Source organism: Phycicoccus sp. Soil802, from assembly GCF_001429605.1.
Classification (GTDB): Bacteria; Actinomycetota; Actinomycetes; order Actinomycetales; family Dermatophilaceae; genus Pedococcus.
Genome location: NZ_LMSS01000005.1, coordinates 115,344 through 172,053, shown reverse-complemented (window position 1 = coordinate 172,053; position 56,710 = coordinate 115,344). Strand labels below are relative to the sequence as shown.

At 72.0% G+C, this 56,710-nt stretch carries 55 protein-coding genes (2 of these 55 only partly in view); 30 read left to right on the top strand and 25 right to left on the bottom strand.

Annotated features, from left to right (window positions below):
- Positions 1–828, top strand: the end of a protein-coding gene (locus ASG91_RS11945) for an FG-GAP-like repeat-containing protein (RefSeq protein ID WP_157606324.1). The gene continues 1,899 nt to the left of window position 1, outside the view; the window shows 828 of its 2,727 coding nt (coding positions 1,900–2,727); its start codon lies beyond the left edge, outside the window; its stop codon occupies positions 826–828.
- Positions 815–2,860, top strand: a complete 2,046-nt coding sequence (locus ASG91_RS11940; RefSeq protein ID WP_056922871.1) for an FG-GAP-like repeat-containing protein — start codon at positions 815–817, stop codon at positions 2,858–2,860. Before ASG91_RS11945 ends, ASG91_RS11940 begins: the two co-directional genes overlap by 14 nt.
- A gap of 9 nt (positions 2,861–2,869) precedes the next feature.
- Here the strand turns inward: ASG91_RS11940 and ASG91_RS11935 are convergent, their stop codons facing one another.
- Positions 2,870–3,511, bottom strand: a complete 642-nt coding sequence (locus tag ASG91_RS11935) for a CoA transferase subunit B (RefSeq protein WP_056922870.1) — start codon at positions 3,509–3,511, stop codon at positions 2,870–2,872.
- A 1-nt stretch (position 3,512) separates the two neighbouring features.
- Entirely contained in the window at positions 3,513–4,313 is an 801-nt protein-coding gene (locus ASG91_RS11930) for a CoA transferase subunit A (protein WP_056922869.1), read from the bottom strand.
- A 442-nt stretch (positions 4,314–4,755) separates the two neighbouring features.
- Here ASG91_RS11930 and ASG91_RS11925 point away from each other — a divergent pair, with 442 nt between their 5' ends.
- A complete protein-coding gene (locus tag ASG91_RS11925) occupies positions 4,756–6,390 on the top strand; it encodes a peptidoglycan-binding protein (protein WP_056922868.1) in 1,635 nt (544 codons plus the stop codon).
- Positions 6,391–6,405: 15 nt separating this feature from the next.
- Here the strand turns inward: ASG91_RS11925 and ASG91_RS11920 are convergent, their stop codons facing one another.
- Positions 6,406–7,116: a TIGR03089 family protein gene (locus ASG91_RS11920; RefSeq protein WP_056922867.1), complete on the bottom strand. Its 711-nt coding sequence runs from the start codon at positions 7,114–7,116 to the stop codon at positions 6,406–6,408.
- Entirely contained in the window at positions 7,116–7,550 is a 435-nt protein-coding gene (locus tag ASG91_RS11915; protein ID WP_056922866.1) for an adenylyltransferase/cytidyltransferase family protein, read from the bottom strand. The genes ASG91_RS11920 and ASG91_RS11915 overlap by 1 nt, the downstream gene beginning before the upstream one ends.
- Before the next feature lie 72 nt (positions 7,551–7,622).
- Between ASG91_RS11915 and ASG91_RS11910 the strand changes: the two genes are divergently transcribed.
- A complete protein-coding gene (locus tag ASG91_RS11910) occupies positions 7,623–9,737 on the top strand; it encodes a hypothetical protein (RefSeq protein WP_056922865.1) in 2,115 nt (704 codons plus the stop codon).
- 15 nt (positions 9,738–9,752) lie between these two features.
- Here the strand turns inward: ASG91_RS11910 and ASG91_RS11905 are convergent, their stop codons facing one another.
- Both ASG91_RS11905 and ASG91_RS11900 read right to left on the bottom strand, forming a co-directional pair.
- Entirely contained in the window at positions 9,753–10,055 is a 303-nt protein-coding gene (locus tag ASG91_RS11905) for a hypothetical protein (protein WP_056922864.1), read from the bottom strand.
- 25 nt (positions 10,056–10,080) lie between these two features.
- The gene (locus tag ASG91_RS11900; RefSeq protein ID WP_056923217.1) at positions 10,081–10,872 is read right to left on the bottom strand and encodes an inositol monophosphatase; all 792 of its coding nucleotides are present in this window, start codon (positions 10,870–10,872) and stop codon (positions 10,081–10,083) included.
- Between the two features lie 164 nt (positions 10,873–11,036).
- Here ASG91_RS11900 and ASG91_RS11895 point away from each other — a divergent pair, with 164 nt between their 5' ends.
- The 5 genes from ASG91_RS11895 to ASG91_RS11875 all read left to right on the top strand — a co-directional run bounded on the left by ASG91_RS11895 (position 11,037) and on the right by ASG91_RS11875 (position 17,070).
- A complete protein-coding gene (locus ASG91_RS11895) occupies positions 11,037–12,008 on the top strand; it encodes a hypothetical protein (RefSeq protein WP_056922863.1) in 972 nt (323 codons plus the stop codon).
- 111 nt (positions 12,009–12,119) lie between these two features.
- The gene (locus ASG91_RS11890; RefSeq protein ID WP_235545583.1) at positions 12,120–13,253 is read left to right on the top strand and encodes a glycosyltransferase family 2 protein; all 1,134 of its coding nucleotides are present in this window, start codon (positions 12,120–12,122) and stop codon (positions 13,251–13,253) included.
- Between the two features lie 67 nt (positions 13,254–13,320).
- On the top strand, positions 13,321–15,237 hold the full coding sequence (locus ASG91_RS11885; protein ID WP_056922862.1) for a glycosyltransferase family 4 protein: 1,917 nt from the start codon (positions 13,321–13,323) through the stop codon (positions 15,235–15,237).
- 1 nt (position 15,238) lies between these two features.
- Positions 15,239–16,270 (top strand): lysylphosphatidylglycerol synthase domain-containing protein, encoded by a 1,032-nt coding sequence (locus ASG91_RS11880; protein ID WP_082594118.1) that lies wholly within the window; start codon positions 15,239–15,241, stop codon positions 16,268–16,270.
- The gene (locus tag ASG91_RS11875; protein ID WP_235545581.1) at positions 16,267–17,070 is read left to right on the top strand and encodes a class I SAM-dependent methyltransferase; all 804 of its coding nucleotides are present in this window, start codon (positions 16,267–16,269) and stop codon (positions 17,068–17,070) included. Before ASG91_RS11880 ends, ASG91_RS11875 begins: the two co-directional genes overlap by 4 nt.
- 117 nt (positions 17,071–17,187) lie before the next feature.
- Here ASG91_RS11875 and ASG91_RS11870 read toward each other — a convergent pair whose 3' ends face one another.
- Positions 17,188–17,889 carry a DUF3105 domain-containing protein gene (locus ASG91_RS11870; protein WP_056922861.1) on the bottom strand — a complete coding sequence of 234 codons (702 nt, stop codon included), beginning with the start codon at positions 17,887–17,889 and terminating at the stop codon, positions 17,188–17,190.
- Positions 17,890–17,979: 90 nt separating this feature from the next.
- Between ASG91_RS11870 and ASG91_RS11865 the strand changes: the two genes are divergently transcribed.
- The gene (locus ASG91_RS11865; RefSeq protein WP_056922860.1) at positions 17,980–18,912 is read left to right on the top strand and encodes a DNA-3-methyladenine glycosylase; all 933 of its coding nucleotides are present in this window, start codon (positions 17,980–17,982) and stop codon (positions 18,910–18,912) included.
- 6 nt (positions 18,913–18,918) lie between these two features.
- On the opposite strand, the gene cofE is transcribed toward ASG91_RS11865, so the two are convergent.
- Together cofE and cofD are read right to left on the bottom strand one after the other, a co-directional pair.
- Entirely contained in the window at positions 18,919–19,953 is a 1,035-nt protein-coding gene (cofE, locus tag ASG91_RS11860) for a coenzyme F420-0:L-glutamate ligase (protein WP_235545579.1), read from the bottom strand.
- A 2-nt stretch (positions 19,954–19,955) separates the two neighbouring features.
- Entirely contained in the window at positions 19,956–20,942 is a 987-nt protein-coding gene (gene cofD / locus ASG91_RS11855; RefSeq protein WP_056922859.1) for a 2-phospho-L-lactate transferase, read from the bottom strand.
- Between the two features lie 311 nt (positions 20,943–21,253).
- Between cofD and ASG91_RS11850 the strand changes: the two genes are divergently transcribed.
- From ASG91_RS11850 to ASG91_RS11840, 3 genes are all read left to right on the top strand, one after another.
- Positions 21,254–21,469: a WhiB family transcriptional regulator gene (locus ASG91_RS11850; RefSeq protein ID WP_153269213.1), complete on the top strand. Its 216-nt coding sequence runs from the start codon at positions 21,254–21,256 to the stop codon at positions 21,467–21,469.
- A 96-nt stretch (positions 21,470–21,565) separates the two neighbouring features.
- Entirely contained in the window at positions 21,566–24,688 is a 3,123-nt protein-coding gene (locus ASG91_RS11845) for a glycosyltransferase (protein WP_056922857.1), read from the top strand.
- Complete coding sequence (locus ASG91_RS11840; protein ID WP_056922856.1) at positions 24,685–26,172, top strand: DUF5719 family protein; 1,488 nt, start codon at positions 24,685–24,687, stop codon at positions 26,170–26,172. Before ASG91_RS11845 ends, ASG91_RS11840 begins: the two co-directional genes overlap by 4 nt.
- A gap of 45 nt (positions 26,173–26,217) precedes the next feature.
- Here the strand turns inward: ASG91_RS11840 and ASG91_RS11835 are convergent, their stop codons facing one another.
- Positions 26,218–26,601 (bottom strand): metallopeptidase family protein, encoded by a 384-nt coding sequence (locus ASG91_RS11835; RefSeq protein ID WP_235545578.1) that lies wholly within the window; start codon positions 26,599–26,601, stop codon positions 26,218–26,220.
- Between the two features lie 126 nt (positions 26,602–26,727).
- Between ASG91_RS11835 and ASG91_RS11830 the strand changes: the two genes are divergently transcribed.
- From ASG91_RS11830 to ASG91_RS11805, 6 genes are all read left to right on the top strand, one after another.
- Positions 26,728–27,111 (top strand): DUF3499 domain-containing protein, encoded by a 384-nt coding sequence (locus ASG91_RS11830; RefSeq protein WP_056922854.1) that lies wholly within the window; start codon positions 26,728–26,730, stop codon positions 27,109–27,111.
- A 19-nt stretch (positions 27,112–27,130) separates the two neighbouring features.
- Positions 27,131–28,573, top strand: coding sequence for a phosphomannomutase/phosphoglucomutase (locus tag ASG91_RS11825; protein ID WP_056922853.1), 1,443 nt, complete (start codon positions 27,131–27,133; stop codon positions 28,571–28,573).
- Entirely contained in the window at positions 28,573–28,773 is a 201-nt protein-coding gene (locus tag ASG91_RS11820) for a Trm112 family protein (protein ID WP_056922852.1), read from the top strand. Before ASG91_RS11825 ends, ASG91_RS11820 begins: the two co-directional genes overlap by 1 nt.
- An 18-nt stretch (positions 28,774–28,791) precedes the next feature.
- Positions 28,792–29,988: an SIS domain-containing protein gene (locus ASG91_RS11815; protein WP_056922851.1), complete on the top strand. Its 1,197-nt coding sequence runs from the start codon at positions 28,792–28,794 to the stop codon at positions 29,986–29,988.
- 260 nt (positions 29,989–30,248) lie between these two features.
- A complete protein-coding gene (locus ASG91_RS11810; protein WP_056922850.1) occupies positions 30,249–30,494 on the top strand; it encodes a toxin HicA in 246 nt (81 codons plus the stop codon).
- Positions 30,494–30,847 (top strand): type II toxin-antitoxin system HicB family antitoxin, encoded by a 354-nt coding sequence (locus ASG91_RS11805; protein ID WP_235545577.1) that lies wholly within the window; start codon positions 30,494–30,496, stop codon positions 30,845–30,847. The genes ASG91_RS11810 and ASG91_RS11805 overlap by 1 nt, the downstream gene beginning before the upstream one ends.
- Positions 30,848–30,913: 66 nt before the next feature.
- Here ASG91_RS11805 and ASG91_RS11800 read toward each other — a convergent pair whose 3' ends face one another.
- From ASG91_RS11800 to ASG91_RS11785, 4 genes are read right to left on the bottom strand one after another with little or no spacing between them, the layout of a single operon-like run.
- The gene (locus tag ASG91_RS11800) at positions 30,914–31,606 is read right to left on the bottom strand and encodes a TetR family transcriptional regulator (RefSeq protein WP_056922849.1); all 693 of its coding nucleotides are present in this window, start codon (positions 31,604–31,606) and stop codon (positions 30,914–30,916) included.
- On the bottom strand, positions 31,581–32,087 hold the full coding sequence (locus ASG91_RS21225; protein ID WP_162257536.1) for a DCC1-like thiol-disulfide oxidoreductase family protein: 507 nt from the start codon (positions 32,085–32,087) through the stop codon (positions 31,581–31,583). Before ASG91_RS21225 ends, ASG91_RS11800 begins: the two co-directional genes overlap by 26 nt.
- Before the next feature lie 10 nt (positions 32,088–32,097).
- On the bottom strand, positions 32,098–32,508 hold the full coding sequence (locus tag ASG91_RS11790; protein ID WP_056922848.1) for a hypothetical protein: 411 nt from the start codon (positions 32,506–32,508) through the stop codon (positions 32,098–32,100).
- A 5-nt stretch (positions 32,509–32,513) separates the two neighbouring features.
- Positions 32,514–32,927, bottom strand: a complete 414-nt coding sequence (locus ASG91_RS11785) for a hypothetical protein (protein WP_056922847.1) — start codon at positions 32,925–32,927, stop codon at positions 32,514–32,516.
- A 155-nt stretch (positions 32,928–33,082) separates the two neighbouring features.
- On the opposite strand from ASG91_RS11785, the gene ASG91_RS11780 reads away from it, so the two are divergent.
- On the top strand, positions 33,083–34,273 hold the full coding sequence (locus ASG91_RS11780) for a glycosyltransferase 87 family protein (RefSeq protein ID WP_056922846.1): 1,191 nt from the start codon (positions 33,083–33,085) through the stop codon (positions 34,271–34,273).
- Here the strand turns inward: ASG91_RS11780 and ASG91_RS11775 are convergent.
- Positions 34,257–34,784 (bottom strand): YbaK/EbsC family protein, encoded by a 528-nt coding sequence (locus ASG91_RS11775; protein ID WP_056923213.1) that lies wholly within the window; start codon positions 34,782–34,784, stop codon positions 34,257–34,259. The two genes, ASG91_RS11780 and ASG91_RS11775, sit on opposite strands and share 17 nt — an antisense overlap.
- Before the next feature lie 105 nt (positions 34,785–34,889).
- Between ASG91_RS11775 and ASG91_RS11770 the strand changes: the two genes are divergently transcribed.
- Positions 34,890–35,771: a glycosyltransferase family 87 protein gene (locus ASG91_RS11770; protein ID WP_056922845.1), complete on the top strand. Its 882-nt coding sequence runs from the start codon at positions 34,890–34,892 to the stop codon at positions 35,769–35,771.
- Here ASG91_RS11770 and ASG91_RS11765 read toward each other — a convergent pair.
- From ASG91_RS11765 to ASG91_RS11750, 4 genes are all read right to left on the bottom strand, one after another.
- On the bottom strand, positions 35,706–37,145 hold the full coding sequence (locus ASG91_RS11765) for a hypothetical protein (RefSeq protein ID WP_056922844.1): 1,440 nt from the start codon (positions 37,143–37,145) through the stop codon (positions 35,706–35,708). The two genes, ASG91_RS11770 and ASG91_RS11765, sit on opposite strands and share 66 nt — an antisense overlap.
- Before the next feature lie 9 nt (positions 37,146–37,154).
- On the bottom strand, positions 37,155–39,431 hold the full coding sequence (locus ASG91_RS11760; protein WP_157606322.1) for a hypothetical protein: 2,277 nt from the start codon (positions 39,429–39,431) through the stop codon (positions 37,155–37,157).
- A 67-nt stretch (positions 39,432–39,498) separates the two neighbouring features.
- Positions 39,499–40,446, bottom strand: a complete 948-nt coding sequence (locus ASG91_RS11755; protein ID WP_056922842.1) for a DUF808 domain-containing protein — start codon at positions 40,444–40,446, stop codon at positions 39,499–39,501.
- A gap of 78 nt (positions 40,447–40,524) precedes the next feature.
- Entirely contained in the window at positions 40,525–40,815 is a 291-nt protein-coding gene (locus ASG91_RS11750; RefSeq protein ID WP_056922841.1) for a hypothetical protein, read from the bottom strand.
- 220 nt (positions 40,816–41,035) lie between these two features.
- On the opposite strand from ASG91_RS11750, the gene ahcY reads away from it, so the two are divergent.
- The gene (gene ahcY / locus ASG91_RS11745) at positions 41,036–42,466 is read left to right on the top strand and encodes an adenosylhomocysteinase (RefSeq protein ID WP_056922840.1); all 1,431 of its coding nucleotides are present in this window, start codon (positions 41,036–41,038) and stop codon (positions 42,464–42,466) included.
- Here ahcY and ASG91_RS11740 read toward each other — a convergent pair.
- From ASG91_RS11740 to ASG91_RS11725, 4 genes are read right to left on the bottom strand one after another with little or no spacing between them, the layout of a single operon-like run.
- The gene (locus ASG91_RS11740; RefSeq protein WP_057376901.1) at positions 42,460–43,854 is read right to left on the bottom strand and encodes a DUF2029 domain-containing protein; all 1,395 of its coding nucleotides are present in this window, start codon (positions 43,852–43,854) and stop codon (positions 42,460–42,462) included. The genes ahcY and ASG91_RS11740 overlap by 7 nt on opposite strands.
- Positions 43,847–45,337, bottom strand: coding sequence for a bifunctional glycosyltransferase/class I SAM-dependent methyltransferase (locus tag ASG91_RS20680; RefSeq protein ID WP_082592378.1), 1,491 nt, complete (start codon positions 45,335–45,337; stop codon positions 43,847–43,849). Before ASG91_RS20680 ends, ASG91_RS11740 begins: the two co-directional genes overlap by 8 nt.
- 5 nt (positions 45,338–45,342) lie before the next feature.
- Complete coding sequence (locus ASG91_RS11730) at positions 45,343–46,533, bottom strand: pilus assembly protein TadG-related protein (RefSeq protein ID WP_056922838.1); 1,191 nt, start codon at positions 46,531–46,533, stop codon at positions 45,343–45,345.
- Complete coding sequence (locus ASG91_RS11725; RefSeq protein ID WP_056922837.1) at positions 46,530–47,042, bottom strand: TadE/TadG family type IV pilus assembly protein; 513 nt, start codon at positions 47,040–47,042, stop codon at positions 46,530–46,532. The genes ASG91_RS11730 and ASG91_RS11725 overlap by 4 nt, the downstream gene beginning before the upstream one ends.
- 266 nt (positions 47,043–47,308) lie before the next feature.
- Between ASG91_RS11725 and mtrA the strand changes: the two genes are divergently transcribed.
- From mtrA to ASG91_RS11710, 3 genes are read left to right on the top strand one after another with little or no spacing between them, the layout of a single operon-like run.
- Entirely contained in the window at positions 47,309–47,986 is a 678-nt protein-coding gene (gene mtrA / locus ASG91_RS11720) for an MtrAB system response regulator MtrA (protein WP_056922836.1), read from the top strand.
- Positions 47,987–47,988: 2 nt separating this feature from the next.
- Entirely contained in the window at positions 47,989–49,776 is a 1,788-nt protein-coding gene (gene mtrB / locus ASG91_RS11715; RefSeq protein WP_235543449.1) for an MtrAB system histidine kinase MtrB, read from the top strand.
- Entirely contained in the window at positions 49,773–51,539 is a 1,767-nt protein-coding gene (locus ASG91_RS11710) for an LpqB family beta-propeller domain-containing protein (protein WP_082592380.1), read from the top strand. The genes mtrB and ASG91_RS11710 overlap by 4 nt, the downstream gene beginning before the upstream one ends.
- Before the next feature lie 16 nt (positions 51,540–51,555).
- Here ASG91_RS11710 and ASG91_RS11705 read toward each other — a convergent pair whose 3' ends face one another.
- Together ASG91_RS11705 and ASG91_RS11700 are read right to left on the bottom strand one after the other, a co-directional pair.
- Positions 51,556–52,974, bottom strand: a complete 1,419-nt coding sequence (locus ASG91_RS11705) for a hypothetical protein (RefSeq protein WP_056922834.1) — start codon at positions 52,972–52,974, stop codon at positions 51,556–51,558.
- A complete protein-coding gene (locus tag ASG91_RS11700; RefSeq protein ID WP_056922833.1) occupies positions 52,971–54,362 on the bottom strand; it encodes a hypothetical protein in 1,392 nt (463 codons plus the stop codon). The genes ASG91_RS11705 and ASG91_RS11700 overlap by 4 nt, the downstream gene beginning before the upstream one ends.
- 215 nt (positions 54,363–54,577) lie before the next feature.
- On the opposite strand from ASG91_RS11700, the gene ASG91_RS11695 reads away from it, so the two are divergent.
- From ASG91_RS11695 to ASG91_RS11675, 5 genes are all read left to right on the top strand, one after another.
- Positions 54,578–54,739 (top strand): Flp family type IVb pilin, encoded by a 162-nt coding sequence (locus tag ASG91_RS11695; RefSeq protein WP_235543459.1) that lies wholly within the window; start codon positions 54,578–54,580, stop codon positions 54,737–54,739.
- 295 nt (positions 54,740–55,034) lie between these two features.
- Positions 55,035–55,208, top strand: a complete 174-nt coding sequence (locus ASG91_RS11690; protein ID WP_056922831.1) for a Flp family type IVb pilin — start codon at positions 55,035–55,037, stop codon at positions 55,206–55,208.
- 57 nt (positions 55,209–55,265) lie between these two features.
- Positions 55,266–55,511 carry a Flp family type IVb pilin gene (locus ASG91_RS11685; RefSeq protein WP_056922830.1) on the top strand — a complete coding sequence of 82 codons (246 nt, stop codon included), beginning with the start codon at positions 55,266–55,268 and terminating at the stop codon, positions 55,509–55,511.
- A 56-nt stretch (positions 55,512–55,567) separates the two neighbouring features.
- Entirely contained in the window at positions 55,568–56,347 is a 780-nt protein-coding gene (locus ASG91_RS11680; protein WP_056922829.1) for an RcpC/CpaB family pilus assembly protein, read from the top strand.
- 9 nt (positions 56,348–56,356) lie between these two features.
- Positions 56,357–56,710 carry the start of an AAA family ATPase gene (locus ASG91_RS11675; protein ID WP_056922828.1) on the top strand. It continues 852 nt past the right edge of the window, so the window shows 354 of its 1,206 coding nt (coding positions 1–354); its start codon is at positions 56,357–56,359; its stop codon lies off the right edge, out of view.

The window sequence follows — 56,710 nt, the reverse complement described above, 5'->3', positions numbered from 1 at the left end:
AAGCTGACCCGCTACAACTTCTGGGGCAAGGGCTGGTCCTCGCTCGACCACGTCACGAGTGGGGCCGACTGGGACGGCGACGGCCACGCCGACGTGATCGCCCGCGTGCCGGGTGACTCGACGCTGCGCCTCTACCGCGGCACGGGTCAACGCGACTTCGGCTCCGCGCCGGTGCCCGCCGGGGTCCAGGTGAGCGGGATGGACCTGGTGCGCGTGGTCGGCGACCTCGACGGCGACGGTCGCACGGACGCCGTAGCCAGGGGTGCCGGCAACGGCAACCTCTACCTGCTGCGCGGTCAGAGCGCCGGTGGCTTCGCCGCCTCCAGCACCCCGATCGGCAAGGGCTGGCAGGTCTTCGACCTGATCGAAGCCGCGGGCGACCTGAGCAACGACGGGGTGCCGGACCTGATCGCCCGGACCACTGGTGGCGAGCTGCGGATGTACACGATGACGCGGAGCGGGACCTTCGCGTGGTGGATCCAGCTGGGGCTCGGCTGGCAGGTGATGAGCAGTGTCACCGCCGCCGGCGCGGTCAACGGCGACTTCAACGCAGACGTCGTGGGGCTGCGCAAGAGCGACGGGGCGGTCCTGCTCTACCGCGGCAGCGGGCCGGGCACGCTGAACGACTATGTGGTGGCCATTTCGGGGCAAACCGACCTGCGTCGGATCATGGGGGTGGGAGACTTGAACGGAGACCGCAAGAATGACCTACTGGCAGAGGACAACGGTGGAAAGCTCTGGCTCTACGCGGGCGACGGGACGAAGGGGTTCAGCTCCGTTCGGCAGCCCGTCACCGCTCCTGCAGGTGCGGCGAATGTCCTGGGCTAGGTCGGGCCGGCTGCGGTCACTGACCGCCGCCGGGGTCGCCGTGGCAGTCGGCCTCGTCGTGTCAGCCGGTCCGGCGGGCGCAGCCGAGGTCTACCCCCGTCCCGCGGACGGCACCCTCACCATCACCGGCCACGGCAACGGGCACGGCCACGGCATGTCGCAGTACGGCGCCCTCGGGGCGGCCGAGGCGGGCCTCACGTGGCAGCAGATCGTCGGCTTCTACTACCCCGGCACCACCCCTGGCTCGATGGGCAACCCCACGATCCGGGTGCGGGTGGCCGACCTCGGCAGCACCGTTCAGGCCGTGCCGGCCACCGGGCTGCGGGTCACCTGGAACCTCACCGACTCCTCGGTCCTGCCGACCGAGAAGGACGGCAAGGCCATCACCCGGTGGCGGCTCATCCCCGCGCCCAAGGTGTCGGGCACGCCCACGAAGTTCCGCCTCCAGTACCTCCCCGATGTCCCGTCCCCGACGTGGACGACCTACGCCACCGCCAGCGTGCCGTTGACCGGCGCCTTCCTCAACAGCACCTCCGGGATCGTCACGACCTACCGCGGGACCACCCAGGTGCAGTACCGCGGGCAGGTCCGCGGGATCCTCAGCGGCAGCCCCGGCGCCGAGTCCCTCGTGCCCGTCGTGGCGCTGCCGATGGACAGCTACCTGCGCACCGTGGTCCCGAGCGAGGTCTTCGCCTCCTGGCCGGCCGCCACCCTGCGCGCCCAGGCTGTGGCGGCCCGCTCGTTCGCCGAGTGGCACCGCACCAATGCGCCGGTCTCGACCTGGTACGACGTCTACGACGACACCCGCAGCCAGGTCTTCAAGCCGACCAAGACCGGCAGCACCTCGAACGAGTTCGCGTCGACCAACGACGCCATCAGCGTCACGGCGAAGATGGCCGTGCTCTACAGCGGCAAGGCCGCCTTCACCCAGTTCAGCGCGTCCGACGGGGGCTGGTCCTCCGACGGCGGCAAGCCCTACCTCGTGGCCAAGCGCGACGACTACGACGCCACGCCCTCGAACCCGTACCACACGTGGACGCACACGCTCTCGACCTCGACCATCGAGGCCAGCTACCCGAGCATCGGGTCGTTCAAGTCGCTGGCGATCACCCAGCGCAACGGGCTCGGCGACCAGGGTGGCCGGGTCCTCGCCGCCACCATCACCGGGTCCAAGGGATCGGTCAGCCCGAGCGTCTCGTCGCTGCGCAGCGTCTTCGGCAACACCTGGAGTGACTGGTTCGCCCCCCGGCTCGAGTCGGCCTCCTCCTTCCCGCGCGACGTCACGGGGGACGCGAAGATGGACGTCCTCGCGGTCGAGGCCGGTAGTGGCGCCCTGCGCGTCTACTCCGGCAACGGCAAGGGCGGGTGGAACCCGACCACGGTCGCCGAGCCCAGTGGCTGGAACTCATACGCCAAGGCGCTGACGGCCGGCACGTGGGACGCCGACACCATCAGCGACGTCATCGTGCAGGACACCGCTGGCAACCTGTTCCTGCGCAGCGGCACCGGCAACGGGACCTTCGCAGCCGCCAAGAAGATCGGCGCCGGCTGGACCATCCACAACCTGGTCCTGCCCGTCGGTGACTTCGACGGCGACGGCCTGACCGACCTGATCGCCCGTCGCGCGAGCGACGGCGCGCTCTGGCTCTACTCCGGCAACGGGACCGGCGGCTTCAAGGGCCACAGCACGATCGGTGGGGGCTGGAACATCTTCACCTCGATCCTCAGCCCCGGCGACTTCACCGGTGACGGCCACCCCGACGTGCTGGCCCGCACGGCCGACGGCACCTTCTACCTCTATGCCGGCGACGGCACGGGTGGCTGGAAGCCGAGGGTGAAGGTCGGCAGCGGCTGGGACACCTTCACCGCGCTCACCAGCGGCGGGGACTTCAACGGCGACGGCAAGTCCGACGTCCTCGCCCGCACGTCGTCGGGTCTGCTCTACCTCTACCCGGGCAACGGCACCGGTGGCTGGAAGCCCCGCGTGGTCGTGGGCAACGGCTGGCAGATCTTCTCGAACATCCTGCGCTGACGGACCGCCCTACCCGGCGAGGTCGACGGTGAAGGCCGGCTCGGTCTTCTCGCGGACCTCGTCCTCGGTCACGCCGTCGGCGAGCTCGCGCAGCACCAGGCCCGACTCGGTGACGTCGAAGACGCACAGGTCGGTGATGATCCGCTGCACGACCCCGCGGCCGGTATAGGGCAGCGAGCACTCGTCGACGATCTTGTAGGAGCCGTCCTTGGCGTTGTGCTCCATCAGGACGATGACCTTCTTGGCGCCGTGGACCAGGTCCATCGCCCCGCCCATGCCCTTGACCATCTTGCCGGGGATCATCCAGTTGGCGATGTCGCCCTGGGCCGAGACCTGCATCGCGCCGAGGATCGCGGCGTCGACCTTGCCGCCGCGGATCATCCCGAAGGACGTGGCCGAGTCGAAGAACGACGAGCCACGACGCAGCGTGACGGTCTCCTTGCCGGCGTTGATGAGGTCCGGGTCCTCTTCCCCGTCAACGGGATACGCACCGACGCCGAGGATGCCGTTCTCGGACTGGAGGACGATCTCGACGTGGTCCGGGACGTAGTTGGGCACTAGCGTCGGCAGCCCGATGCCGAGGTTGACGTACGAGCCGTCGGACAGCTCCGCGGCCGCGCGGGCGGCCATCTGCTCACGGGTCAGTGCCATCTCAGGCCTCCTGCGTCGTGCTGGTGGTGTCGGGGCGGGGGCGGACGGTGCGGCGCTCGATCCGCTTCTCCTTGGCCTGTTCGGCGGTCAGCGGCAGCACCCGGTGCACGTAGATCCCGGGCAGGTGCACCTGGTCGGGGTCGAGCTCGCCGGGCTCGACGAGCTGCTCGACCTCCGCGATCGTGGTGCGGCCGGCCATCGCGGCCAGCGGGTTGAAGTTCCGGGCGGACTGGTTGAAGACCAGGTTGCCGTGCCGGTCGCCCTTCCACGCGCGGACGAGCCCGAAGTCGGCGACGATCGCGCGCTCGAGGACGAACTCCTTGTCGTGCCCGTCGACCTGGAAGACCTTGACCTCCTTGGGAGGTGAGGCCTTCGCGACGGTGCCGTTCGCGGCATACAGCCAGGGCAGCCCGCCCTCGGCGACCTGGGTGCCGGCGCCGGTCACCGTGTAGAACGCGGGGATCCCGCTGCCGCCGGCGCGCAGCCGCTCGGCCAGCGTGCCCTGCGGCGTCAGCTCCACCTCGAGCTCGCCCGAAAGGTACTGCCGCTCGAACTCCTTGTTCTCCCCGACATAGGAGGAGACCATCCGGGCGATCCGCTTGTCCTTGAGCAGGATGCCCAGGCCCCAGTCGTCGACGCCACAGTTGTTGCTGATCGCCTCGAGGCCGGTCACCCCCGCATCGTGGATCGCCGCGATGAGCACGCTCGGGATGCCGCAGAGCCCGAACCCGCCCACCGAGAGGGAGGAGCCGTCGACGATCCCGTCGATGGCTTCGGCCGCGGTGGAGACGACTTTGTCCATGGCGTGGACTCTAGCCGGACCCCTCGGGCCCCCTTGCGTGGTCCCTCCCCACAGTCCTCGGTATGCCGCGTGCCCGCCCCACATGCCGACGGTGCACCGCGTGACGAGCCCGGTCTCCGACCGTCCTCGCCTCAGCTTTATCGGGTCAAGCAAGAAGGTTGACCTTCGCACGGGAAGCGTTCCGGGGTGAAGCTCAACGTTCCCCCTGGACCCGATAAAGCTGAGGTATGCCGGCCGGGCGCCGCCCAGCGCGGCTGGCCGTTCGGGGGAGGCGGGAGCGAATTCCGTGGTTGTAGTTCGCTCGAACCGCTTGTGACGGGTGAGTACTGGTGGGACAAATGTCCTGCCTGCTCCGCAAGTGACGTCTGGTCACCTGTGGGGCAGGTGTCCAACTCGTACTGCGGCTCGGGCTCCGAGCCGCCATCCCCCCGTGGAGTTTCTCGTGTCGCGTGTCGTGCGTGCCTTCGGCGTCCTGGCCATCCCTGTGCTCACCGTCCCCGTCGGGATGGCGACCGCGGACGCGGCCACCCTGCCCAAGCCCCCGACCAAGACGCTGCCGTCCGCCCTCGACGTGGCCCCGCCCTACCAGGCGCAACGGCTCTGCGACCCGCAGGCCAAGCCGGGCGTCGTGGCCTTCGCCAAGCTGATGTCCAGCCACTACAAGGTCGGCACCTCCGAGTGGGGCATCGTCCGGAACTGCAACAGCGGCCTCACCGAGCACTCCGAGGGTCGCGCCTGGGACTGGATGCTCAGCGCCAACAAGCCCAACGAGAAGGCCATCGCCGACTCGGTGACCCAGTGGCTGTCGGCGCCCGACGCGCAGGGTCGGCCCGGTGCCATGGCCCGCCGGTTCGGGATCATGTACATCATCTGGAACCACAAGATGTGGCGCGCCTACGACCCGGCGCGTGGCTGGGCCCCCTACACCGGGCCGGTGCCGCACACCGACCACATCCACTTCTCGTTCTCGTGGGACGGCGCCTACGCCCGCACCTCCTGGTGGACCGGCAAGGCCCTGACGACGGTCAGCCCCGGCCCGGCCTCGGCCCCCAAGCCCACGACGCCGCCGCAGACCCCGTCGGCCGTCTACTCGCTGCTCATCCAGGGCGCGACGGGTCCCGACGTGGTGCTCGCGCAGAAGGTCATCGGTGTGACGCCCGACGGCATCTTCGGCGCGAAGACGGCGGCCGCCCTGAAGACCTGGCAGGCCGCCCACGGCGTCAAGGTGACCGGCCAGCTCGACCCGGCGACCTGGGCCAAGATGGTGGCCCTCAAGCTGATCCCCCCGCGCGGCACGGCGACGACGCCGTCGACCCCGACCAAGCCCCCGGTCACCCCGACCAAGCCCCCGGTCACCACCCCGACGAAGCCGCCGGTGAAGTCCCCCGCCAGCCCGCTCGCGGCCTACGCCAAGCTGACCCTGAAGAAGGGCTCCTCCGGGGCCGCGGTCGTCGCCCTCCAGAAGGCGCTCGGCATCACCGCGGACGGCGCGTTCGGTCCCAAGACCGAGGCCGCCGTCAAGGCCTTCCAGGCCCGCCGCAACCTGCCGGCGACCGGCATCGTCGGCCCGAGCACGTGGGCCGCGCTGATGGGTGGCACCGGCAGCACCGACTCGGCCTCGCGCAGCACCACGCGCGTCGCCACTCCCTACACCGCCCTGAAGTCCACGGTCCTCAAGGCTGGTTCGCGCGGCACCGCCGTCAAGACCCTCCAGCGGGCCCTCGGCGGCCTGGCCGTCGATGGGGCGTTCGGGGCGCGCACGACCGCCGCGGTCAAGGCGTTCCAGAAGTCCCACCAGCTGGCCCAGACCGGTGTCGTGGACGGCAAGGTCTGGCAGGCCCTCGAGAACCGCGACTACCCGCTGCGTGCCTACTACGGCACCGTCCTCAAGGCGGGCTCGCACGGCACGGCCGTCACGGCGCTGCAGAAGGCGCTGGGCGTCAAGGCCGATGGCAGCTTCGGCCCGGCGACCGCCACGGCCGTCAAGGCGCTCCAGGGCCGCGCCAAGCTGGCCCGGACCGGTGTGGTCGCGACCCTCACGTGGCAGGCCCTCGAGGCCGAGCTGCGCCGCCGCTAGCGCAGGGCAGAGGGGCTAGGCCTCGACGGTCACGCCTTCGGAGGCCAGTCGAGCGGCGCGGCCACCCTCGGGCTCCGGCCCGCGGGACAGCACGAGCGAGCCGTCCACCGACCAGGCGCCGAGGGCCGTCGCCAGCACGCTCGAGAGGGACTCGGCCGCAGTGTGCACGCGACTACCCGGAGCCCAGTTGCCTTGGGGGACAACGGATTCGTATGCCGCGTCGGCACCTGCGCCGACCACGGCGAGGTCGCTGGGAGCCGGCTCGTCCCACGGGCTGAACTGGTCGGCATACGTCGCCAGCTCCTTGGCCTCGTCCATCACCCCCGCGGGCACGGACCCGGCGGCGCCGCGGGTCAGGGCGGCCAGCGTCACGAGGACGGAGGGCGTCGGGGCCGGGGTGGCCCTCGCGGGGTCGTCGGTGACGACGAGGTCCGCGTCAGCGTCGTCGAGGACGACCGTCGCGCCGACGGACCAGACGGCCAGCGCCCAGTAGAGCGAGCGCCAGTGCGGGGGCAGCGCCAGCCGGACGCGCGAGCCGGGCGCGAGGTCCCACTCCTCCTGGAGCGCGTTCGCGGCCTTGCTCACCCAGTTGGCGAGCACCTTGGCGCTCAGCTCGATGCGCTCACCGCGGGTGGCGCCGGGCGTGTCCTCGTAGAAGGTGACCCGGGGACGGCCCGGGTCCGACCGCAGCATCGCCGCGAGCACCTCCGCGGGAGTGGCGGGCATCAGGCGGTGTTGGCGATGTGCTCGATGAGCTCGGTCGTCGACACGGACGGCGTGCGCGGGAAGTAGACGACCTCGCACAGGTCGGACACGAAGTCGAACCGGCCCTTCCAGTCGTCGCCCATCGCCAGGACGTCGGCCCGGTGCTCGATGATGTAGTCGCGCTTGAGCTCGAGGCTCTCCTCCACGAAGACCTCGTCGACGAACTTCAGGCTGCCGATGATCTCGAGCCGCTCGTCCTGGGAGAAGACCGGGGCCCGGCCCTTCTTGGCCTCGTTGAGCGCATCGGCCGAGACGCCGACGACGAGCCGGTCGCCAAGGGAGGCGGCGCGCTTGAGGATCCGGATGTGCCCGACGTGCAGCACGTCGAAGGTCCCGAAGGTGATGACCGTGCGCGGAGCGGTGGTGTCCCCGGACTGGGTGGTGTCGTCAGGCATGGCCGTGAGGTTATCGCGAGGGCGCGCACCGGTGCGCGGCCGAGGTGCTCCCGCGCAGTAGCGTTGCCGTCTGTGAGCAGCCGCGAGCCCCGCCGCTACCCCTATGCCCCGGACCCCGGCGACCTCCCGCTGCTGAGGGGTGAGGCCTGGGGCGGCTGGCTGGTGACCCGCACCGTCGTCTGGGCCGGCCTGTGGCTGGTCCTCGGCTCGGTCGCCGCGGCGCTCCTCTCGCTCGGTGGGGTCTGGAGCCCGTGGGTCGCCGGACCGGTGCTGCTGGTGCTCGCGGTGGTGGCCGGCTTCGGCGCCGCGCTGGTGCCGGTGCGCCCGCTCCCGGTCTGGTCAGCAGGACTGTTGGTGGTGCTCTCGGTCGGAGCCGTCGTCTGGGCCGGCGCGACCCACTCCGAGCAGGTGCTCCCGCGGCGCGACTCCGGCTCCTACCTCCAGTCGGCGATCCAGCTGGCCGCCGGCCATGCCCGTCCGATCGCGGTGAGCCCCGACTCGGTCGGCGGACCCGACGTCCTGGCCATAGACGGCATCACGCTGGCGAGTCCGGCGTTCTACGCGACGGGCACCCCTCAGCACCCGAGCATCCAGCCGCAGTTCCCGGTGGGTGCCTCGGCCTGGTACTCCGTCGCGTGGTGGGTCGCCGGTCCCGCGGGCACGGCCTGGGCGCCCGCGATCCTGTTCGGCCTCACCGTCCTGGGCGTGGGGCTGCTCGCCGCGACGGTCGTGGGTCCGCGGTGGGGACCGCTGGCCGCGCTGGGCGCCGGGCTGCTCTTCCCGCTGCTCCACGTCGCCCGCTCGACCTACTCCGAACCCGTGTCCCTCCCCGTGCTGGCCGCCGGTCTCCTCGCCCTGGTGCTGGCGGCCCGCAGCGCGGCGTTCCCCGATGTCGTGTCGGCCCGCCGCGCCGCCGTCGTGGCCGGGGTGCTGATGGGTGGCGCGATCGCGATCCGCGTCGATGCCCTGCGCGAGGTGGTCCTGGGCGTCCCGGTCGTGGTGCTGGCTGCCCTGCAACGCCAGACGCACGCCCGGGCGCTCGCCGTCTCGACCGCGGTGTCGACCGCGATCGCCTTCGGCGTCACCTGGCTGACGTCGAGCGAGTACCTCGGCAGCATCGCCGGCTCGCTCCTCCCACTGGTCGCGATGGGGGTGGCCGCGTGCCTGCTCGGCGTCGTCCTGCTGTGGGGTTCGGCGCGCGGCTGGGCGCTGCCGACCATCGTCCAGGCGTGGCTGCCGCGGATCCTCGCCGGCGGGTTCGTCGTCGTGGGCCTGGTGCTCGCGAGCCGTCCCTGGTGGCAGGTCGTGCGCCAGTCGGCCGCCGACTCCGGGGCCCGGGTGGTGGCGGGGCTGCAGGCGCGGCAGGGCCTGACCGTCGACGGCGGCCGGACGTATGCCGAGCACACCCTGGTCTGGATGTCGTGGTGGGTCGGCCCGGCTGCCCTCGGCCTCGCCCTCGTGGCGACCGCGGTGCTCGCCCACCGTGCCGCGTCGGCCTGGGTGGACGGCCGCGCGCTGCCGGGCTGGAGCGGACCGGCGGTCATCACGGTCGGCTCGACCCTGCTCACCCTCTACCGTCCGGGGATCACGCCCGACCACCCATGGGCGGACCGCCGGCTGGTCATCGCGCTGCCCACCGTCGTGGTCCTCACCGTGGCGTGCGCGGCGGTGGTCTCGCGGTGGTCCACCCGGCGCCTCCCGTATGCCGTGAACGTCGCCGTCAGCGTCGGGATCGCGGCGGCCCTGCTCGTGCCCACGGCCCTGGCCACCCGTCCACACCTCGACGAGCGGGTCGAGCGGGGGGAGTGGGCCGCGGTCGACACGGTCTGTGCCGCCATGCACCCGGGTGACGTCGCCCTGATGGTCGACTCGAGGGCCGCCAACGAATGGCCCCAGGTGCTGCGCGGCTACTGCGGCGTCAGCGCCCTGTCGACCACGTCCACGCTCCGCAGCGACCCGAGCCGGCTGGGCGCCGCGGTCCAACAGGTCCAGCGCGCGGTCGAGGCCCGGGGCGGTCGGCTCGTGCTGGTGGCGGCCGACTCTCCCGAGGGACTCCAGCGGCTCGGCCTCAAGGGTGCCGTGGTGGCGGTGGACGCGCGGGTCCGGGAGGACGACCGGCTGCTCGAAGCACGCCCCAACTCCTTGGTGGAGCTGCCGATCCGCGTGTACCTCGGACGCCTCGGCTGAGGTCCCGTCCCTGCGTCAGGGTGCGAGCTGCCAGGTGGTGGCCGTGCCGTCGGGGCCGACCAGCGACCCTGCGGCCAGCGCCGACCGGATGAGGTCGCGCACCTGCTGCTCGTCCTCGGCGCTGGCGTCGAAGGAGACCGTGACGACCGCGCCGTCACCGTCGGCCTCGGAGCTGGTGTGGTGCTCCCATCGGCACGGACCGGCGTGCTCCCAGTGGCCGCAGAGCGCCACGGACACTGCACCACCCAGGGCGGCGGGGTCGCCCGCGAGGGCGAGCACGCGGCATACCTCGGTGTGGTCCCAGGTGCGCGACGTCATGGGACGAGGCTACGGCCGCTCGTCGTCAGCTGCGCTTGGCGAACGCGTCGGCTGCGTGGCGGCGCACCGCGGCATACGTGCCACGGTCGGCGGCCACGACGATGCCGGGCGTGAGCAGCGTTGGTGAGTAAGGCGTTCCGTCGGCGAAGCCCGTGAAACCACCGGCCTCGGTGACCATCAGCGTGCCGGGGGAGTGGTCCCAGGGGCTGTTGCGCGCGTAGAGGATGTAGTCGGTGGCGCCCTCCATCAGGCGCGGGTAGTCGACCCCGCAGCAGACCCACGAGCCGACCAGTGCGGGCATCGACCCGAGCGAGTGCCCGCGCAACGGCCAGATGGAGGTGACACCTCGAGGCTCGACGTCGTCCGGCACGGGCTCGCGGACGACGCGTTCGCCGTTGCGGTAGACCCCGGCGCCCTTCTCCGCGACCCACGCGACCTCGTGCTCCGGCTGCCAGATCCACGCGCGGACGGTCTCGCCGCGGACGACCTCGCTGACCATGACCGCATGGTCGGGGGAGCCGTGGACGAAGTTCTTGGTGCCGTCGACCGGGTCGACCGTGAAGGCGTGCTCGGCCTCGACGTAGCGGTCGAGCGTGGTCGGGTCGACCGAGGTCAGCTCCTCGCCGAGGACGAACGCGCCGGGGAAGGCCGCCGACAGCTCGCGGGTGAGGATCGCCTCGGACTCCTGGTCGGCGATCGTGACGAGGTCGCCCGGGTTCTTCTCCATCACCTCGCCGTCGGCCAGCGAACGGAACCGGGGCGTGATGACCTCGGCGGCGACGGTCTGCATCAGCTCAAGCACCTGTTGGGTGTCCACGACCCCACCGTTCCACACCCGAGCCGACCCCCGTCACCCGGTCCACGGCCCTACCTGCCGCGACTCTGAAGGATCGTCCGGACCCAGACCCGGAGGATCCTTCAGAGTCGCGGGGCTGTGGATGACTGCCGGGTTGCGCGTGGCCGAGCGGCCACAGTGGTCGGATGCCGGTCGACTGGGCGACGCTTCGTCAGCACGCGAACCGCCAGTTCGACCTGCTGACCCGTCTGCAGTGCCTCGGGGCCGGGATGACGGACGATGCGCTGCAGTGGCGGGTCTCGTCGGGGAGATGGGTGCGGATGCGCGCTGGAGTGTTCCTCACCAAGCCTGGTCGTGTTGACTGGCACGTCACGGCGACCGCCGACCTCCTGGGTTGCCTGTCTGGCGCACCCGCGGCCGACGCAGCGTTCTGCGGTCGCTCCGCCCACTACCTCTGGGGCCTGGAGCGCAAGCCACCGGTCATCACCGAGGTGGTTGTGCCCTACGAGCGCGCTGTTGCCTCGGGGCCTCGGCTGAAGGTCCGCCGGTCGGTGCGCTGGGAGGACCTCGTTCACGACACGGCATACCCGTGGCGCACCACGCTCCCTGCCACCCTCCTGGACGTGGCTGCCCAGGGCTCGGCGACGGACGCGCTCGCCACCGTCGCCCGCGCGGTGCAGAAGGAGCTCGTCTCGGTCGGCCAGCTTCGGGCCGAGCTGGCCGCGCGACAGGGGCATCGGCACAGTCGCGTCCTTGGGCCTGCCCTCGCGGATGTCGGCGACGGTGCGCAGAGCGGCGCTGAGGTGCTCTACGTCCGCGACGTCGAGCGGGCGCACGGGCTCCCGGCAGCGACCAGGCAGGCACCGTCGGATCGTGGTGCCCGTCGCTACCACGACAACGAGTACACACAGTTCGGCCTGATCGTCGAGGTGGACGGACGGCTCGGGCACGAACAGTGGCAGGACCGGGTCAAGGATGGACGGCGCGACCGTCAGCTGCTCTCCACCGCACGCGCCACCACCAGAGTCTTCTGGGCCGACGTCGCGGTCATGCCCTGTGAGACGGCCGCCGACATCGGAGCGGTCCTGCGCGCGCGCGGGTGGCGGGGCAGGCTGCGCCGTTGCAGGCGGAGCGGCTGCTCGGTCCCGGCCGGATGAACCCGCGACTCTGAAGGATCGTCCGGACCCAGACCCAGACGATCCTTCAGAGTCGCAGGGACGGCGAGGGTGGGCACGGGGGAGTGGGGCGACGGGTAGGCTCCTCGCGAGATGAGCGAGCACCCCAGCACCGGCCCAGCCGCCCCCGTCACGGAGCGCATTCCCGTCGACCCCCCGCAGGTGTCGAACCCCGCGACCGAGGTGATCGGCACCGGCGGACCAGCCAGCAGCCCACCGGCCACGCCCGCCGCACCTGCTGCCCCGGCAGCGCAGGCGCCGGTGCACCCGGCCGACGCGGCCTACCTGCCGGCGGTCGAGCCCGCTGCCGCACCACTCCCCGGCGAACCCGGTCACGGCAAGCCGTACGTCACGATCGTGCTGCCCTGTTACAACGAGGGCGAGCACGTGCTCAAGGAGATCGACCGGATCACCGCGGCGATGAACTCCAGCGAGTTCACCTACGAGGTGCTCTGCATCGACGACGCGTCGACCGACAACACCCTCGAGGTGCTCCAGCAGGCGAGCCGCGACTACGCCAACATCCGCGTGATGCCGTTCCGCCGCAACGGTGGCAGCGGCACGGCGCGTCGCATCGGCACCCAACAGGCGCACGGCGAGATCGTCGTGTGGACCGACGCCGACATGACCTACGAGAACGAGCGGATCCCCGAGCTGGTGCGGATCCTGCGCGACGACCCGAGCTACGACCAGGTCGTCGGCGCGCGCACCACCGAGGAGGGCACGCACAAGTGGGCCCGCGTCCCGGCGAAGTGGCTGATCCGCAAGATCGCCGAGAAGCTCACCAACCAGACCATCCCCGACCTCAACTCGGGTCTGCGGGCGTTCCGGCGCGAGGTCTCGCTGCCCTACCTGCGGCTGCTGCCGCCCGGCTTCAGCTGCGTCACGACGATCACGCTGGCGTTCCTGTCCAACCAGCACGACGTCAAGTACGTCCCCACGAGCTACGCCAAGCGGGCCGGGGTCAGCAAGTTCCACTTCGTCCGCGACGCCTACCGCTACATCCTCCAGGTGCTGCGCATGGTGATGTACTTCGACCCGCTCAAGGTGCTCATGCCGCCGGCCCTGTGGCTGATCGTCATCGGGGTCCTCAAGGCCGTGGTCGACATGGTGCGCCACCCGTTCTACTTCCCGGCGAGCACGGTGCTCCTCATCGTCAGCGGCATCATGATCGGCTCCCTGGCGTTGCTGTCCGACCTCGTCGTGCGTTCGCGGACCGGCGTGTGAGCACGATCGGGTATGCCGGGTGGCCGGCTCGCGTGGCCTCGCGCGGCCGGCGGCCCGGAGGCCTCCGATGAGCCCCAGCGCGGCCCTCAAGGTCGCGGTCGTCGGCCCGACGCATCCCTACAAGGGCGGGGTGGCCGCGCACACCACGAGCCTCGCGCACGAGCTGGCCGAGGCCGGCCACGACGTGACGCTGGTGTCCTGGTCGCACCTCTATCCCTCGAAGCTCTACCCGGGTGAGCAGGCCGTGCCCGGCGGAGCCCCCGACGTCGAGCCGTTCCCCCGCACGGTGCGGGCCCTGAGCTGGGCCCGACCCGACACGTGGGTGCGCACCGGGCGCCGGCTGCGCGGCTTCGACGTCGTCGTGGTCGTCCACGTCATCCCGGCAGTCGTGCCCGCCCACCTCGCCCTGCTGCGCGCGGCCGGTGTGGGCCGCCGGTCGGTCCAGCGCACGACCCGGCACCCCGGGCCGCGCACCGTGGTGATCGCCCACAACGTGCTGCCCCACGAGACGCACCCCGGTGACCGGGAGCTGATGCGGCAGTTCCTCGAGCGGGTCGACTCGGTCCTGGTGCACAGCGACGCGCAGGCGCGGCTCGCCTACGAGCTGGGCGCGCCGCGGGTGTCGGTGACCGACCTGCCGCCGCACCTGCCGGGCGGCGCCCCGGTGGACCGCGTCGAGCACGACGGGCCGCCCCGGCTGCTCGCCATCGGCATGGTCCGCGACTACAAGGGCGTCGACCTGCTCATGGAGGCGCTCGCCGACGTGCCCGGTCCGACCCTGACCGTCGCGGGGGAGATGTGGGGCTCCAGCGGCGAACGCGTCAAGGAGCTCGCCCAGGACCCCCGGCTGCGCGACCGCGTGGAGGTGCACGGCGGCTACGTACCGGCCGACCGACTGGCGCCGCTGTTCGCCTCGCACGACGTGCTGACCCTGACCTACCGCAGCGCGACCGCCTCCCAGAACGCCCTGCTCGGCCAGCAGCACGGCCTGCCGGTGCTCGCCTCCGACGTCGGCACCTTCGGCGGCCAGGTGCGCGACGGCGTCGACGGGATCCTGGTGCCACCGGGCGACAAGGCCGCGCTGGTGGCCGCCCTCCAGCGGCTCGCGGAGCCCGGGGTCGCCGACCAGCTCCGGGCCCAGGTGCGCCCGCCCGACCTGTCCGGGCCCTGGGCCCGCTACGTCGGGACCATCGAGGCGCTGGCCGCCGTCGAGACGGCCACCGAGCCGGACGACGACGACGTGGCCGACGTCCCCACCGGAGCGGCAGCCGTCGCAGGTCACCTGCGGCACCGGATCTCGAACACCGTCCGCGCCGTGGTCGCGGCGTCCCGGCCGGAGGTCGAGCTGTCCCGGGGAGACCTGCCCGACTGGGTGCGCGCCTCGGACGTCCTCGCCGACGGCCAGGACGCCGACGACGCGAAGGCGCTCGCGCGCAGCCTCGGGCTCCCGCGCTGCAGCGACGGGATCGCCGCCTGGGCCGCCCTCGGTGCGCTCGCGGCGATCGTCAGGGTCCGCGACGACGGGCGTCGCAGCGCCGTGATCGTCGACGAGTCGGGGAGCCGGTCGCCCCTGTCGCGGTGGGCGCGGGCGATCGGGTTCGCCCCGGTGGAGCTCGAGCTCACCGGCCACCGGTCGAGCGTCGAGGTGCTCGACGTCGACACCGCCTCGCTCGACGTGATCGTGCGGCTGCACCCGGGCGGCTGCGACGCCGACGACATCGACGAGGCGATGAGCCAGGCGTCCTGGGCGCTGAAGTCCGGCGGCCTGCTCTGCGTCACGCTGCCGATCGGCCACCCCGGAGCCGAGGGCGCCCTCGGGCCGGCCGACGTGCGGGCGGTCCTGGCGCGCTCCCACGACTTCGGGTTCGTGCTCGTCGGCGACCTCGACGGAGACATCACCGGGCGGATGCGGTCGGCCTCCGACACGTCCACCCGCACCGACGCGGCATACGGGCTGCTCCGGCTCACCCTGCGGAGGCGCTGACATGGCCCCGGGCCGCACCAAGACCACCACCGCCACGAACCGCACCCGCATCTTCAGCGGGCTGCGGATCCTGTTGGCGCTGTTGGTCGTCACGGCCGTGACCGTGGCGGTCGCCAAGAACTGGCGCGAGGTGTCCGCCGACATCGGGCGCATCGACGCCGGCACCTTCGCGCTGGCTGCCGTCCTCGTCTGCCTGCCCCCGGTCTTCACCGTGCTGGGCTGGCGGGTCCTGATGGCCGACCTCGGGTCGCCGCTGCACGTCGCGCCGGCCGGCGGCATCTTCTTCGTGGGCCAGCTGGGCAAGTACGTGCCCGGGGCGGTCTGGAGCATCGTCGCGCAGGCCGAGATCGGCGCCCGGCTGCACATCCCGCGCAAGCGCTCGGCGGTCGTCGCCTTCGTCTCGGTCGCGATGGCGGCCATCTGCGGGCTGATCGTCGGCGCGCCCGCCCTGCCGCTGCTGATCACCCGCGACGACTCGGCGGCGCGGACCGGCTGGGCGCTGCTGCTCGCGGTGCCGCTGCTGGCCGTCGTGCTCTGGCCGCCGCTGCTCAACTGGGGGATCGCCACCGTCCTGCGGGTGCTCCGCCGTGAGCAGCTCGAGCACCGGCTCTCCGGACGGGCCGTCCTCACCGCGACCCTCTTCTTCATCGGCGCGTGGGTCTCGTCCGGCCTGCACATCCTCGTGCTGGCCCGGGCGACGGGCGGCGACACCGGCACGGGTCAGCTCGTGCTGGCGAGCCTGTCCGGCTTCGCGCTGGCGTCGTCGATCGCGATGTTCAGCGTGGTCCTGCCGGCTGGCGTCGGGGTGCGCGAGGGCGTGCTGGTGCTGATCCTCGCCCCGGTGACCTCCACGTCCGCCGCGACCGCCGTGGTGGTCATCTCACGCTTCCTCACCGTGGCCGCGGACGTCGTGTTCGCCCTCGGTGGCTGGCTCTACGCGCGGTCGCACCACCTGGTCACCTCCCCGGAGGAGCGGCAGCACGACCACATCGAGGTCGACCCCGACGTGACCGCCGAGGAGTCCCGCTCGTGACCTCCGACGGGTCCGGTCGTGAGGAGCAGCTCGCCTACTCCGAGCTGATGGGCGCCATGCTCGACGAGCGCAAGCGCCGGCAGAAGGCCCAGAAGATCCTGGCCGTCGTCCGGCACGCGCTGGGCCGGGCCGACCTGGCCGGCCTGCGGGCCCTCGACGTGGGCTGCTCGGCCGGCTTCATCGCCGACGAGCTGGCCCTGGCCGGGGCGCACACGGCCGGCGTCGACATCGACGAGCCCGGGCTGGTCGCGGCGCGCGAGCGGTTCGGCGAACGCGTCGAGTTCAGCCTCGCCCGGGGCGAGGCGCTGCCGTTCGAGGACGGGTCGATGGACGTCGTCGTCTTCAACCACATCTACGAGCACGTCGTCGACCCCGAGTCGGTCGTCGCTGACATCCACCGCGTGCTGAGCCCCACCGGGGTGCTCTACCTCGGCGTCGGCCACCGCCACCAGGTCCTCGAACCGCACTACAAGCTGCCGTTCCTCTCCTGGCTCCCGCAGGGTGCCGCCGACCGCTACCTGCGGCTGACCGGCCGCGGCGAGCACTACTACGAGCACTACTACTCGCGGGCCGGGCTGCGCCGGCTCTTCGGCGCCTTCGACGTCTGGGACTACACGCTCCCGGTGCTCGCGGACAGCACGGCCTTCGCCGGCACCGACCAGATCCCGGCGTGGGTGTCCCGCGTGCCCGGCCGCGTCCTCGAGGCGGCCGCACCGATGGCGCCGACCTACATCTGGGCCGCCTTCAAGGACGCCGCCCCGGCCGGCCCTGCGCTGCGCGTCAGCCCCGTCCACCTCTGAGCCCGCAGACAGGTTTGCCGCCGCTCGGCGGGTCCCACGGTCGCGTGGGCGAGCGGGCGGCATACCCCGGTCTTTGGCCGGCTCCGTCTGCTGGTCGGGTCCCGAAACCCGTTGGGGTCAGGCGGCGCCCGGCTCCTGGGTGTCGTCCTTCGGGTACTTCTTCACGAAGTCGATGATGACCTGGCCGGAGAGGTCGCCGCAGAGCTGGCGGTGACCGGCGTCCTTGGCCCAGTGTGAGAGGGCGTAGGGCTTGTCGGCGGGGAAGGCGCCCCGGCTCGGGTCCCACTCGACGACCTTGAACTTGCCGCTGGTCTCGGCGACCTTGTTGGCCTGGTCGGCGACGTCCTTGAGGAGCGTGGTGTCCTTCACCTTGGTGCCGTCGTACCAGAGGATCGTGTAGCCGTGCTCGAGGTTGTGGACCAGCGTCTCGAGCTCGGGGCGGTCGGTGGCGGTGTAGAAGTCCCGCCCGCTGACGTCGGGGGTGGCGAAGTGGGCGCCGTTGCTCGGCGGGATCGTCGAGTACTGCACCGAGGTCTGGTCCGGCTTCGCGGTGCCCGGCCCGACGTGCTCACCCGAGCCGGTGGCGGCGTCGGTGGTGACGGGGTCACACTTGGCGGCCGCCACGGAGACCCCGAGCGCCGGCAGCTGCTTGCCCTTCGCGTCGTTGATCGCGTAGAGCACGACCCCGGTGAGCCCGGCCAGCAGCACCAGGCAACCGACCACGATGCCGGCGACGACCTTGCGCTCCTTGGCTTTCTGCTGGTTCTGGATCTCGGCCAGTCGGGCCTTGCGGTCCTGGCTCGCGCGCTTGTTTGCCACGGGTTCCTCGGGGTCGTTCGGGGGCGGGTCGCGGAGAGTCTACGTGGCCCGCCTGCGGACCCTGTCACCCCGGCGCGCGACACTGGCGACATGTCCCCGACCGCCGAGACCACCCGTGTGTGGCGTCCCGGCAGGGCCACAGCGGTGGGGCTGGTCATCTCCGCGTTCCGTCGCGGGGGAGGCGACCCGACCTTCCAGCCCGACCGTGGCGACGGCTGGTGGCTCGGCCTGCCGACGCCCGCTGGGCCGGCGACCCTGCGGCTCGTCCAGCGTCGCGACGTCGGTGAGGTGGTGGCGACGGCCTGGGGTGACGGGGCGCAGTGGGCGCTCGACCAGGTGCCGGCGCTGCTCGGCGACGGCGATGACGACCGTGACTTCGTCGCGCACCACCCGCAGGTGGCCACGGCGTGGAGACGGTATGCCGCCTGGCATGTGCCGCGCTCCGGCCTGGTCATGCACGCGTTGGTGCCGGGCGTGATCGAGCAGAAGGTGACCGGCCAGGAGGCGTTCGGCGGCTACCGGACGCTGGTCCACCGGTTCGGCTCGCGCGCTCCCGGCGCCGGCGAGCAGCGCCGCCTCTGGGTCGCCCCGACGGCGCAGGAGTGGGCGGCCATCCCGTCCTGGGACTGGCTGGCGGCCTCGGTCGACGGCGCGCGGTCCGGCACGGTGATGCGGGCGGCGAAGGTGGCCGGTCGGCTGGAGGAGAGCGCCCAGCTGCCGCTCGACGCCGCCCACCGACGGCTGCGGTCGGTGCCGGGCATCGGCGTCTGGACGGCGGCCGAGGTCGCCCAGCGCGCGCTGGGTGATCCCGACGCAGTCAGCTTCGGCGACTACCACGTGGCGAAGAACCTCACCTGGGCGCTGCTGGGCGAGGCTCGCGACGACGACGTCCTCGCCGAGCTGCTCGAGCCCTACCGGGGCCACCGCTACCGCGTCCAGCACCTGCTGGAGCTGTCCGGGGCGGCTCGTCCGCGCCGGGGCCCGCGGATGGCCCCGAGGACCCACCTGCCGACCCGACGTTGAGCTCCCTCAGCGGTCGCGGATCTCGAGCCGGAGGTCGAGCCCGGCCACGTCGTCGGGGACCTCGGCAGTGAGCCCCTCGCCCCAGAGCGCCACCTCGAGCCGGGCCACGGCGACGCCGAGCTGGTAGGACGAGGGGCTGGACACGGTCACGACCGACCCACCCACGTCGATGCCGACGTCGGGGGCGCCGACCAGCGCCACCGCGACGGCCCGACCCAGGCGGCTGGCCACGTCCTCGGTGCCCACGGTCGGGATGCCGATCTGCTCGGCGATCCCCTCGCCGGGCTCGATGCCGAGGGCGGCCCGGACCGCCTCCGCGCGGCCGTAGTCGAACCAGTCCTCTCGGCCTGCGCGGATGAGCGCGCGGGCGCCCGGGCCGCGGTCGGCCAGCGCCCACTCGGTCCCGCGGACCACGGCGGCGGGGATCGCGTCGGCCTTGCCCTTCACCAGGTCTGCGGCGGCAGCCAGCTCGTCGCCGACGGCTCGGGCGGTGACCGACAACGGTCGACCGTCGGCGTCGACGCCACCACGCAGGTCGTCGACGACCTCGATGCCTGCGGCCCCCAGAGCGAAGTCGGTCTGCCCGAACCGCCACGGTCGCCCGGCCGTGTCGCTCAACACCACACCCAGGCGCCGCAGGCCGGTCGCGGCGAGCAGTGCCACCCGCAGGTGCTCCGCCTCGGCATCAGGGTCAGCTGGCAGCAGCAGCACGGCATCGCGCCCTCCGGTGTTGGAGGCGTCGACGCCGGCGGCGGCCATGATCGGGCCGGCCGTCGACCGGACGATCTGCGTCACCTTGTCGCCGGTCATCCGCTCGGCCACGACGCGCACCGTCTGGCTGACCACGGCAGCGCCCTTGACCGTCGAATCGGCCCACAGGCCAAGGGATTTCGAGACGATCTTGCTCGAGACCACGAGCACGTCGCCGTCCGCGAGCGTCAGGTCCGCGGCCGCCGCGGCGTCGAGCAGCAGCCCGACCAGCTCGTCGCCGGCCCGCACCTCGGGTATGCCGGTCAGCGGCACGATCGAGAGTGTCGGCACGCTCAGGCGCCCTTGGTCCGGGAGGACAGCTCGAGCGCCAGGTCGAGGGCGGCGCCCGCGATCTCGGCAGCCGCGTCGGTGTCGGTCATCAGCAGCGGCCGGCCGCGCACCACCGCTCGGGGCAGCTTCACCGATGACTCGTCCTCGGGGGAGACGAGCCACCCGTCGAGGAAGTCCTCGTAGAGCCCCGCGACGGCGGAGGTGGTGGAGTCCACGCCGATCGCCCGCAGGCACGCGTCGGCGTGGCCACGCACCGGCATACCGTTGATGAGCGGTGACACTCCGACGACGGGAGCAGCGGTGCCACGTAACGCATCTCGCACGCCGGGGACCCCGAGGATGATCCCGATGGACACGACCGGGTTGCTCGGCGGCAGCAGCACGACGTCGGCCCCACGGATCGCGTCGAGGACGCCCGGGGCAGCGGTCGCGCGGTCCATGCCGACGGCCTGGAACCGCTGGGCCGGGATCGACGCCTGGTGGCGGACCCACCACTCCTGGAAGTGGATCGCCCGCTGTCCCTGCTCGTCCTCGACGACCACGTGGGTCTCGACGGGGGAGTCGCTCATCGGCAGCAGGGTGATGCGCTGGTCGGGCAGCCCCCACCGGGCGGCGAGCCGGGCGGTCACCTCGGAGAGGGACAGTCCCTGGCCGAGCCACTGCGAGCGCACGATGTGGGTGCCGAAGTCGAGGTCGCCGAGGCCGAACCACTGCGGCACGGCGCCGTAGGCCGCCAGCTCGCCCAGCACCCGGTAGCTCTCGTCGGCCCGTCCCCAGCCCTGGGCCTCGTGGCTGCCGCCGCCGAGGGTGTAGATCAACGTGTCGAGGTCGGGACAGACCCGCAGGCCGAACAGGCTGATGTCGTCACCGGTGTTGCCGATGATGGTGAGCTCGGTGTCCGCGAGGTCGGGGGAGCGGTCGAGGTGGGCGCGCAGGCCACGCAGGAAGCGGGCCCCGCCGATACCGCCGGCCAGTGCCGTGATGCGCATGTCCCGCAGTCTTGCAGTCCCACCCTGCGCGGCCATCGGTGGCTCCCAGGACGGACGCCCACCGCGGTCCGAGCCGCGCCAGGCACGCGCACCGCACTTCTACCGCACCTCTAGCGCTCGGGGAAGAGGCGTTATCAAGGTTCGTCCGATCGGGCAAATATCAGACTTCCGCTTGACTAACCACGTATGACACGCGTGTAATTCCATTGTTGTGATCGCGCTTGATCACACACAGGGCGGCGCACCGGGTCGAGGAGGAAGCCGTGCAAGAGCTTCAGTTGGTCACCTTCGAAGGTGGCGAAGAGGTGGAGATGTCGTGGCAGGAGCGTTCGCTCTGTGCCCAGACGGACCCCGAGGCGTTCTTCCCTGAGAAGGGCGGGTCGACGCGGGAGGCCAAGAAGGTCTGCGTCGGGTGCGAGGTCCGGGCCGAGTGCCTGGAGTACGCCCTGGCGCACGACGAGCGGTTCGGCATCTGGGGTGGGCTGTCCGAGCGGGAGCGCCGCAAGCTCAAGAAGCGTGCGGTCTAGTCGCCCGCGTGGCGACTCCCTCGTGACCAGCGCATGACGCTTGCCCCGCCCCATGATGTGACGGACCCCGCAGGACCTCCTGCGGCGGTCGCGACCGTGACGGCGGTTCTGGTCCTCCGGGGCCCCGCCTCGGCGCTCCCGGAGACCCTCGACTCGCTCGCGCGCCAGACGCGCACCCCCGAGCGCCTCGTGGTGGTCGACCCCGGTGTGGACGGCAACGCCGTCGAGACCGTGCGGGCCCACCGTGGCGTCGCGGACGCCATCCCCTCGATCACCGTCGTGACCGTCCCCGCCGCCGCCTCCCTCGCGTATGCCGTGTGCTCGGCCCTCGCGCAGGACCTCGCCACCGGTGCCGCGGGGCCTGACCCGGCCAGCCACGTGTGGGTGCTCACCTCCGACAGCGCCGCCGCGCCGACGACCCTGGCCCGCCTGCTCGACGCCGTGCGGCGTAGCCCGTCGGTCGGGGCGGCCGGCCCCAAGCTCCTCGACTGGACCCGCGCCGGGGCGTTGCGCTCCGTGGGTCTCCAGCTGACCCGCAGCGGGCGGGTGATCCCGTCGCCGGCCCCCGGCGAGCCCGACCAGGGCCAGTACGACCGCCGCACCGACGTCCTCGCCATCCCCGCGACCGGCATGCTGGTCGAGCGGGCCCTGCTCGCGGAGCTGGGTGGTCCCGAGCGCCGGTTCGGCGACTTCGGTGCCGACATCGACTTCTCCTGGCGGGCCCAGCAGTCCGGTCGTCGCGTGGTCGTGGTGCCCCGCGCCACCCTGCGGACCGGCGCCGAGCCGGCCCCTGACGACCTCGTGCCGAGCGACTCGGCGACCCGCATGCGGCGGCAGGCCCGCCGGGTGGCGCTGTCGCGCTGCGCCTGGTGGACGCTGCCGTTCCTGGCCGCGTGGATCGTCCTCTCGAGCACGACCGCGGCGGTTGCCCTCATGCTCGCGAAGCGCCCCCGCGCCGCCTGGGCGGAGCTCTCCGACATCGGTGCCGTGCTCACGCCCGGCCGGGTGCTGGGCGCGCGGTGGCGCTCGCGCGGCACGCGTCAGGTGCGTCGCCGCGACCTGCAAGGACTGTTCGTCCCGTCGCGCACCGTGCTGCGCCACACCACTGACCTCATCCGTGACGAGGTGGCGCTCGAGCCGGGACAGCTCGACTCCGCCCGTGCGGCGGCGATCGAGTCTGGTCCGGTCGCCGACGAGGCGCAGGACCTCAACGTCCTCGGGGCCACCTGGGCGTCCCGGGCCACCCGCAACCCCGGCGTGCTCGTGGTCCTCGCGATGACCGTCGTGTCCGTGCTCGCGACCAGGCGGTTCGGGGGCAGCTTCGGCGACCGCCTCGACAACGGGCTCACCGGCGGCGAGACGGTCGGGGTCCGGGCCGGTGCGGGCACGCTCTGGCACGCCTGGCTCGACGGCTGGCACGGCTCCGGTCTCGGGTCCGGCGCCGAGCAGGGGCCCCACCTCGTGGTGCTGGCCGGGCTCTCGTGGCTGGCCGCCAACCTCCCCCTCTTCAGCGCTCCCGCATCGCCGGCCGGTGCGGTCGTCACGATGCTCGTGACCTTCGCGCTCCCGCTGGCCACGCTCGCGGCATACCTCGCCGCCCGCGTGGTGACCCACTCGCGGCTGCCACGGGCCCTCGCGGCCCTGGCCTGGTCCACGACGGCGGTGCTGGCCACCGCGGTTGGCTCCGGCCGGCTGGGGGCCATCGTCGCTGCTGTCGTGCTGCCGCTGGTCGCGGCCGGTGTGGTGCTCGCCGGTCGCCGGGCCGGCACGACGACCGCCACCGCGGCCACCGTCCTCGGGGCGGCCGTCCTCGGCGCGTTCGCCCCGGCGCTCCTGGCCCTCGTCGTCGTCGCCGGTGTCGTCGTGCTGTTGGCCGGTCACGGCTGGGCTCGCGTGCGGGGCCTGGCGATCGCACTCGGTCCCGTGCTGCTGCTCGGGCCCTGGGTGGAGACGCTGGTCGCCCGGCCCGCGCTGGTGTTCACCGGTCCCGGGCTCTCGGTCTGGGGCACCGACCAGGCGCTGCCCTGGCAGATCGCCCTGCTCCACCCGGGTGGAGCAGGCTCCTACCCCGTCCTGCTCTCGGTGCCGCTCGTCCTGGCCGGCATGCTCGGTCTGCTCCGTGCGGGACGCCGCGGCCCGGCCGCCAGCGTCCTGGCCGTCGTCGCCCTCCTCGGTCTCGGGTACGCCGTCGTGGCACCCCGCATCTCCCTCGGGGTCGTGCCGCAGGGCCTCCCAGAGGCCGGCCGGCCGATCACCGCCTGGGCCGGCACCGGCCTGCTGGTGTTCGCCCTAGCCCTCGTCGCGGCAGCCCTGCTGGGGGCCGAAGGCCTCGCGGTGAGCCGGTCCCGCGGAGGCTGGCAGGCGCTCGCGCGCTGGCCCGTCGCCGCCGCCCTGATCGGCTCGGTCCTGCTCAGCGGCGCCTGGCTGACCTGGCGCACGGTGGGCAGCGACCTCCGTGCCTGGCAGGACCCACGGCCCGCCGTGGCCGTCGACCAGGCCGAGAGCGGCATCGGCAACCGCATGCTCCTGCTCACCCCGGAGGGTGACGGGCTGACCTACCAGCTGCTCGGTCGCGAGGTGCGCGACGTGGCGCGTTCGCTGCCCACGCCCCCCGCCGACCGCACCAGCAGCACCGCGCTCGCCACCTCGGTCGGGGCGCTGTTCGAGCAGGGCGCTGCCCCCGGCGCGCTCACCCCCGCCGCCGACCTGTCCGACCAGGCCGTGGGTTTCGTCGGCCTGCGCACCGAGGCCACCGACCCGCGGATCCGGGCGCTCGACGCCACGGCCGGGCTCAGCCGCCTGGGCGAGCACGACGGCGTGACGTTCTGGCGCGTGCTTCCCGGAGGCGGAGGCACGGCCGACGACGCCGTCGCACCGTCGCGGGCCCGGCTGGTCACCAAGTCCTCCGAGCAGGCGCTGCCGGTGAGCGGCTCGCACGCCCGTCTCGAGGTGCGGGCCGTGGTGCCGCAAGGCGCTTCGCTCGTCCTCGCCGAACCCGACGCCTGGGTGCGCCACGCCAGGGTGACCGTCGACGGCCGGATCCTGGCGCCGAGTGGTGACCACGCGGCATACGCGCTGCCCGCGGGCCCGGCGACGATCTCCGTCGAGGTGCTCCCCACCAGCGCCACGTGGCGCTACGCGCAGGGCATCCTCCTGCTGCTCGTCGCCTTCCTCGCCGTGCCCTTCGGCAACCGCTCCTCGAGGAGGAGTCGCCCGTGAACGTGTCGGCCAGCGGACTGGTCCGCACCTCCCTCGTGGCCCTCGCCGGCGCGGGCATCGTCGTCGCGGCCACCCACAGCCAGGGTGCCCTCGCGCTCGGGTCCGGTGCCGCTGCCGACCGGGCCGACACCGCCGTCACCAACCCGGTGCGCAGCTCGTCGCTGGTCTGCCCCGGCCCCGAGCTCAAGGGCATCAAGGGCGTCGACGACGCCGACGTGCCAGTGCGGGTCGCCGCCGCCGCGGCACCGCTCCGTGCCCTGACTGGCCTCCAACCCGCTACTGCCGCAGGCAAGCTCAGCGTCACCCGTATGCCGAGTGGTGCCCTCGGCGCCCCCGTCACCGCTCGCGGGGCCAACCTCTCCGTCGACCAGGGGACGGCGGCTGGTGTCCTCGTGTCCGGGTCCGAGTCGATGGCGGCCGGGGTGGCCGCGGCCCAGAGCTGGCTGGTGCCCTCGGGCGACCTGCGCTCCCTCGGAGGGGCGCCGTGCAGCCAGCCCGGTGCCGAGTTCTGGATCCTGGCGGGTGGGGGCGACCCCGGCCGCCAGGAGCGGCTCGTGCTCACCAACCCGGGTGGCAACCCGGTCACCGTCGACGCGACACTGCACGGGGCCGACGGGCCGGTCTCCTCCCCGAACGGCAAGGACATCGTCGTGCCGGCCCACGGCCGCACCTCGTTCCTGCTCGACTCGATCTCGGGTGACCTCGCCAACCCGGTCGTGCACGTCGTCGCCGAAGGTGGCGTCATCGCCGCCGTCGTCAACGACACCTGGCTCGACGGGACCCGGGCGGGAGGGTCGGACGATGCCGTGCCGGCCGCGCAGCCGTCGCGGGACCAGGTCATCCCAGCGGTCTCCGTGACCGGCCGGTCGGTGCTGCGCGTCGCGGTGCCCGGCGGCTCCGAGGCCGTCGTCCAGGCGAGGGTGCTCACCGCCCAGGGCGCCCGCGCCCTGCCGGGTGGCGGCGTCATCCGCATCAACGGCGCCGCGGTGCGCGACATCGACCTCTCGAAGCTCCCGCCCTCCAACGTGGGGATCCAGGTCCGGGCCGACGTGCCCGTCGTGGCCGCCGCGATGGTGACCCGTGCCAACCCTGCCAAGCCCGGCGACCTGGCCTGGGCCTCGTCCACCCCACCGATCACAGGGGTGGCCGGCCTGCCGCTCGTCGCTCCCGGCACGGCCACCGGCGTCCAGCGCCTGTTGTCGCTGACCTCGTCCGGTGACACGGCCGGGGTGGAGGTCGTGACCGTCGACGCCAAGGGCGTGGAGACCTCGCGCAGGCCACAGGTCGGCGTGGATGCCGCCTCGACGATCGACGTCACCGGTGCCGCGTCCGTCTGGGTGCACCGCGTGTCGGGCAACGGTCAGGTGCGAGCCGGCGTCATCTCCCTGCTGCACGACGACCAGGGGTTGCTCATCTCGGTCACCCCACTGAGGGACACCGTCCTGCGGACGACGTCGGTCGGCCTGCGCGAGGTCACCCAGTAGCGTCGGTGCGCTGGTCCGGCGTTCGACCGTCGGTCCGGGGGACCCTCAGCCGCCGTCGTCGTCGTAGCGCGGGTCGAGGTCGCCCGGGGGGACGTTGAACAGCCCCGCGACCTGTTCCACCACGACGTCCTGCACGATCGCGGTGAGGTCGCGCTGGCTCTCGGCGCGGGCCTCGATCGGCCTGCGGTAGATGACGATCCGGGCGGGTTGCCGGCCGCGGGCGGGGAAGGCCCGACCGAGCGGCGCGCCCTCGCGCTCCCACGGCGCCGGGTCGGTCGGCGGGACGTCCTCCACCGCGAACTCCAGCTGCTCGAAGCGCGGCCCGAGGCGACCCTCGAGGCGGGCCGCGCTGTCCAGCACCAGGTCGTCGAACTGCTGCCGCCGGGTGGTCATGGCGGGCACGGCCGGCCACGCCAGGGGACCACGCACACCGCGGCCTCGGCGGTCCCGCCGGACCCGCCCCGAAGGGCGCTGGGGGAAGCCGGCCGAAGTCACTCCCGCAGCCTACGGCGTGCCGACGCGTCGGCCCCGCGGTGCTGGCATAGAGTCCGCGACGTGAGTCTGTCCAGGAGGTGCTCCCGCACCGCGTGCTCCAAGCCCGCCATCGCGACGCTCACGTACGTCTACGGCGACCAGACCGCCGTGGTCGGCCCGCTCGCGACGTTCGCGGAGCCGCACACGTACGACCTGTGCGCCACCCACGCCGAGGGCCTGACCGCCCCACGGGGCTGGGAGATCGTGCGCCTGTCGGGTGAGTACGTCGAGCCCGAGCCGTCGCACGACGACCTCTTGGCGCTGGCAAACGCCGTGCGTGAGGCCGGCCGTCCCCGGCTCGGCGAGGCCGCTGTGCAGGCGCGCCGCCAGCCGGCCGACGAGGATGCCTCCGGCGCGATCGAGACCGGCCGCCGAGGACACCTGCGCGTGCTGCGCGACTCCTGAGACCGCTAGGGTTTCGGGCGTGCCGAAACCCGTGTTGTCCGACTTCGTCAAGGCCTACGACGTCCGTGGTCTGGTCCCCGACCAGCTCAACGTGGACGTGGCCTGGGCACTCGGGGCTGCGTTCGCCCAGACCGTCATCGCCCCCGAGGGGGCGTCCGGTGTGGTGATCGGCCACGACATGCGCCCATCGTCGCCGGAGCTCTCCCGAGCCTTCGCGGCCGGGGTCACGGCCCAGGGCCTCGACGCCACCCTGATCGGGCTGTGCAGCACCGACGGGCTGTACTACGCCAGCGGCGCCCTGGACCTCCCCGGTGCGATGTTCACGGCCTCGCACAACCCGGCCCAGTACAACGGCATCAAGCTCTGCCGAGCGGGCGCGCGTCCCGTCGGACAGGACTCCGGCCTGGCTGACGTGAGCGCCCTGGCCCAGCAGCTCCTCGACACCGGCACCAGCGCCGGACCGGTCGACGGGCCCGTGGGTGACGTCGTCGAGCGCGACCTGCTGACCGACTACGCGGTGTTCCTGCGCGGCCTCGTCGACCTCTCGGGTGGGCGCCCGCTCAAGGTCGTCGTCGACGCCGGGAACGGCATGGGCGGCCACACCGTGCCGGCGGTCCTCGGCACCGCGGCCGGCCTGCCCGAGCTCCCGCTCGAGGTCGTCCCGCTCTACTTCGAGCTGGACGGCACCTTCCCGAACCACGAGGCCAACCCGCTGGAGCCCGAGAACCTCCGTGACCTGCAGGCGGCGGTCGTCGAGCACGGCGCCGACCTCGGGCTCGCCTTCGACGGCGACGCCGACCGGTGCTTCGTCATCGACGAGCGCGGCGAGCCGGTCAGCCCGAGCGCCGTGACCGCGCTGGTGGCCACCCGCGAGGTCGCCAAGGAGGTCGCGGCCGGCACGTCCGCTGCCGACGTCGCCGTGGTCTACAACGTCATCTCGTCCGCGGCAGTCCCGGAGATCATCGCGGAGCAGGGTGCCCGCGGCGTCCGCACCCGGGTGGGGCACTCGTTCATCAAGGCCGAGATGGCCCGGGAGGACGCCGTCTTCGGCGGCGAGCACAGCGCGCACTACTACTTCCGCGACTTTTGGTTCGCCGACACCGGCATGCTCGCCGCGATGCACGTCCTCGCCGCCCTGGGCGAGCAGGCCGAGCCGCTCAGCCGGCTCACCGCGGCATACAGCCGGTATGCCGCGTCCGGCGAGATCAACTCGACGGTCACCGATGCGCCGGCGGCGACCGCGCGGGTGCGGGAGTGGGCGGCCGACCAGGGCGCGGAGTTCGACGAGCTGGACGGGCTGACGGCGACCCACGCGGTCACCCCGGACTGCCCGATGTGGTGGCTCAACCTGCGCGCGTCCAACACCGAACCGCTGCTGCGACTGAACGTCGAGGCAGCCGACCAAGACACGATGACCCAGGTGCGAGACGATGTTCTCGCACTGGTGAGAGGAGAACGCTGATGTCGCAAGGACAGGACGTCCGGATCGAGCCGTGGCTGCGGGAGATCCTGAGGTGCCCTGCCTGCCGCTCCGTGCTCACCGACGCCACCGTGGAGGGCAAGCCCGAGCTCCACTGCACCAACAGCGAGTGCGGACTGCAGTACCGCATCGACGACGGTGTGCCGGTGCTGCTGGTCGACGAAGCCCGCAAGCCGGTCTGACGGACTGCCGGCGCGACGATGTCTCCCTACTTCGACGAGTCGCGTGTCGACAGTGACGAGGCGCTGACCGCTCTCGACTCACACCAGACGCTCCGGGCCCTCGCCACGTCCGGGGCCCAGGTCCGCGAGGCGGTCGCCCTGTCCGAGGAGGCGGGGATCGAGCGCGTCGCCGGGGGTGAGCGGCCGCGCTCGGTGCTGGTCGCGTCGCTGGGCGGGTCCGCCGTCGTGTGCGACGTCCTCGAGCTGCTGGCCGAGCCGGGGTCGCCGGTGCCGGTGAGCGTGCGCAGGAACGTGCCGCTGCCCGGGTGGGTGGGACCCCTCGACCTGGTCATCGCGGTGTCCCTTTCGGGTCGGGCGCCGGGACCGCTGGCGCTGGCTGCCGAGGCCGCCCGCAGGGGCGCCTCGCTGCTCACGGTCGGGGCCGTGGACTCGCCACTGGCCGACGTGGCCGCCCAGGCCAGGGGAGTGCACATCGGCATCGGCCGGGGCCGTAGCACCTCACGGACCGCCCTGTGGACCCTGCTCGCACCGGTCCTGCTCGGGGCCGGTCACCTGGGCATCGTCGACGTCGACGCCCGCGTGCTCACCCAGACCGCCGACCGCCTCGACGAGGTGGCCGAGACCTGCCGGCCGTCCTCGGAGTCGTTCGTCAACCCGGCCAAGGTCCTCGCCGCCGACCTCGCCGAAGGGGTGCCGGTGGTCCTCGGCGACGGCCCCCTCAACGGGGTCGCCGCGGCCCGCGCGACGTCGATGCTGGCCCGGACCGCCCGGGTGCCGGCCACCTCGGGCGAGCTGCCCGACGATGCCGCCCAGATCGTGGCGTGCTTCGACGGACCGTTCACGGCGGCCTACTCCGGTGGGGCGTCGTCGATGGCGGCGGGCGGGCAGGAGCGCGGCGACGACATCTTCGCCGACCCGTTCCTCGACGGACCCGCCGCGCCACGGCTGTCGTTGCTGATGCTCCGCGACGTGCTGCCCGACCCGCTGACGCGTGAGGCCGACGAGGCGCGGATCCTCGCCGAGGCCGTGACCACCGCCGCCCGCGAGGCTGGCGTGCGGGTCAGCGAGGTGACCGCAGAGCCCGGCCACTCCCTGACCCGGCTGGCCGGCCAGATCGCCACCACCGACTTCGCCGCGACCTACCTTGCCCTCGGGCTGGGACTCGACCCGGCGGTCTCACCCCACGTGGCCGACCTGCGCGGACGGACTGGCTGAGGGAGAACAGCACCGATGATGTCGTCCGGGTGCAGCTGACGGTGAACAGTGACGTGCGGATCGGCGACTTTCCCGCCCACAGTCGCAACCGCGTCGGTCTTCCGGTCGGCGGTGATGGATGCAATACCGACGTTGGCTACTCCGCGTACGCGCCAGATGGCCGCCTACTCGCAACGCTGGGTCGCGCCTGCAACGGAGACACCTGGACCATTCGTTAGGCGCGGATTGTTGAATGGTACTGCCTGTAGTACCATGGTTGGGTGGCCTCGGTGGAGTTGCTTGTTGCGGCGATGCGCAACAACCAGCAGAACATCTCCTACAACGACCTCCACAAAGTCTGCGAACACTTCTTCGGTAAGCCCCGCCAAACGGGCTCATCCCACGCGGTGTTCAAGACGCCGTGGCCCGGCGACCCACGCGTGAACATCCAGAACGACAAGGGCAAGGCCAAGGCTTACCAAGTACGTCAAGTGCTCAAGGCGATCGACAAGAAGGAGGGCAAGTGATGGACACGATGGAGCGGCCTCAGGTTGAGGTGTCGCATTACACGTACCGCGTTGCCTGGTCCGCGGAGGACGGCGAGTTCGTCGCCACCGTCGCTGAGTTTCCGTCCCTCTCCTGGCTAGCTTCTTCCCAGATTCAGGCCTTGGAAGGGCTCCGAGCGCTGCTGGCTGAGGTAGTCGTCGACATGCAGGAACAAGGCGAGGAGGTGCCAGAGCCGATCTCAGAGCGCAGCTACTCGGGAAAATTCAACCTTCGTCTCGGCGAGAAGCTGCACCGAGAGGTAGCCCTTCGAGCGGCCGAGGAAGACCTGAGCATCAACCAGTGGGTCGTCCGAAAGCTCATGGCCCAGCCCTGATTTCAGACGGATCCGCGTCTTCCCCGACGAGTGATTGGGCCCGACACTGTGTTGCGCTCAAGCCAGTCAGGGGCGGACCGAGCGGATCAGCTCGACCACGTCGCCGACGACGCCCCGCATACCGGGCAGGCGGCTGAGCCGGACCAGCTTGTCGACCAGCGGTACGACCTGACGCACCAGCGCGCGGGTGCGCTTCTGCCCGTCGCTGGGGTCGTGCACCCAGAACAGCACGACCCCCATCTGGAGCAGCCAGAGCAGCTCGGGCAGCTCGGCCCGGATCGGCGCCGGCACCTTGAGGTCGGAGCCCTCCACCACCCGTCGGAACAGGTCGATGCTCGCCTCTCGCGCACCCCGCGACTCGGTGCTGAAGGGTGACAGCGGGCTGGTGGGCTCGGCCGCGACCTTGAAGAACTTGCCCGCGAACCCGTGGAACGGCTCCGCCACGTCGACCCATGTGGTCAGCACCTCGCGCAGCCGCTCGGCGAACTTGTCGGTGCGCTCGAGCGAGTCGTGCGCCGCCGCCGCGTGCTCGACCTGGATCTGGTCGTAGAAGGCCTGGACCAGGTGCTCCTTCGAGGCGAAGTAGTAGTAGGCGTTGCCGATGCTCACGCCGGCCCGGTCGGCGACGGCGCGCATGGTGGTCTTGTCGTAGCCGCGCTCGAGGAAGAGCTCCTGGGCGGCCGCCGCGATCGCGGCCCGGGTCTGCTCGCCTCGGTCGGACCGGTTGGCTGGGTCAGACCGGTGCGCAGAGTCCGTCACAGTCGTCAGCGTAACCACCCCCTCCCGTCTCCCCGGAGCTGCGCGCCTCGGGTCCGCGCGCCTCGGGTCCGCGCGCCTCGGGCACGGGCGCGCCGGAGCTGCGCGCCTCGGGTCCGCGCGCCTCGGGGACGTGCGTCGTGGTGAGGGATGCGCGGAGTCCGGCCGCGGCATACGCCATCGCCCGGGCCACCGGCAGGCCGAGGGGCGTGGACAGCCGGAGGGCGAGGTCGCGGTGCTCGACGGTGGCCCACAGGCAGGTGACCCACGCGCTGGCGCCGGTCCACACCGCGCCGGTGTCGGCCACGACGGTGATGTCGCGCAGGGTGGCGGCATGGTCGAGGTGGGGGAGCAGCTCGCGCGCGGCGGCGGAGCCCGCCGGGACCGCGGTGACCGGCACGAGGTGCGGCTGCTCGACCAGCCACGACCCGAACCGCGAGCAGATCGGGCAGCCCGCGTCGTAGAGGACGACCAGCTTGTTCACGACCAGGCCTTCAGACGGTGGGGGCGGCGACGGGGCGCCGGTCGGCTGAGGCCGAGGCGACGGCGACGGCGAGCGCCACCGTGACCGGGAGCACGAAGATCCCGATGCTCAGCATGCCGAGCAGGGTCCCGATGCCGAGCAGCACGACGACCACCACCGCGGCGACCCTGGCGGTACGACCGCCCGGCCCGAGCAGCGACGCCGCGACGACCAGGCAGGCGACCAGCGGGATACCGGCCACGACCAGCCCCCACCACCCGTTCTCCCCGACGAGGGTGGCGGAGGCGGAGGTGGTGACGGTCGCGCCGGTCGAGTCCGTGCTCTCCGACTCCCCGGAGTAGACCGGCACGGTGAGGGCTGCCACGACCAGCGCCAGGCTCCAGAGGGTGGCGCCGGCCAGGGCGATCCGGGCGGTCTTCACGTCCCTCAGCCCATCGGGGCGGGGAAGGGCTGGGTCCAGCCCTGCGGAGGGACCGGGGGAGCGGTCATGGCGTCGAGGCGGCCACGGCGACGGATCTTGTTGAACACGTAGACGTTGGTCAGGTGCACGACGCCGAGCATCAGCAGCACGACCCCCAGCTTCATGCTGAGCACCTCGACGATGTCGCGCGCGTCGGCGAGGGTGTCGCCGACCCGCAGGTAGAGCGCCACGACGCCGAGGTTGAGCAGGTAGAAGCCGACCACGAGCAGCTTGTTGACCGCCTCGGCCAGGTCGTCGTTGCCGTCGAACACGTCGACGAGGAAGACCCGGCCGTTGCGCGACAAGGTCGACCCGACCCAGATGGTGAGGGGCACGGCGATGAGCAGGTAGAGCAGGTAGGCGATGACCGCGTTGTCCACGGAGGCTCCTTCAGGACGGACGTTCCGGGGAGCCACCATTAAGGGCTCCTTGAACGTGTTCAAGTTGATGTTCCTGACCGTAGCAGATCATCTTGAACATGTTCAAGTAGCGCGGTCCGGCCCCTACCCCGAACCCGTCCGGCTAGGGTCCGCTCGTGGCCACGAACCGACCCGCCCCCGTGTGGCTGTTGCCCACGGTCATCGGTGTGGTGGCGGTCGTCCTCGCCTGGCTGCGCTGGATCGACCCGTCCACCTGGAACCTGGTCGACCTCGACGTCTTCGTGCGCGGTGGGGAGGCGGTCCTGCACGGCGGCGACCCCTACGGCGGCCCGGCCGACGCCCTGGAGTTCACCTACCCGCCCTTCGCCGCGGTCGTCTTCGTCCCGCTCGCGCTCCTCGGGGGTGCCGCTGTCTGGGTGATGTCGGCGCTCTCGCTGGCCGCACTCGTGGTCATCGCGTGGCTCTCGCTTCGCGAGGCCACGCCGACCCAAAGCCTGAGCCGGACTGCGTCACTCGGCTGGCTGGCGGTCCTGGTCCTCGTGGCCTGGGTGCTCGAACCGGTGCAGCGCACCTTCATCTTCGGTCAGGTGAACCTCGTGCTCTGCGCGCTGGTGATGCTGGATGTCTTCGTCGTCCCAGCGCGCTTCCGTGGCTACCTGACGGGGCTGGCGGCGGGCCTCAAGCTGACCCCCGCCTTCTTCGTCCTCTACTTCGCCGTGCGACGCGACTGGCCCGCGGTGGCCCGGAGCGCCGCGGCCGGCGTGCTCTCGGTGGTCATCGGGTGGGTGGTCCTGCCGTCCGAGTCCGTGCGCTACTGGCTCGACGACCTCACGACGATGGGCAAGTTCGGCGGCTACGCGCTCGAGCCGACGAACCAGTCGCTGCGGGCGCTGTGGGTGCGGTTGCTGGGTGGCGACCCCGGCCCCTGGTACCTCCTCAGCGCCGCGGTCGTCGTGGTCCTCGTGGCGTGGGTGGCCATCCGGCTGACCCGCGCCGGTGACCCGTTGGCCGCGCTCGCGGCCGTCGCGGCCGGGTCGCTGCTGGTCTCGCCGATCTCGTGGACCCACCACTGGGTCTGGGTGGTGCCCGCCCTCGTGGTCCTGGCCGGGAGGGGCTGGCGGGTCGCAGCCGTCGTGGTCGCCCTCCTGATGTACCTGCCCCCGATGTGGGCTGCCGACGGCGACCCCCTGAAGCTCTCGCCCGCCGAGCAGCTGGTGGCGTCCACTTACGTGCTGCTGGCGCTGGCGTTCCTCGTGGCGCTCGCGCTGTCGCCGGGGCCGACCACCGCGCGCAGCTCAGCGCGGTCCACGGACCACCGGCGCACGGACGTCACTGCGCGAGACTGAGCACCTGCGCGGTCGGGAGGGCCACGAGGTCGGCGGTGTCCACGAGCACCTTGCTGGCGCGGATGCCGCTGCCGATCACCACGCGCCCGGCGGCCACGACGGCGTCGTCGACGAGCACCGGCCAGTCGGCCGGGAGCCCGATCGGGGTGATCCCGCCGTACTCCATGGTCGTCAGCTCGACCGCCTGGTCCATCGGGGCGAAGCTGATCTTGCGCACGTCGAGGTGCCGGCGCACCGCGCCGTTGATGTCGGCGCGCATCGAGGCCAGCACCAGCACCGCGGCATACCGCAGCTCACCACCACGCTTGCCGGCGACGACCACACAGTTGGCCGAGTGCTCCATGGCCACGTCGTAGGCCTCGCAGAAGGCCGCCGTGTCGGCGAGCGTCGGGTCGATCGGCGCCACCAGCGCGGAGGGGGTGGTGCCGATCGCGCCGGCGACCGGTGCCGCCAACAGCTCGGTATGCCGCGTCGCGGGCTCCCAGCCCAAGGTGCCTTCAGCGCTGCTCACCACCGCAGACTAACCGAGCGAATGCCGACCAAACGGGCGATGCCCGCCTCCTCGGCCCTTCGGCATGCTGGATGCGCCGACCCCTGCCCGAAGGACCTCACTGCCATGCCTCGCCCGACGCGACTCGAGCTCTTCACTCGAGCCCTGTGGCTCGCCATGGTCCCCGGCGCCGTCCTGTTCTGCGCCATGCAGGTCGCGGTGCACCTCTCGCACGGCATGGTCGGCGCTGACTCCCACGCCTACTGGGTCGCGGCGGGTTCGCCGGAGACCTGGTACACGACGCCGCCCGACCACGTCGACGCCTACCTCTACTCGCCGGCCTTCGCCCAGCTCCTCTGGCCGCTGGGCTTCCTCCCGTGGCCGGTGTTCCAGGGCGTGTGGTTCGCCGCGCAGGCCGCCGTGCTGGCCTGGCTGCTCACGCCGCTCGGGTGGCGTCGCGGGCTGACCGTGGCCCCGTTCTTCGTGGCCGAGCTGTTGCTGGGCAACGTCTACCTCTTCCTCGCCGCCGTCCTGGTCCTCGCGGTCAGGGGGCGGCCGGGTGCCCTGGTGTTGCCGTTGTTGACCAAAGTGACCCCTGCCGTCGTCGGGCTCTGGTTCGTCGTGCGAGGCGACTGGCGAGCGGTGCGCTCCGCTGCCGTCGCGCTGGCCGTCGTGGTCGGGGTCTCGGTGGCCCTGGACCCGCAGGCCTGGCCGCGGTGGTTCGAGTTCCTCGCGTCCAACGCGGGCACCGGCGGGCCGTTGTTCCTGGTCCGGTTCGTGGTCGCCACAGCCCTCGTGGTGTTCGCCGCGCGCACCGGGCGCGCCTGGCTGCTGGCACCCGCGCTGCTGCTCGCCTGCCCGGTCTTCCAGGCCTTCAGCCCCTACACGGTGCTCGGCGCAGTGCCGCGCCTCCTGCTCTGGCAGCGGTCGCAGGCCGAGGAGCTAGGGGCGGAGCAGCAGGAAGCCGTCGTCGCGGGCAGCGACCGTCCAGCCACGATCCCGCTGTAGGGCCGTCGCCAGCGGCACGTCCTCCCGGAGCAGGGCCGCGACCGGCTGGTGCTGGTCGAACCCCTCCTGCCACCCCGGTTCGGCGCCCATGACCCGCAGGTAGGTCCGCGCCTGGGCCGGACCGTAGAGCTCGGCCCGGGTGTCCGCGGTCTGGCGCAGGGACGGGAAGGTCCACATCACCCAGCCACCCAGCGAGTCGTCGTTGTAGACCACGGACCCGGCGGGCAGGGCCCGCAGCGCGGCGGTGGTCCCGTCGGGGACCGACACCGGCTGGTCGGGTCCGTTGGCGGCGAGCAGGCCACAGACCATCACGACGACGGCGACCAGGCCGGCCACGACGACGGGCTCGCGCCCGCGCGCCGGTCGGGCCCGGCCGAGGACGGCGTCGAGGGCCTTCGCGGCGAGGGGGGCGATGATGATGGCGCCGACGGCGACCGTGCGGGAGTACGTCAGGCCCCAGCCCACGCCGACGACGAGGATCCCGGCGGCCCCCCAGCTGACCAGGGAGTGCCGTCGGGCCCAGCCGAGCGCCACCACGAGCACCAGCACCAGCAGGCCGAGGGTAGAGGGCTCGGTCAGCTCGGGGCGCCGCCACTCCTGGATGTAGGGGCTCACCGCACGCACCGGACCGAAGGCGGTGAGGATCCCCAGGCCGAGGGGAGTCAGGAGCGCGGCGGCCGCGCTGGCCACCGGCACGAGGGCCAGGGGGATGGCCTGTCGCACCGAGACCTTGCGGTCCAGCAGAAGGCCCGCGGTCGTGACGAGGCCGAGCATGATCCCGACGACCCAGGTGCCGTGGCTGGAAGCCCACACCCAGGTGAGGGGGACGAGCCACCAGGGAGCCCGGTGGTCGCTGAGCACCCGCACCCAGGCGCTCGCCGTGACGGCCAGCAGGGCGAAGCCCACCAGCTGCGGCCGGGGGCTCAGGCTCGCTGCGGTGGCGAGGACCGTGATGCCGGTGACGAGGGTGGCCGCCAGTGGACCGCTGGTCCGGCGGCAGGCGACGTAGACCGCGACGCACACGGCCAGCCGACCGAGCTGCGCCAGGAACGCCACCGCCGGCAGGCCGCCCCACTGGTTGGCCAGCGAGAGGGCCAGCTCGGGCAGCCACTGGGTGAGCACCCAGGGCTGGCTGGTGAACGTCGACAGCGGGTCCGGGCCACTGAACTGCCAGGTGTCGCGCAGGTGGTCGCCGGCCAGCACGTGCCAGAGCGTGTCGGGGTCGGCGATCCCCGTGCCGACGTTGCGCGACAGGACCAGAAGAAGGAGGCCGAAGGCGACCACCGGAGCCCAGCGCAGGATGCCCTCAGGGGCCGGCAGCGGCGTCGCCCCGGCAGTCCGGCTCGCTGCCGGACGGACGTCTGAGTTCACCACGCGCCGACCCTAGCGACTCGGGACCGGGCTGGCGGCGAAGAACTGCTGGGTGCTGGCCACGTTGACGCCGGCCGTGCTGCTCGCGCGCAGGTCGGTGAGCTGGAGCGCCGAGGCCACCCCGCCGCCGACGTCCACCGGCTCGGCCGTGCTGGCCAGCTCGATCTTCGTCGACCCCGGCGGGGCCGTGACCTCGAGCCGGACCGGCTGGTCGACCCCGCTGATGGGAGACCGCAGCGGGGCGCCGGGGAGACCGGTGGCAACGAGCACGTCCTCGGCGCCGCTCAGGGTCCGCACGCTGAACGTCAGGGTGACCGGCACGGGTGTGTCGCCCAGGTTGCTCACGGTCAGGGTTGCCGTCGGACCGAGGAGCTGGAACGGGCGACCCCGGTCGTCACGCTGGAGCCGAGCCGAGTCGAGGCCGGCGAGGACTGGGCGCAGGACGTCGTCCCGAGTCGGTGGAGTCGGTGGGGTCGCGTCGGGGCGCTCGGTGGCCAGGTCGAACGCGACCAGCCGGTCGGTCTGCGCGAGGGGCGCACCCAGCAACGACGCCAGCCCGTCACTCGGGTCGGCTGCGCCGACGTAGCCCCGATGGTCCACCTCGACAGCGCAGAAGCCCGCAGCCCGCAGGTCCGGCACCAGCGCGGCCATCCGGTCCACCGGCAGCGCCAGCTGCCAGTCTGCGCTCGCGGTGCCCCGGATCGCGCCGTAGCTCCAGGTCAGCGTGCTCGGGGCGGCCACCCCGGGCAGCACGTGGTCGTAGTCGCCCATCTGACCGAAGCCCGGCTCCTCGGGGTAGGGCGTGACCGGCAGCTGGAAGACCGCGCACGGGGCAGACGTCGCCGCGGCGAGGTGCGCGCTGTATCCCTTCAGCTGCGCGGAGGTGGCCGACAGCCTCGCGTAGTCGGGTGCGGCACCGGGGTTGGTCTGGTCGAGACACCCCACGAGCAGCACCCCGGCGGCCAGCGCCCAGGCTGCCGTTCGGCGGCGGGCGACCCTGGTCATCCAGAGGCCCACGGCCAGGAGAGCGAGGAGCGCGATGACGGTGCCCAGCCGCGCCCAGGTGCGGATCTGGGGGGTCACGAAGAGCGCGACGACCGACCCGAGGCCACCGCGGGTGTAGAAGGCCAGGCTCACGAGGGCGAACGCGGCGAGGGCGCCGACGACCTGGTCGGGTCGACGACCACCGGTCACCGACCGCAGGAGCACCAGCACCAACACGACCAGCCCACAGACGCTCACGACACCGAGCGCATGGCGTTCGGCGGTCGGCGGCGCGGCGTAGCCGTAGGCCGTCGTGATGAACCGCAACGGCGGCAGCCGGTGCTCCGACCAGGGCAGGAGGAGGTCGATCAGCCGACCGGCATACCGCTCCGACTCGCCGATGGTGCGTTGCGCGGGCACGTCGGAGGTGACGACGTCACCACTTCTCGCGACCACGGCGAAGGCGAGGGAGACCGCGCAGCTGACGCCCACCAGGGCGGCTGCGGCCACCCCGGGGAGCAGCGACCTGAGCGTGCGGTCGGTGGCCCACCGCACGACGAGCGCGACGCCCACGAGGATCAGGACGAACGCGACGTAGTAGGCGTCCGAGAGCCCCACGGCGAGCGCGATGGCCACGGTCCGGGCCACGTGCAGCCAGGCCCGTCGGCGCCCGGCCGTCCCGGCCCGCAGCGCCCGCCTGGCCGGCCACACCGAGCGTCCGGTGGCCACCTGCAGGGCCAGCCACACCCCGAGCGGGAGCACCCAGTAGGCCGACAGCCACAGGTGCTGGAACCACCGTTGGTGGCCCGGGAGCGCCGAGAAGAGGACGCCCACCGTGACCGCGGCAGGACGGGCGATGCCCACCTGCCGAGCCAGCCAGTATGCCGCGAGGGCGGCGGCGGGGTAGCCGGCCACGAAGAAGACGGCCGAGGCGGTCGCCGGGCTGTCGGTGAAGAGGCCGATGACCCGGATCGCTGCGAAGTTGAGCTGGTCGCCGGTGGCGAACCAGGCGGCGTTGAGGCCGAACGGCGCGCCCATCCGGTCGGTCGAGCCGAACCCGCCGCCCTCCATGATCGCCCGGACCTGCATGAGCACCTGCGGGGAGTCGCCCGAGAGGCTGAGCGGCACCCCGGGACGCCAGTCCCACAGCCGCAGGGACTGGACCGCGACCAGCAGCGACAGTACGGCCGAGAGGCCTGGGCCGGCCGCGCTCGCGACCCACGCGCGCCCGGCCGGCCGGGGGTGGCGCGGCGTCGCGTGAGACGTGGTGGTGGGTTCCACCGACGTGAGCTGGGTCTGCGCCACCACAGGAGTATCCGGCGTGCAGCGTGCGGTTTCCGGTTGGCACGCTGATTCCGGCCAAAAGGACGAGTCAGTGGCTGCTGGACGCGCCTCGGCGGGGGATGACGTGCATGACGGCCACGACGACCGCACCCACCATCAGCCCGAGGACCGCGGAGCCGACCGTGTTGGTCAGCCAGCCGAACACGCCACCGAGCGCGCCGGTCGCGTCGTGGACGGACTCCTCGGCGTGGTGCACCCACGAGTAGGGGGCGTGCAGCCCCAGGTCGTCGAGGCCGACGAGGATGATGTGGCCGCCGACCCAGATCATCGCGGCGATGCCGACCACCGACAGAGTCGTCAGCAGGCGTGGCATGGCGGCCACGAGGGCGCGCCCGATGGTGCGGCTGACCCCGGACTCACGGCCCGAGAGGTGCAGCCCGACGTCGTCCATCTTCACGATCAGGGCCACGACGCCGTAGACGAGGATTGTGATCGCGAAGGCGACGACGACCAGGATGATCGCCCGGCTGAGGAACGGCTCGTCGGCGACCTCGTTGAGCGAGATGACCATGATCTCCGCCGACAGGATGAAGTCCGTGCGGATCGCCCCGCTGGTGATGTCGTCCTCGCTGGCGACCTCGCCGCGCTCGTGGGCCGCGTCGGCCTCGGTCTCGCCGTGGCCGGAGATCCGTTCCCAGATCTTCTCGACCCCCTCGTAGCACAGGAAGGTGCCACCGATCATGAGCAGCGGGGTGAGGGCGACCGGGAAGAACTGGCTGAGCAACATCGCCGCGGGCAGGATGAACAGCAGCTTGTTGCGCAGCGAGCCGATCGCGATCTTCTTGATGATCGGCAGCTCGCGGGTGGGGGAGAGGCCCTCGACGTAGCGCGGGGTGACGGCGGTGTCGTCGACGATCACGCCGGCCGCCTTGACGCTGGCTCGGCTCGCCGCGGCACCCACGTCGTCGACGGAGGCGGCGGCCGCCTTCGCCAGCACGGCGATGTCGTCGAGCAACGCGAACAACCCGCCGCTCATGGCCGCGACCTGGGTTGTCGTGCGGGCAGGGCGGAAGGTATGGGTGCGGCCACCCGGCGAGCCTACCTGCGGCCGACCTCAGGCGCGGTCGTCGTCCGCCCCGTCGTCCTCGTCGTCGTCCTTGTCGTCGTCCTCGTCGTCGTCGTCCTCGTCGTCGTCCTCATCCGCCAGGGTCACGTCGGCCTGGTCCATGCTGTTCGGCACCGGCGCACCACCGGGCTCGACCTGGTAGTCGGCCTTGACCTCGTCCCAGGCCTCGACCTTCTCCTCGTCGACCTCGAGCTCCAGGGTGTCGGGCTCGTCGGTCGTCGGCTCCTCGACCTGCGCGTCGGCGATCTCTCCGGGGACTCCGCTGCTGGGCTCGCTCATGGTGCTCCGTCCGTGGTTGGGGCCTCCCTTCCTAGCGCCGGACCGGGTCACGCGCACCCTGAGTCCCAAGCGCACCTCGAGTCACGCCGAGCGGGTCCCGGCCCCCGACTCCGGTAGAGTGGGACACCGCCGGCGTGGGTGATACCCCGCTCCAACGATGTGCGCCCAGATGGGCTACGCCGGGTCCGCAAACCAGCAAGTCAACTCCAGGAGTTCTTCCATGCCTTTTGACTACAAGGTTGCCGACCTGAGCCTCGCTGAGGCCGGCCGTCACCAGATCCGCCTGGCCGAGCACGAGATGCCCGGTCTGATGTCCCTGCGCGAGGAGTTCGCGGCGGCCCAGCCGCTCGCCGGCGCCCGCATCGCCGGTTCCCTGCACATGACCGTGCAGACCGCCGTGCTCATCGAGACGCTGACCGCGCTCGGTGCCGAGGTCCGCTGGGCCTCCTGCAACATCTACTCGACCCAGGACGAGGCCGCTGCCGCGGTCGTCGTCGGCAAGGGCACGCCCGAGGACCCGCAGGGTGTCCCGGTGTTCGCCTGGAAGGGCGAGACGCTCACCGAGTACTGGGACTGCACCGAGCAGATCCTCACCTGGCCCGGTGGCGAGGGCGCCAACATGATCCTCGACGACGGTGGCGACGCCACCATGCTCGTGCACAACGGGCGGGCCTGGGAGAAGGCCGGTCAGGTGCCCCCCACCGACGAGGCCGACTCCGAGGAGGTCGGGGTCTTCAAGGAGCTCGTCCGCAAGACCCTCAAGGCCGACCCCACCAAGTGGACCAAGGTCTCCGAGGAGATCAAGGGCGTCACCGAGGAGACCACGACCGGCGTGCACCGCCTCTACGAGCTCGCCACCACCGGTGACCTGCTGTTCCCGGCGATCAACGTCAACGACTCGGTCACCAAGTCCAAGTTCGACAACAAGTACGGCTGCCGCCACTCGGTGCTCGATGGCCTCAACCGCGCCACCGACGTCCTCATCGGCGGCAAGGTCGCCGTCGTCGCCGGCTTCGGCGACGTGGGCAAGGGCTGCGCCTCGGCGCTGGCCGGCCAGGGCGCTCGCGTGATCGTCACCGAGATCGACCCGATCTGCGCGCTGCAGGCCGCGATGGAGGGCTACCAGGTCGCCCGCCTCGACGACGTCGTCGGCATCGCCGACATCTTCGTCACCACCACCGGCAACTTCAACATCATCACCGCCGAGCACATGACGCAGATGAAGAACAAGGCGATCGTGTCCAACATCGGTCACTTCGACAACGAGATCGACATGGCCGGCCTGGCCAAGGTCGCCGTCACCAAGACCGAGATCAAGCCGCAGGTGCACGAGTGGACCTTCGAGAGCGGCAACTCGATCATCGTGCTCTCCGAGGGTCGCCTGATGAACCTCGGCAACGCGACCGGCCACCCCAGCTTCGTCATGTCGAACTCCTTCGCGAACCAGACGATCGCCCAGATCGAGCTGTTCACGAAGAACGACGACTACGACAAGCAGGTCTACGTGCTGCCCAAGCACCTCGACGAGAAGGTCGCACGGCTGCACCTCGACGCCCTCGGCGCCGAGCTCACCGAGCTGACCAAGGAGCAGGCCGCCTACATCGGTGTCGACGTGTCCGGCCCGTACAAGCCGGAGCACTACCGCTACTGAGGCGCCGACCCCACCGGTGCCTCGGCGCCACCACGCACCACCGGGTATGCCGCCCGCTCACCGTGAGCGGGCGGCATACCCGTCTCCGAGGGTGCCTCCTCCGCACGGCACCAGGCCGCCAGGACCAAGGCTCCCGCACAGACGAGGTAGTAGTTGAGGAACGCCTGCTTCGAGAGCAGGAACGTCACCGCCAGGCAGAGACCGAGGGCCAGGCTGAACGTCGCGACCCCGGGCCGCAGGGTCCGGGCGAGTACCAGCGCCACGGCGAAGCCCGCGGCGAGGGACACCGGGCCCGCCCACGTCGGGTCGGCCCAGCCGAACACCTCGGCCAGCTCGGCGACGATGCTGGTGGAGTCGGGGCGGAACGGCTGCTGGAACTGCAGCGTCACGACACTGCTCCACCAGGACGCCGGGCTCCAGGCAATGAAGGGCAGCGTCACCACGGCGCCCGTGCCGACGAAGGCCAGCAGTCGGCCCCTGGTGACGTACGGCCGCAGCAGCCACAGGCAGGGGAGCGCGACGAGGAAGTACTGCTTGGAGACGTAGAGCAGCCCGAGCGCCACCGCGGCCACGACCCACCGTTCGCGCCGGGCGGCCAGCACCACGACGGCCAGCAGGGCCACGACGACGGGCTCGACCCAGGCCCCCGCGAACAGGCTCGGCAGGCCGGGTAGGCACAGGAGCAGCACGGCCGCCCGGCGGCCGCTCGTCGTGTGCGACCGCCACAACAGCCACCCGCCCACGACGGTCACCGCGATGGCCGAGGAGAGCCGGACATCGCCGAGGAGATAGCCCGGGAGGGCGGTGAGAAGCAGCAACGGAGGATAGGGGAAGCCGAACGCCAATCGCCCGTCCTGCACGACGTCGGGGCCGTAGTACTGGGCGGTCTCCTCGGGTCCGTAGATGTTGGGGAAGTCGATGGAATAGGGGTTGACGCCGTGCAGGAGCGCACGGGCGCCGTCGGTGAGGAAGACGTGGACGTCGATGCGCGGCTCGTCCCGCGCCAGCCACCACACGGCCAGCGCGGCGAGCAACGGGGGCAGGACGATCCGGGCTGCCCGGGCGACGGCGAACCGGTGGGGCAGCGTGGCGAGCACGGCCACCGCCACGAAGACGGGGGTCAGGAGGTAGAGCCCGGCCGTGGCCAGCAGCTGTGCCCCGGTGAGGGCGGCAGCCGCGATGAGGCCCATCGGGAGGCGGGCGTAGGAGCTCTCGTGCAGAGTCGGGTTGCGCAGGCTGGCGTGCGCCAGCGCGAGGCTTGCGACGACGGCCACGAGCGCCAGGGGGCGCAGGTTCATGAAGGCGGTGCCGACGTACACCGCGAACAGCAGCACTGCAGCGGCGCCCTGGCCCTGGCTGCTCCCCAGACGTGAGCTCAGGTCACGCACTGAGCTGGGCGGAGAGGGCGGTCGTCGAGGCGAGTCGGTGCTGCGCGTGCGGCCGGCTCCTCGCGGTCACCAGGATCTGGTACGAGAACAGCCGGGGAGCGACTCGGATCAGGGCACTGTTCACCCGGGTGAGCAGGGATGCCAGCGGCCCGTGGCCGATCGCCTTGGCGTAGGGGGCGGGGATGCCGACCACCTCCTGCACGTCCCAGCCGGCCTGGTGCAGTGCCGTGCGGATCGTGCGGAAGGTGAACAGGCGAGTGTGCGTCCGGTCGAGGATGCCGGTCTCGCCGTAGTTGAACTGGCCCAGGGCGAGCATCAGGCGGGACACCGCGAAGGCGATGTTGGGCGTGGTCAGGACGAGCTCGCGGCGCTGGCTGCCCAGGGCGAACCGCAGGTCCTCGAGGAAGGTCTCCGGATCGGCGAGGTGCTCGATGACGTCGAGCAGCAGTACCTGGTCGTAGTCGTCCAGCGGGAGCTCGAGCGGCTGGTTGAGGTCGACCACGTGGGTGGCGACCCGCGGGTCGATGACGGTGGAGCGGTGCAGGTCGGCCGTCGTCACGACGGCACCCTTGTCGGCGAGGGCGCTGGCGAATGCGCCGGGACCGGCGCCGAGGTCGAGCACTCGGCTGCCTGCGTCGACGCGGGCCAGCACCTCGGTGTGGCTGCTGCGCTCGTGCAGCTTGACGTCGTAGCGCTCGATGGAGCCGGCATCGACGGGGGAGAGGTCCCGTCGATGCATCAGGCCCACCCGGTGGAAGAGCGCCGTCACGCTGGCCCGGGTGACCTGACCGGCGTAGCGGATGCCGTCGACCCGGCAGATCTCGTCGCCGTAGTACGTCGGGATGGGCAGCTCCAGGACGGTCGCGTCGGCACCGAGCAGCTGGAGGATGATCTTGGTGTCGAAGCTGAAGTCGTCGGGGTTGGTCTCGAACCGCAGCCGACGCAGGATGTCCACCGTGTAGAGGCGGAAGCCGCTGTGCCACTCCGAGAGGTCTGCACCGGCGAGGCGGTTCTGGACGGTCGTGAGGATCCGGTTGCCGACGAACTTGTACAGCGGCATGCCGCCCTTGCGGGCCGCCCCGGGCGTCAGCATGCGGCTGCCCATGACGGCGTCAGCCACCCCGTCGCGCAGCGGCGCGAGGAGGCGGGGCAGCTCCTCCGGGGCGTACTGGCCGTCGCCGTGCACGAGCGCGACGAGATCGAAGCCGTGGGTCATGGCGTAGAAGTAACCGAGCTTCTGGTTGCCGCCGTAGCCCTGGTTCTCCGGGTTGCGCAGCACCGTGAGGGGCAGGTCCGGCCGGCTTTGGCGGTAGGCCAGGCCGGTCGAGAACGTCTCGTCGGACGAGGCGTCGTCGATGACCAGCACCTCGCAGTCGTAGTCGTCGAGGACGGTCTGCGGGATCCGGTCGAGCACGGACCGCAGGGTGGTCTCGGCGTTGTACGCCACGATGAGGATCAGCGTGCGGGGGCGGGTGATCTGCATGATGGTTACTTGACGAGTTTGTAGATGCGGGCGCCCAGGTCGCAGGTGTCGCCCATGGCGCACTGCGGGTCACCACTGCTGCCGGAGACCTGTATCCGGACCGCTCGCAGGAGCAGGTAGTTGTCCTGGTTGCCGCCGGGAGCCGCAGTCAGGCCGTTCGGGTTGTTGAGACCGCCGCAGTCGCCGTCCATCGGGATCGCCGCGCTGTTCTGGTTGTTGTTCGTGCCGAAGTGGTAGCCGCAGACGATGACGCCGACGAGCGCCTGCACGGGGTAGATGGCGTTGTTGCCCCCGGCGTTGACCACGGCGGCCTGGTCGCACGGGCTGGGCGTGCCACAGAAGACGGGGAGCAGGATCCGCTTGCGCTCCTGGACCAGGCTGGACCAGGCATTGAGGATCGGGGTACCGCCGAGGTTTCCGGTGTTGGCGCCGAGGCAGCTGCTGGACTTCACCGGGCAGCTGTTGTTCAGGTAGTTGCGCAGGTCGGAACCGGTGCGCGTCCCCTGGTTGGGCACGATGCTGATCGGGTCCGTGCAGCCGTTCAGGGTCGCTTCACCCAGGTAGGTGTTGCTGTTGCTCGGGGCCTCGGGGCAGTCGATCGACCACCAGTTGCCGCTTGACGCCGCCCCCGGGCACAGCGAGTTGCCGGTCGAGGGCAGGTCCATCTGGAACACGGGGGAGGGGAACGTGGTGACGGAGGGCAGGATCGAGCCGCAGAGGGCGTAGGGCCGCACGCCAATCCCCTGGGTCGGCACCTGCACCCGGGCGGTGGCGCTCTTGGTGGAGTTGTATCCGCTGCTGTGGCCGAAGACACCGCCCAGGAAGGACTCTGTCGACCCGGCCGAGCTGTACGTGATGTCGAGGGCCTTGCCGTCAGGCGAGCAGGCCACCGAGGTGATCGAGCCAGTGCTGCCGGCCCGGTTTTCCTCGCGGTAGGAGGTCACACCGGACTGCACCGCGGCCTTCGCCGCGGTGTCGGCAGCGAGCACTGCGCAGCTGCCGGGCAGCTGTCCGTACTTGGTGGCTGCGGCGAGGGCGGCCGAGTCGGAGGCCGTCTGGAGCTGTCGGGTGCTGACGTAGGAGACGCCGAAGTCCACGGTGAAGGCGCCGATGCCGACGAGCACCACCATCAACATCGCCACGGTCACGGCGACGGCGCCCCGCTCGTCACGACGGCGGGAGCGCAGGCGGCTCATGAGTTGAACTCGCATCGGAAGGCCCCAATCGCGGAGAGGTTGAAGGACGGCTGGAAGAAGGGCAGGGACAGCGTGGAGGTGTAGCGCATCCGCACGTAGACGTTGTCTCCGAAGGTGGTCCCCGTGCACGGCTGGGTCGTGTCGCCGCTGCAGGTGTTGGTCCACGCCGTCGAGTAGGGGTCGGTGGGGGAGGTGGTTCCGGTCTTGATCTCGACCTGCACGTTGTTCTTCGTGACGAAGAGGGTGGTGGCGTTGAGCTTGGCTTCCGCGGTCAGCATCGTGCCGGGCGAGCCGGTGCCGCCGCCGGTGCCGCAGAAGGAGGCCTCCACGGCAGCCGAGCGGGCCGTCTGGCGGGCGGCGTTGCCGAGGGCCATCTGCTGGGCCAGGACGACGCCGAAGCCCACGATCGAGCTGATCAGGAGCACGAGGATCGGCATGACCAGGGCGAACTCGACAGCCGCAGCCCCGCCCTCAGGGCGGCTGCCACGGATGGGTCGCTTCAGTGCCATGCGTGCTGCTCTCCCTGCTCATCACACACCCCATCGGCGTGCTGCCAAGCACATCCTCGGGGGAGCGCCCACCGTCCTGAATCGTCCAAACGGTTGAATCCGCAGGTGCGCGGCTCCCGGCACGCGCCGGGCCAGCAGGATGGGACGTTCGGACCGGTCCCACCTTGACCGAACGGCTGATGACACCGGGTCCCCGTGCGGAGCGCACCCGTGTGTGATGATTCAGGAGGGATTCTCCACTCACTGCAGAAAGAGGGTAGGCGCAGGTGAACGGTCGCGTGCTCATCGTCGACGACGACCTGGCGCTGGCGGAGATGCTCGGCATCGTCCTGCGCAACGAAGGACTCGAGGTCGCGCACGTCGCCGACGGCGCGGGGGCGCTGGGCGCCTTCCGCGAGCACCGTCCCGACCTGGTCCTCCTCGACGTCATGCTGCCCGGCCTGGACGGCATGGAGGTGTGCCGGCGGATCCGGGCCGAGTCCGGCGTGCCGATCGTCATGCTCACCGCCCGCACCGACACCGTCGACATCGTCGTCGGCCTCGAGTCAGGGGCTGACGACTACGTCGTCAAGCCGTTCAAGCCGCAGGAGCTGATCGCCCGCATCCGGGCCAGGTTGCGTCGTGGTGACGAGCCCGAGCCGGAGCGCCTGGAGATCGGTGACCTCGTCATCGACGTCGCCGGCCACTCGGTGAAGCGCGACGGCGACTCGTTGTCGCTCACCCCCCTCGAGTTCGACCTCCTGGTCGCCCTGGCCCGCAAGCCGTGGCAGGTGTTCACCCGCGAGGTGCTGCTCGAGCAGGTCTGGGGCTACCGCCACGCGGGTGACACCCGACTGGTCAACGTGCACGTGCAGCGGCTGCGCTCGAAGATCGAGCACGACCCCGAGCACCCCGAGATCGTCGTCACCGTCCGCGGCGTCGGCTACAAGGCGGGCCCGAGCTAGCCATGTCCGAGTCGGCCGGTCCGAGGCCTGGTCGGACGCCGACACCGCGGTTCTCCGACCACCGCGCCCAGGGCGCGCGTGCACTCCGGTCGTTCCTCGGCCGGGCTCGCCGGTATGCCGCCCGCTGGGCGCGGACCGCCGCCCACATGTGGCGGGCCTCCCTGCAGTTCCGCGTGGTGTCCACGACCATGCTGCTCGGGCTGGTCGTCGTGCTGCTGCTCGGCTCCTACCTGTTCTCCTCGATCTCGGACGGCCTCGAGCAGGACCGCATCGAGTCGGCGCAGACCGAGACCTCCCGGTTGACCACGGAGGTCCAGGCCACCTTCGACGAGAGCGACCGCACCAGCAGCGAGGCCGACCTCAACGTGCTGGCCAGCCAGGCCATCAAGAGCGCCGCCTCGGCCGGCGGCGACAACGAGCGCTACCTCGTGCTGACGCGGGGCCTCGAGAACACCTCGAACACGACCATTCGCACCATCTCCAGCGGCGAGATCGGCCTGACCGTCGTGCCCCTCGCCCTGCGTGAGGCCGTCCGGGACGACCCCCGACGGCAGCAGGTGACGCTGATCGGCATCACCGACCCGCAGACCGAGAACACCGTGCCGGCCGTCATCGTCGGCTCGCAGGTCGAGCCGCCCCTGGCCGGCCGCTACGACATGTACGTGGTGTTCCCGATGCAGCGCGAGCAGGCCACCCTCGACCTGATCACCCGCACCTTCCTCATCGGCGGGCTCGCGTTGGTGTTCCTCGTCGGGGTGATCGCCTGGGTGGTGACCCGTCAGGTGGTCTCCCCGGTGCGCCGGGCCGCCGTGGTCGCCGAGCGGCTCGCCTCCGGCCGGCTCAACGAGCGGATGCGGGCCCGCGGCGAGGACGACCTGGCCCGGCTGGCCAAGTCGTTCAACGAGATGGCCGACAGCCTGCAGACCCAGATCCGCCAGCTCGAAGGCCTCTCGCGGGTGCAGCAGCGCTTCGTCTCCGACGTGTCCCACGAGCTGCGCACCCCCCTGACGACCATCCGGATGGCCGCCGACCTGATCCACGACTCGCGGACCGGCTTCGACCCCGCGGTGTCCCGGTCGGCCGAGCTGCTGCACAACGAGCTCGACCGGTTCGAGGAGCTGCTCGCCGACCTGCTCGAGATCAGCCGATTCGACGCCGGGGCCGCCGCGCTCGACTCGGAGGTCACCGACCTGCGGGCCACGGTGGCGCGCGCCGTGCAGTCCGCCCAGCCGATCGCCGACCGCTGGGGCAGCACCATCACGGTCTCCTCGGACGGGCAGTGTGACGCCGAGATGGATGCCCGCCGGGTCGAGCGGATCCTGCGCAACCTCGTGGTCAACGCGCTGGAGCACGGCGAGGGCCGTCCGGTCGAGATCGCCATCGCGGTCAACGAGACCGCCGCGGCCGTCACGGTCCGCGACCACGGCGTCGGCCTGCGCCCTGGCGAGGGCGCCCTGGTGTTCAACCGGTTCTGGCGGGCCGACCCGGCGCGGGCCCGCACCACCGGCGGCACCGGGCTCGGCCTGGCGATCTCGCTGGAGGACGCGCGGCTGCACGACGGCTGGCTGCAGGCGTGGGGTGAGCCCGGAGAGGGGTCCTGCTTCCGGCTCACCCTGCCGCGCCGCGCCGGTGTCCCGATCGTCGAGGCGCCACTACCCCTGCGCCCCGACGACCTCACCGAACCTCCTGCGGAGCCCCAGGCCCCGGTGCGCCCCATCGTCCAGACCGGCGCCGCGCGCCCGGTGGGGAGCACGCGGCATACCCCCACCGCCCCGGGGCGTCCCCGATGAGGCGCCGGTATGCCGCGACGCTGGCTACGGGCGCGGTGCTCGCCGTCACCGCCTGCGGCGGGCTGTCCACCAGCTCGGCGATCCAGCCCGGGCTCGAGGTCGGGTCGGTGCAGGAGAACGAGGTGCGGGTGGAGGTCAACCCGGTGGCGCCGGGCTCCTCACCGCAGCAGGTGGTACAGGGCTTCATCCGCGCCGCCGCGGCCAGTGACGACTCCTATCAGGTCGCCCGGTCCTACCTCGCGAGCGGACCGCAGAGCACCTGGCGGCCCGACTCGTCGGTCGTCGTCTTCGGGTCCGACTCGGAAGTGACCTACAAGCCCAGTAACGACGACACCGTGACGGCCGTCGCCAAGGCCATCGCCCGCATCGACGGCGCCGGGCGCTACCAGGAGCTGTCGCCTCGGTCGAGGGTGCAGGTGACGTTCCGGCTCGAGCGCACGGGAGGCGAGTGGCGGATCAGCCAGATGCCCGACAACTTCGGCACCTGGCTGAGCCAGGCCGACCTCGACCGGCTCTACGACCCGTTCCGGATCTACTACGTGTCGGCCGGCGACCACCGGCTCGTCCCCGACATCCGGTGGCTGCCCCTCGGCACCGGCCTGGCGACCCGGCTCGCGCGCTCCCTCCTGGCGGGGGTGCCCGACTACCTCAAGGGGGCAGTGCGCACCGACATCCCGGCCGGCACGAAGCTCGCGGTCGACGCCGTGACGGTCGCGTCGGGCACGGCCAAGGTGGACCTCTCGGCCACCAAGCTTGGCAACGACCCCGGCCAGCGGCAGAACCTCGGCGCCCAGTTCCTCGCCACCGTCACCCAGGCCCCAGGGGTGGAACGGGTGGCCCTCCAGCTCGAGGGCGCCGACCTGCAGATGCCCAATGGCGACAGCACGGTCGACAGCCTGTCCCTGCTCGGGTTCCCCACACCGTCGGACCCCCTGGTCAAGCCGGTCCTGCGGGTCGGCACCACGCTGGTCGCGGTCGACCCGGACGACGTCGGCGACAACGGGCAGCGCCCACCACCACCCCAGGCCGCCAGCTTCCCGACGGTCCAACCGGGCTGGGCCTACCTCGCCATGTCGCGCAACGGCCAGGAGATCGCTGCCGTGGGAGGCGACCGGGCCCAGCTGATCCGCTGGCGGGGGACCACCCAGGTCCAGCTCACCGCGCCCGGCACGATGCTGACCCATCCGACCTACGACCGCGAGGACGTCCTGTGGGTCGCGGGTCGCGCCAACGGCGCCACCAGGGTCTGGGTCGTGAACGCGGCGGCCGACCCGGGAGACGCCTCCAAGTCCACCCCGCAGACCGTCTCGGCCGACTGGCTGAGCGGCCGTACGGTGGTCAGCCTGCGGCTCTCGCCCGACGGACAGCGGGTGGCGGTCGTGACCACCGACCGCGACGGCTCGAGCCCGCGGGTCGACGTCGCGGGGGTGGTGCGGCAGCCCAACGGACTCCCGGCCTCGCTCTCCACGCCGCTGCGGCTGGCCCCGACGCTGTCCCTGGCGCGCGACCTGGTCTGGGTCGACGACGCCACGGTGGCTGTCCTCGGACGACTGACGTCCAGCCAGGTGATCCGGCCCTGGCTGGTGCCACTGGGCGGACCCATTGCGGCCGGGCCGGAGATCGCCGGCGCGCGGACGATCACTACGGTCAACGGCGAGCGGGGGCTGGTCGTGACTACCGACGACCACGAGGTGCTGATCCGCGCCGGCAGCCGCTGGCAGCGGGTGGGCGAGGGGACCGACCTGCTGGTCGCGGCGCGCTGAGGACGCGCGGCTCGGCTCAGCCGGGTCCGGCCGGGGCGCGCAGCAGCGTGTAGTCGCCGCCGGTCGCGACGGTCGCCCAGCCGAGCCGGTCCTGCAGCGCGCCACTCAGCGCGGAGTCGGTGCGCAGCACCGCGTAGGCGGGCCGGGTCTCGGTGAGCAGGTCCTGCCAGCCCGGCTGGACGCGTTCGGTCCGGCGGTAGGCGGCGATGTGCTCGGGGGAGTACAGCTCGACCCGGAGGTCGATGACGGGCTCGAGCGTCGGGTGCTTCCACAGGAGCCAGCCGCTGAGGCCGAAGTCGTCCAGCACCACGGTGCCGGCCGGCAGCTCCGCCAGCGCCGAGTCCACCGCGCCGACCTTGCCGGGGAACTGTTGCGCGGTGGGGCCGGCGGAGCCGGCCGCCAGGGCGGTGGCGAGCGCCAGTGCGGCGGCCCACGACGCCAGCACGGCCCGGCGCTCGCGCCTCGACCAGCCCTCGCGGGCTCGACCGACCAGCGGCTGGATCGCCGTGGCGAGCAGGGGCGCCGCCAGGATCGCCCCGAGCGGCACGAGACGCCACATCACCAGGGTGAGGCCGAGCGACAGGGTGAGCTGGGCCAGCTCCCAGACCCGCGGGCGGTGCCGGGTCACGAGCCAGGCCAGCGGCGTGGCGACCCCCATGCCCAGGGCCGCGATCGCGAAGACGTTGTTGACCGGTGTCGCCCGCCACTCCTCGGCGAGCCCAGCGGCGTTGGCCGCCACGTCGAAGGGGGTGAGCAGGAGGGCCGGGCCCAGCGGGGTCAGCGCGACCACTGCGGCGCACGCGGCCACCAGCCCGGCGAGCTGCGCCGTGCGTCGCCGGTCGGGCCGGGTCACGGGGTCGACGACCAGTGCAGCCAGGAACACGGCACTGACGAGGAGGCCGAAGGTCCACAGGCCGTGGCTGCACCCCCAGAGCCAGAACACCGGGATGAGCCACCAGCGAGGACGGCCGTCGCGCACCGTGCGGGACCAGGCGAGCACGACGACGGCGAAGCAGACGAAGCTCACGAGCTGGGGACGGGGGTTGAGCCCGGCCCCACAGCCCAGCACGCCGATGGCCGCCGCCGCGGAGGAGGCCAGCCGCCCGGCCGACTGCCGCGCCGTGAGATAGAGGAGCACGACGAGGGAGAGGCTGGCCAGGGAGCGCAGCCAGACCACTGCCCCCATCCCGGTGAGGTCAACCAGCCACGCGGTGACGGCCTCGGGCAGCCACTGGGTGGCCGTGTAGGGGTGGACGGCGAAAGCCGCCCACGGGTCGGTGCCGCGCAGCTGGTGGGTGTCGAGGATGTGCCGGCCCACCCGCAGGTGCCACCAGGTGTCGACCTCTTGGTACCGCCCCGTGCCGAAACCGAACCCGACGAGGAGCGCCACGGCATACCCGAAAATGCCCAGGGCGCGGGAGAAGGACCGGGTCACGGTGCCACCAGCAGGACGAAGCCCCGGTCCCGGGCCTGCACGGTCCAGTGGGACTCATCCTGCAGCGCGCCGGCGAGGGGAGCGGACTCGAGGAGGAGGGCGGCCCTCGGCGCGGTCTTCGCGATGAAGGACTGCCAGCCGGGTTCGGCGGCGCGGGCGTCGATGTAGTCGCGCACGTGGTCGGGGGCGTACGACTCGATCCGCAGGTCGAACACCGGTCGCAGCTGGGGCGCGGTGTAGAGCAACCAGCCGGTCACGTCGCCCTCGGCGAGGACGCGGGTGCCGGCCGGCAGCGCGTCGAGCGGGGCCTGCAGGGCCTGCGGCACGTAGGCCGGCTCCTGGCGGGCCGCGCTCGCGGACAGCGGGAGGGCGACCAGCGCCGCCACCACGACCGCGGCGAGCAGGGCCCACCGCTCCGTGGCAGGGGCGGGGCGTTCGCGGTCGAGCGAACCCCAGCGCAGCGTGCCGGCGGCCGCCACCATCGGCGCGAGGACCAGCGCTGCGACCGGCACCGTCCGCTGCATCGAGAGCGTCAACACGATCGACAGCAGGAGGAGCAGCACCTGCCAGAGCGGAGGCCGGTCGGGCTGGAAGAGCCAGAGCGCCACCAGCACCGCGCAGAGCCCGAGGGCCACCGCCACGTGTGGGTCGCGCGCCGAGGACGGCAGCCACTCCTCGACGAACTGGCGCCCGTTCGAGCCGGCTGCGAACGGCGTCGCGAGGATCCTGGGGCCCAGCGGGGTCAGGGCCGTCGCGGCCAGGCTCGCCACCCAGACCCCCGCCATCCGGCGGTGCCCGGCCCGGCCCCAAGGCGTGGCGACGACGCACACCGCACCGACGGCCAGGCCGAGCGACCAGATGCCGTGGGTGCAGGCCAGCAGCCAGCTGAGGGGCACCAGGGACCAGCGGGCCCGCCCGTCACGCGCACTGGCCTGCCACAGCGCCACGACGGGCGCCAACAGGACGAAGCCGAGCAGCTGGGGTCGTTCGGTCAGCGCCGGCCAGGCGGCCAGCATCACCGCCGAGCTGACCACCAGCGAGATCCGTACGTCCGCAAGGGCGCGCAGGGCGAGGTGGACCGCGACGAACAGCGCGACGATGCCCAGGTCCCGCGTCCACACCACCGCGCCGAGCCCGAACCGGTCGGTCAGGTCCGAGACGACGATGGAAGGCAGCCACTGGGTGGGCACGTAGGCGTGCGTGGCGAAGGGTGCCCACGGGTCGGGCAGGCCGAACCGGCCGCCCTCCCGCAGGAACTGCCCCACGCGCAGGTGCAGCCAGGGGCTGGGGTCGCCCACCGGTCGGGTCAGCGCGAGGGGGGCCAGGGCCACGGCCACCGCAGGCAGCAGGATCGCCCAGCCACGGAGAAGTGGGGTTCGCCTGGGCATGTCCTCATTCTTCGCAGGTTGCCCATAGCGGCGCACGCAGGCGCACCGGCATCGGCTGTACGGGGGAGCGGGAGCAGTCGAAAGTACCGGTCGGGGCTGGCACGTTGGGCGATTATCGCGGCGCCTACGAACTGGGACCGTGTGCTTGACGCCAAGGGAAATCGTCCCGCGCTCACCGCTCTACCCAGAAAGGGGCTCATCTCATGCTCCAGTTCGTGGCAAAGCTGAACACCGCGCTCGCTGCTCGCGAGAAGGGTGCGACCGCCGTCGAGTACGGCCTGATGGTCGCCCTCATCGCCATCGTCATCATCGTCGCCGTGGCGCTCCTCGGCACCAACCTCAGCACGCTGTTCAACAACACCGCCAACAGCGTCTGACCATTTCCTCGCGACCGCGCGCACCGGTCGCCCACTCGTGACCGTGATCGGCCGCCTCCACCCAGGGGACCACGACGCAACCCGCGTCCAGCCCCGCACCGGAGGCGGCCGATTCGCACGTCCCCTACGCGCGTGACTCGGTGGCGGGTATCGGCCGTTCGGGGGAGAGAGTGGAGTCGAAGGTGCCGGTTGGGGATGGCATGACGGACGATTACCCACCGTCCTCGGAACTGCGAGTCTTCTCACCGCGGGGCACACGGCCACCGCGCCCGTTGGTCTCGAAAGGACTACTCACATGCACAAGTTCGCCGCCAAGCTTCACACCAAGCTCGTCTCCCGCGAGAAGGGTGCGACCGCCGTCGAGTACGGCCTCATGGTTGCCCTCATCGCGATCGTCATCATCGTCGCCGTTGCGCTGCTCGGCACGAACCTCAGCACGCTGTTCAAGAACACCGCCACCAGCATCTGACGTAACCAAGAAAATCCGACGGGCCACAACTTCAGCCCGCCGAACCCAGGAGGAAGCATGACCGCACGACTCGCTCGTATCGCGCCCTTCGGCCGGTCCGCCGCGGGAGTGCGGCTGCGCTCCTCCGACAGCTGGCTGAACCGTGGTCGCCCCGGAGTCCACCGGGGCGACCACGGAGCCACCGCTGTCGAGTACGGCCTGATGGTGGGCCTCATCGCCATCGTCATCGTGGTCTCCGTCGTGGCCTTCGGGCACAACGTGAGCGACCTCTACAACGTGCCGTCGAGCATCTTCAACCCGTAGGACGCGCCCCGCCGGCGCGTCCTCCACCGTCTGACCTCAAGCAAGGGAATCACATCGTGGGACGCAGAATCGTCGCCATCTTCGCGGCCGCCGTCGTGGCACTGCTCGGCGTGGTCGCCGTGCTGATGTACGCCAAGGGTGCTGACGACAGGGCCATCGCTGCGCAGGACCCATCGTCCGTGTATGTGGTCAAGTCCGTCGTGCCCGCTGGCACGACGCTCAAGGACTCGGTGCAGAGCGGCCTGATCATCAAGACCTCGGTCGCCGCGAAGGGTGTGCCGCTCGGTGCCCTGCAGGGCGTCACCGGTTCGAATGGTGGGCTGTACGCCCTCTCGGACATCCAACCCGGCGAGTACGTGCTCGCCGACCGCTTCGGCACCAAGCCCGTGGGCACCAAGGCCATCGACGTGCCGGCCGGTCAGGTCGCGGTGTCCATCGCCCTGGCTGACCCCGCCCGCGTCGGCACCTTCCTCACGCCCGGGTCCAAGGTCGTCCTGTTCGACACCTACACGCCCACCGAGACGGCAGTGAAGGACGGCGCCGACGCCACCAAGCTGAGCCAGCAGACCCGCGTCCTCCTCGACGACGTCCTGGTCATCGCGATGGGCGAGGCCTCGCTCACCCCGACGCAGGCCCCCACCGACGCGGGGGAGGACTCCGCCGGCTCGGCTCCGGTCCGGGGTGCCCTCATGACCGTCGCGGTGTCGCCCGCTGACGCCACCCGCCTGGTGCACGGGATCCAGACCGGCAACCTGTACGCCGCACTGCGTGGCACGGACCCCAAGATCGACCTCGGTAAGGTCATCTCCGAAGCCACCCTCTTCTCCGCCAAGTAGGAGTGCGTCATGACCCTCCTGTGGGACGCCGACCCCGGCGCCACCGAGCGCTACGACTTCGCGGTGGGTGCGATCACCCGCTTCGAGACCCAGGCCACCATGGTCCGGGCGCTCGAGGACAACCCGACCGAGCTGCTCGTCCTGATCGGTCCGGACGTCGACATGGATGCCGCCTGCCAGTTCGCCGAGCTCTGCCGCGTGGAGCGCCCCGAGCTCGGGGTCATCCTCCTGCGCCGGCGCATCGACGTGGCCGTGCTGGGCCAGGCCCTGCGCGCCGGCATCCGCGAGGTCATCACCTCCGACGACGTCACCGGTCTGGCCGATGCGGCGCGCCGCAGCCGCGACCTCTCGACCCGCGTGCAC

What these genes read in the sequence shown, in the direction of transcription:
- ASG91_RS11940 (WP_056922871.1), top strand. Translation starts at nt 815, where the DNA reads ATGTCCTGGGCTAGGTCGGGCCGGCTGCGGTCACTGACCGCCGCCGGG.
- ASG91_RS11935 (WP_056922870.1), bottom strand. Translation starts at nt 3,511, where the DNA reads ATGGCACTGACCCGTGAGCAGATGGCCGCCCGCGCGGCCGCGGAGCTG.
- ASG91_RS11930 (WP_056922869.1), bottom strand. Translation starts at nt 4,313, where the DNA reads ATGGACAAAGTCGTCTCCACCGCGGCCGAAGCCATCGACGGGATCGTC.
- ASG91_RS11920 (WP_056922867.1), bottom strand. Translation starts at nt 7,116, where the DNA reads ATGCCCGCCACTCCCGCGGAGGTGCTCGCGGCGATGCTGCGGTCGGAC.
- ASG91_RS11915 (WP_056922866.1), bottom strand. Translation starts at nt 7,550, where the DNA reads ATGCCTGACGACACCACCCAGTCCGGGGACACCACCGCTCCGCGCACG.
- ASG91_RS11905 (WP_056922864.1), bottom strand. Translation starts at nt 10,055, where the DNA reads ATGACGTCGCGCACCTGGGACCACACCGAGGTATGCCGCGTGCTCGCC.
- ASG91_RS11895 (WP_056922863.1), top strand. Translation starts at nt 11,037, where the DNA reads ATGCCGGTCGACTGGGCGACGCTTCGTCAGCACGCGAACCGCCAGTTC.
- ASG91_RS11890 (WP_235545583.1), top strand. Translation starts at nt 12,120, where the DNA reads ATGAGCGAGCACCCCAGCACCGGCCCAGCCGCCCCCGTCACGGAGCGC.
- ASG91_RS11885 (WP_056922862.1), top strand. Translation starts at nt 13,321, where the DNA reads ATGAGCCCCAGCGCGGCCCTCAAGGTCGCGGTCGTCGGCCCGACGCAT.
- ASG91_RS11880 (WP_082594118.1), top strand. Translation starts at nt 15,239, where the DNA reads ATGGCCCCGGGCCGCACCAAGACCACCACCGCCACGAACCGCACCCGC.
- ASG91_RS11865 (WP_056922860.1), top strand. Translation starts at nt 17,980, where the DNA reads ATGTCCCCGACCGCCGAGACCACCCGTGTGTGGCGTCCCGGCAGGGCC.
- cofD (WP_056922859.1), bottom strand. Translation starts at nt 20,942, where the DNA reads ATGCGCATCACGGCACTGGCCGGCGGTATCGGCGGGGCCCGCTTCCTG.
- ASG91_RS11850 (WP_153269213.1), top strand. Translation starts at nt 21,254, where the DNA reads ATGTCGTGGCAGGAGCGTTCGCTCTGTGCCCAGACGGACCCCGAGGCG.
- ASG91_RS11820 (WP_056922852.1), top strand. Translation starts at nt 28,573, where the DNA reads ATGTCGCAAGGACAGGACGTCCGGATCGAGCCGTGGCTGCGGGAGATC.
- ASG91_RS11815 (WP_056922851.1), top strand. Translation starts at nt 28,792, where the DNA reads ATGTCTCCCTACTTCGACGAGTCGCGTGTCGACAGTGACGAGGCGCTG.
- ASG91_RS11805 (WP_235545577.1), top strand. Translation starts at nt 30,494, where the DNA reads ATGGACACGATGGAGCGGCCTCAGGTTGAGGTGTCGCATTACACGTAC.
- ASG91_RS11770 (WP_056922845.1), top strand. Translation starts at nt 34,890, where the DNA reads ATGCCTCGCCCGACGCGACTCGAGCTCTTCACTCGAGCCCTGTGGCTC.
- ASG91_RS11755 (WP_056922842.1), bottom strand. Translation starts at nt 40,446, where the DNA reads ATGAGCGGCGGGTTGTTCGCGTTGCTCGACGACATCGCCGTGCTGGCG.
- ASG91_RS11750 (WP_056922841.1), bottom strand. Translation starts at nt 40,815, where the DNA reads ATGAGCGAGCCCAGCAGCGGAGTCCCCGGAGAGATCGCCGACGCGCAG.
- ahcY (WP_056922840.1), top strand. Translation starts at nt 41,036, where the DNA reads ATGCCTTTTGACTACAAGGTTGCCGACCTGAGCCTCGCTGAGGCCGGC.
- ASG91_RS20680 (WP_082592378.1), bottom strand. Translation starts at nt 45,337, where the DNA reads ATGCAGATCACCCGCCCCCGCACGCTGATCCTCATCGTGGCGTACAAC.
- ASG91_RS11730 (WP_056922838.1), bottom strand. Translation starts at nt 46,533, where the DNA reads ATGAGCCGCCTGCGCTCCCGCCGTCGTGACGAGCGGGGCGCCGTCGCC.
- ASG91_RS11725 (WP_056922837.1), bottom strand. Translation starts at nt 47,042, where the DNA reads ATGGCACTGAAGCGACCCATCCGTGGCAGCCGCCCTGAGGGCGGGGCT.
- mtrB (WP_235543449.1), top strand. Translation starts at nt 47,989, where the DNA reads ATGTCCGAGTCGGCCGGTCCGAGGCCTGGTCGGACGCCGACACCGCGG.
- ASG91_RS11710 (WP_082592380.1), top strand. Translation starts at nt 49,773, where the DNA reads ATGAGGCGCCGGTATGCCGCGACGCTGGCTACGGGCGCGGTGCTCGCC.
- ASG91_RS11700 (WP_056922833.1), bottom strand. Translation starts at nt 54,362, where the DNA reads ATGCCCAGGCGAACCCCACTTCTCCGTGGCTGGGCGATCCTGCTGCCT.
- ASG91_RS11690 (WP_056922831.1), top strand. Translation starts at nt 55,035, where the DNA reads ATGCACAAGTTCGCCGCCAAGCTTCACACCAAGCTCGTCTCCCGCGAG.
- ASG91_RS11685 (WP_056922830.1), top strand. Translation starts at nt 55,266, where the DNA reads ATGACCGCACGACTCGCTCGTATCGCGCCCTTCGGCCGGTCCGCCGCG.